The 57,498-nt window shown below is 69.9% G+C and carries 49 protein-coding genes (1 of these 49 only partly in view); 16 read left to right on the top strand and 33 right to left on the bottom strand.

The features are described 5' to 3' along the window. The 5 genes from BW41_RS04360 to BW41_RS04340 all read left to right on the top strand — a co-directional run. Positions 1-382, top strand: the 3' portion of a protein-coding gene (locus BW41_RS04360) for an AI-2E family transporter (RefSeq protein WP_051583245.1). 1,478 nt of this gene lie to the left of the window's left edge; 382 of the gene's 1,860 nt are visible here — the last part of the coding sequence; the start codon falls outside the window, past its left edge; its stop codon occupies positions 380-382. Positions 383-457: 75 nt separating this feature from the next. Then, a complete protein-coding gene (locus BW41_RS04355; RefSeq protein ID WP_037531798.1) occupies positions 458-1,231 on the top strand; it encodes an SDR family oxidoreductase in 774 nt (257 codons plus the stop codon). 69 nt (positions 1,232-1,300) lie between these two features. Beyond that, positions 1,301-1,816 (top strand): DUF2975 domain-containing protein, encoded by a 516-nt coding sequence (locus tag BW41_RS04350; protein WP_037531796.1) that lies wholly within the window; start codon positions 1,301-1,303, stop codon positions 1,814-1,816. Next, on the top strand, positions 1,816-2,031 hold the full coding sequence (locus tag BW41_RS04345; RefSeq protein ID WP_037531794.1) for a helix-turn-helix domain-containing protein: 216 nt from the start codon (positions 1,816-1,818) through the stop codon (positions 2,029-2,031). Before BW41_RS04350 ends, BW41_RS04345 begins: the two co-directional genes overlap by 1 nt. Continuing rightward, positions 2,028-2,795, top strand: coding sequence for a hypothetical protein (locus tag BW41_RS04340; RefSeq protein WP_037531792.1), 768 nt, complete (start codon positions 2,028-2,030; stop codon positions 2,793-2,795). The genes BW41_RS04345 and BW41_RS04340 overlap by 4 nt, the downstream gene beginning before the upstream one ends. On the opposite strand, the gene BW41_RS04335 is transcribed toward BW41_RS04340, so the two are convergent. Next, a complete protein-coding gene (locus tag BW41_RS04335; RefSeq protein ID WP_037531790.1) occupies positions 2,779-4,002 on the bottom strand; it encodes an NAD(P)/FAD-dependent oxidoreductase in 1,224 nt (407 codons plus the stop codon). The genes BW41_RS04340 and BW41_RS04335 overlap by 17 nt on opposite strands. A gap of 343 nt (positions 4,003-4,345) precedes the next feature. Then, positions 4,346-4,825, bottom strand: a complete 480-nt coding sequence (locus BW41_RS04330) for a MarR family winged helix-turn-helix transcriptional regulator (RefSeq protein WP_037531787.1) — start codon at positions 4,823-4,825, stop codon at positions 4,346-4,348. A 209-nt stretch (positions 4,826-5,034) separates the two neighbouring features. Here BW41_RS04330 and BW41_RS04325 point away from each other — a divergent pair, with 209 nt between their 5' ends. From BW41_RS04325 to BW41_RS20375, 4 genes are all read left to right on the top strand, one after another. Further along, entirely contained in the window at positions 5,035-6,177 is a 1,143-nt protein-coding gene (locus tag BW41_RS04325) for an HlyD family secretion protein (protein ID WP_037531786.1), read from the top strand. Next, the gene (locus BW41_RS04320) at positions 6,174-7,691 is read left to right on the top strand and encodes a DHA2 family efflux MFS transporter permease subunit (RefSeq protein ID WP_037531784.1); all 1,518 of its coding nucleotides are present in this window, start codon (positions 6,174-6,176) and stop codon (positions 7,689-7,691) included. Before BW41_RS04325 ends, BW41_RS04320 begins: the two co-directional genes overlap by 4 nt. Before the next feature lie 4 nt (positions 7,692-7,695). Next, a complete protein-coding gene (locus BW41_RS04315) occupies positions 7,696-9,150 on the top strand; it encodes an efflux transporter outer membrane subunit (RefSeq protein WP_037531782.1) in 1,455 nt (484 codons plus the stop codon). 103 nt (positions 9,151-9,253) lie between these two features. Beyond that, positions 9,254-10,390: a serine hydrolase domain-containing protein gene (locus BW41_RS20375; RefSeq protein WP_081792891.1), complete on the top strand. Its 1,137-nt coding sequence runs from the start codon at positions 9,254-9,256 to the stop codon at positions 10,388-10,390. 37 nt (positions 10,391-10,427) lie between these two features. Here BW41_RS20375 and BW41_RS04300 read toward each other — a convergent pair whose 3' ends face one another. The 12 genes from BW41_RS04300 to BW41_RS04245 all read right to left on the bottom strand — a co-directional run bounded on the left by BW41_RS04300 (position 10,428) and on the right by BW41_RS04245 (position 26,320). After that, the gene (locus tag BW41_RS04300; RefSeq protein WP_037531781.1) at positions 10,428-11,690 is read right to left on the bottom strand and encodes an MFS transporter; all 1,263 of its coding nucleotides are present in this window, start codon (positions 11,688-11,690) and stop codon (positions 10,428-10,430) included. Between the two features lie 46 nt (positions 11,691-11,736). Continuing rightward, positions 11,737-14,391, bottom strand: a complete 2,655-nt coding sequence (locus BW41_RS04295; RefSeq protein WP_037531779.1) for a glycoside hydrolase family 2 — start codon at positions 14,389-14,391, stop codon at positions 11,737-11,739. An 85-nt stretch (positions 14,392-14,476) separates the two neighbouring features. Then, entirely contained in the window at positions 14,477-15,871 is a 1,395-nt protein-coding gene (locus BW41_RS04290; protein WP_037531777.1) for a carboxylesterase/lipase family protein, read from the bottom strand. Positions 15,872-15,932: 61 nt separating this feature from the next. Then, a complete protein-coding gene (locus BW41_RS04285; RefSeq protein WP_037531775.1) occupies positions 15,933-16,913 on the bottom strand; it encodes a fumarylacetoacetate hydrolase family protein in 981 nt (326 codons plus the stop codon). Continuing rightward, on the bottom strand, positions 16,910-17,695 hold the full coding sequence (locus tag BW41_RS04280) for a cyclase family protein (protein ID WP_037531774.1): 786 nt from the start codon (positions 17,693-17,695) through the stop codon (positions 16,910-16,912). The genes BW41_RS04285 and BW41_RS04280 overlap by 4 nt, the downstream gene beginning before the upstream one ends. Beyond that, positions 17,692-18,189, bottom strand: coding sequence for a hypothetical protein (locus tag BW41_RS04275; protein ID WP_051583244.1), 498 nt, complete (start codon positions 18,187-18,189; stop codon positions 17,692-17,694). Before BW41_RS04275 ends, BW41_RS04280 begins: the two co-directional genes overlap by 4 nt. After that, entirely contained in the window at positions 18,186-19,343 is a 1,158-nt protein-coding gene (locus BW41_RS04270; protein ID WP_037531772.1) for an alpha/beta hydrolase family protein, read from the bottom strand. Before BW41_RS04270 ends, BW41_RS04275 begins: the two co-directional genes overlap by 4 nt. Before the next feature lie 4 nt (positions 19,344-19,347). Further along, positions 19,348-20,250, bottom strand: coding sequence for a VOC family protein (locus tag BW41_RS04265; protein WP_037531771.1), 903 nt, complete (start codon positions 20,248-20,250; stop codon positions 19,348-19,350). A 38-nt stretch (positions 20,251-20,288) separates the two neighbouring features. Next, the gene (locus BW41_RS04260; protein ID WP_037531770.1) at positions 20,289-21,404 is read right to left on the bottom strand and encodes an FAD-dependent oxidoreductase; all 1,116 of its coding nucleotides are present in this window, start codon (positions 21,402-21,404) and stop codon (positions 20,289-20,291) included. A 41-nt stretch (positions 21,405-21,445) separates the two neighbouring features. Beyond that, a complete protein-coding gene (locus tag BW41_RS04255) occupies positions 21,446-23,863 on the bottom strand; it encodes a TonB-dependent receptor (protein WP_037531769.1) in 2,418 nt (805 codons plus the stop codon). A gap of 96 nt (positions 23,864-23,959) precedes the next feature. Continuing rightward, entirely contained in the window at positions 23,960-24,886 is a 927-nt protein-coding gene (locus tag BW41_RS04250) for a LysR family transcriptional regulator (RefSeq protein WP_051583243.1), read from the bottom strand. 102 nt (positions 24,887-24,988) lie between these two features. Beyond that, positions 24,989-26,320, bottom strand: a complete 1,332-nt coding sequence (locus tag BW41_RS04245) for a family 1 glycosylhydrolase (RefSeq protein WP_037531768.1) — start codon at positions 26,318-26,320, stop codon at positions 24,989-24,991. Positions 26,321-26,600: 280 nt separating this feature from the next. Between BW41_RS04245 and BW41_RS21185 the strand changes: the two genes are divergently transcribed. From BW41_RS21185 to BW41_RS04230, 4 genes are all read left to right on the top strand, one after another. Beyond that, a complete protein-coding gene (locus BW41_RS21185) occupies positions 26,601-26,774 on the top strand; it encodes a hypothetical protein (protein ID WP_153810789.1) in 174 nt (57 codons plus the stop codon). Further along, the gene (locus BW41_RS04240; RefSeq protein ID WP_037531767.1) at positions 26,774-27,757 is read left to right on the top strand and encodes an alpha/beta hydrolase; all 984 of its coding nucleotides are present in this window, start codon (positions 26,774-26,776) and stop codon (positions 27,755-27,757) included. The genes BW41_RS21185 and BW41_RS04240 overlap by 1 nt, the downstream gene beginning before the upstream one ends. A gap of 113 nt (positions 27,758-27,870) precedes the next feature. Then, a complete protein-coding gene (locus BW41_RS04235; RefSeq protein ID WP_037531765.1) occupies positions 27,871-28,929 on the top strand; it encodes an alpha/beta hydrolase in 1,059 nt (352 codons plus the stop codon). 92 nt (positions 28,930-29,021) lie between these two features. Next, entirely contained in the window at positions 29,022-31,277 is a 2,256-nt protein-coding gene (locus BW41_RS04230) for a TonB-dependent receptor (RefSeq protein WP_235199502.1), read from the top strand. Positions 31,278-31,326: 49 nt separating this feature from the next. On the opposite strand, the gene BW41_RS04225 is transcribed toward BW41_RS04230, so the two are convergent. The 4 genes from BW41_RS04225 to BW41_RS04210 all read right to left on the bottom strand — a co-directional run bounded on the left by BW41_RS04225 (position 31,327) and on the right by BW41_RS04210 (position 36,688). After that, positions 31,327-33,081 (bottom strand): tannase/feruloyl esterase family alpha/beta hydrolase, encoded by a 1,755-nt coding sequence (locus BW41_RS04225; protein ID WP_051583242.1) that lies wholly within the window; start codon positions 33,079-33,081, stop codon positions 31,327-31,329. A 26-nt stretch (positions 33,082-33,107) separates the two neighbouring features. Continuing rightward, positions 33,108-33,815, bottom strand: coding sequence for a DUF3237 domain-containing protein (locus BW41_RS04220; RefSeq protein ID WP_152542109.1), 708 nt, complete (start codon positions 33,813-33,815; stop codon positions 33,108-33,110). Positions 33,816-33,855: 40 nt separating this feature from the next. Continuing rightward, on the bottom strand, positions 33,856-34,173 hold the full coding sequence (locus tag BW41_RS04215; RefSeq protein ID WP_037531763.1) for a 2Fe-2S iron-sulfur cluster-binding protein: 318 nt from the start codon (positions 34,171-34,173) through the stop codon (positions 33,856-33,858). A 79-nt stretch (positions 34,174-34,252) separates the two neighbouring features. Beyond that, positions 34,253-36,688, bottom strand: coding sequence for a TonB-dependent receptor (locus tag BW41_RS04210; RefSeq protein WP_037531761.1), 2,436 nt, complete (start codon positions 36,686-36,688; stop codon positions 34,253-34,255). Positions 36,689-36,893: 205 nt separating this feature from the next. Between BW41_RS04210 and BW41_RS04205 the strand changes: the two genes are divergently transcribed. The 3 genes from BW41_RS04205 (at position 36,894) to BW41_RS04195 (ending at position 38,706) form a co-directional block, all read left to right on the top strand. Then, positions 36,894-37,262 carry a hypothetical protein gene (locus BW41_RS04205; RefSeq protein WP_037531759.1) on the top strand — a complete coding sequence of 123 codons (369 nt, stop codon included), beginning with the start codon at positions 36,894-36,896 and terminating at the stop codon, positions 37,260-37,262. Positions 37,263-37,371: 109 nt separating this feature from the next. Next, positions 37,372-37,701, top strand: a complete 330-nt coding sequence (locus BW41_RS04200) for a UrcA family protein (protein ID WP_200870339.1) — start codon at positions 37,372-37,374, stop codon at positions 37,699-37,701. Positions 37,702-37,830: 129 nt separating this feature from the next. Next, on the top strand, positions 37,831-38,706 hold the full coding sequence (locus tag BW41_RS04195) for an MBL fold metallo-hydrolase (protein WP_443027636.1): 876 nt from the start codon (positions 37,831-37,833) through the stop codon (positions 38,704-38,706). Between the two features lie 11 nt (positions 38,707-38,717). Here BW41_RS04195 and BW41_RS04190 read toward each other — a convergent pair whose 3' ends face one another. From BW41_RS04190 to BW41_RS04120, 15 genes are all read right to left on the bottom strand, one after another. Beyond that, entirely contained in the window at positions 38,718-39,602 is an 885-nt protein-coding gene (locus BW41_RS04190; RefSeq protein ID WP_235199509.1) for a Vgb family protein, read from the bottom strand. A 75-nt stretch (positions 39,603-39,677) separates the two neighbouring features. Next, positions 39,678-40,565 carry a sterol desaturase family protein gene (locus BW41_RS04185; protein WP_037531754.1) on the bottom strand — a complete coding sequence of 296 codons (888 nt, stop codon included), beginning with the start codon at positions 40,563-40,565 and terminating at the stop codon, positions 39,678-39,680. Positions 40,566-40,680: 115 nt separating this feature from the next. Continuing rightward, positions 40,681-42,255: a tetratricopeptide repeat-containing sulfotransferase family protein gene (locus tag BW41_RS04180; RefSeq protein WP_037531752.1), complete on the bottom strand. Its 1,575-nt coding sequence runs from the start codon at positions 42,253-42,255 to the stop codon at positions 40,681-40,683. A 14-nt stretch (positions 42,256-42,269) separates the two neighbouring features. Next, positions 42,270-43,199, bottom strand: a complete 930-nt coding sequence (locus BW41_RS04175) for a response regulator transcription factor (protein ID WP_037531751.1) — start codon at positions 43,197-43,199, stop codon at positions 42,270-42,272. Beyond that, complete coding sequence (locus BW41_RS04170; protein ID WP_051583240.1) at positions 43,189-44,613, bottom strand: hybrid sensor histidine kinase/response regulator; 1,425 nt, start codon at positions 44,611-44,613, stop codon at positions 43,189-43,191. Before BW41_RS04170 ends, BW41_RS04175 begins: the two co-directional genes overlap by 11 nt. Then, positions 44,610-46,394, bottom strand: a complete 1,785-nt coding sequence (gene atzF / locus BW41_RS04165) for an allophanate hydrolase (RefSeq protein ID WP_037531750.1) — start codon at positions 46,392-46,394, stop codon at positions 44,610-44,612. Before atzF ends, BW41_RS04170 begins: the two co-directional genes overlap by 4 nt. Continuing rightward, positions 46,391-50,008, bottom strand: a complete 3,618-nt coding sequence (gene uca / locus BW41_RS04160; protein WP_037531748.1) for an urea carboxylase — start codon at positions 50,006-50,008, stop codon at positions 46,391-46,393. Before uca ends, atzF begins: the two co-directional genes overlap by 4 nt. Further along, on the bottom strand, positions 50,008-50,631 hold the full coding sequence (locus BW41_RS04155) for an urea amidolyase associated protein UAAP2 (RefSeq protein WP_037531861.1): 624 nt from the start codon (positions 50,629-50,631) through the stop codon (positions 50,008-50,010). Before BW41_RS04155 ends, uca begins: the two co-directional genes overlap by 1 nt. A 9-nt stretch (positions 50,632-50,640) precedes the next feature. Continuing rightward, positions 50,641-51,450 carry an urea amidolyase associated protein UAAP1 gene (locus BW41_RS04150; protein ID WP_037531746.1) on the bottom strand — a complete coding sequence of 270 codons (810 nt, stop codon included), beginning with the start codon at positions 51,448-51,450 and terminating at the stop codon, positions 50,641-50,643. Then, positions 51,447-52,235 (bottom strand): ATP-binding cassette domain-containing protein, encoded by a 789-nt coding sequence (locus tag BW41_RS04145; RefSeq protein ID WP_037531744.1) that lies wholly within the window; start codon positions 52,233-52,235, stop codon positions 51,447-51,449. The genes BW41_RS04150 and BW41_RS04145 overlap by 4 nt, the downstream gene beginning before the upstream one ends. Next, a complete protein-coding gene (locus BW41_RS04140) occupies positions 52,232-53,050 on the bottom strand; it encodes an ABC transporter permease (RefSeq protein ID WP_037531742.1) in 819 nt (272 codons plus the stop codon). The genes BW41_RS04145 and BW41_RS04140 overlap by 4 nt, the downstream gene beginning before the upstream one ends. A 141-nt stretch (positions 53,051-53,191) precedes the next feature. Continuing rightward, positions 53,192-54,286, bottom strand: coding sequence for a putative urea ABC transporter substrate-binding protein (locus BW41_RS04135; RefSeq protein ID WP_443027635.1), 1,095 nt, complete (start codon positions 54,284-54,286; stop codon positions 53,192-53,194). 162 nt (positions 54,287-54,448) lie between these two features. Next, a complete protein-coding gene (locus BW41_RS04130; RefSeq protein WP_037531860.1) occupies positions 54,449-55,372 on the bottom strand; it encodes a LysR family transcriptional regulator in 924 nt (307 codons plus the stop codon). A gap of 116 nt (positions 55,373-55,488) precedes the next feature. Next, positions 55,489-56,148 (bottom strand): hypothetical protein, encoded by a 660-nt coding sequence (locus BW41_RS04125; protein WP_327195560.1) that lies wholly within the window; start codon positions 56,146-56,148, stop codon positions 55,489-55,491. Positions 56,149-56,159: 11 nt separating this feature from the next. Continuing rightward, complete coding sequence (locus BW41_RS04120) at positions 56,160-57,149, bottom strand: sterol desaturase family protein (RefSeq protein ID WP_037531738.1); 990 nt, start codon at positions 57,147-57,149, stop codon at positions 56,160-56,162. Positions 57,150-57,498 lie beyond the last annotated feature (349 nt).

Raw genomic sequence — 57,498 nt, 5'->3', positions numbered from 1 at the left:
CCCCGGTGATGGCGCGTTCGACGAGGCGATCGCCGCGATGCTCGCGCAGCTGCTCGGCCAGCACGGTCTCGCCGCGCGGCGCATCGCCAGCGCGGCGGCGTCGCGCGACGCCATCGCCACGCTCGACGTCAGCGGCGTCACGGTCGTCGCGATCCTGTACCTCGACCTGCACGACGTGCCGGCGCGGCTGCGCTACCTGATCCGCCGCCTGCGCGAGCGGCTGCCGGCGGCACGGATCGTCGTCGGGCTCTGGGCGTCGGAGGATCCGGCGCTGCGCGACGCGGCGATCCAGGCGCTCGGCGCGGATCAGTATATCGGCTCGCTCGCCGAGGCGGTGACGGCGATCGCGACCCCCGCGCCGACCGAGGCTCGCGCCGCCTGAGCCGCCGACCGCGGTGAACGAAATGCCGCGGCACGCATTGTCAGCCCGCGACATTGGGTTGCGGAGTTCGAGACGATGAAGACCAGCGGCAACACCATTCTGATGACCGGCGGCGGCAGCGGCATCGGCGAGGCGCTGGCGCATCGCTTCCACGATCGCGGCGACACGGTGATCATCGCCGGCCGTCGCCAGGACGCGCTCGACCGCGCCGCCGAGGGCCGCGCGCGCATCCACACCCGCACGCTCGACGTCGAGGATGCCGCCGCGACCGAGGCCTTCGCCCGCGCGATCGTCGCCGACTTCCCCGATCTCAACGTGCTGTTCAACAACGCTGGCATCATGAAGTTCGAGGATCTGACCGCGGCGCGCGACCTCGGCGATGCCGAGGCGACGGTGGCGATCAACATCCTCGGCCCGATCCGCCTGACCAACGCGCTGATCGACCATCTTGCCGGCCAGCCCGATGCGGCGATCGTCACCGTCACCTCGGGCCTCGCCTATGTCCCGCTGGTCGCCGCGCCGACCTATTCGGCGTCGAAGGCGGCGATCCATTCCTATACCGTGTCACTGCGCACGCAGCTCGCCGGCAAGGTCGAGGTGATCGAGCTCGCCCCGCCGGGCGTACAGACCGACCTCACCCCCGGTCAGGCCAAGCGCCCCGGCTACATGCCGCTCGAGGCCTTCGCCGACGCGGTCGCCGCGCAATTCGCGCAGCAGCCGACGCCGCGCGAGATCCTGGTCGACGAGGTCCAGTTCCTCCGCCAGGCCGAGCGCGAGGGCCGTTTCGACGAGACGCTCAAGACGCTCACCGAGCGCGCCGCCCAGCAGCGCGCCGCGGGAGGCGAATAACCCCCGCCCGATCCCGCTTGACCCTTATCGATAAACGATACATATTGTTTATCGATAAGGGGATGGATCATGCGGGATCGGGGACTGACCGTGGCGCGCGGTGTGTTGCGCGTCGGCAATGGCATCAACTGGCTGTTCGGGATCGCGACGCTCGCGGCGCTGCTCGTCTCCTTCCCTTTGGGTGACCGGCTCGCCGCGCATCTGGTCGCGAAATATCCGCATGGCGATATCGCCGGGACGATCGCGGTGGTGCGGGTGATCGGGCTGCTCGCCATCGTCGCCGCGGTCGCGGCGCATCAGATCTTCACGCGGCTGCTCGCGATCGTCGCGACGGTGGATGCCGGCGATCCCTTCATCATCGACAATGCGGCGCGGCTGCGGCGGATCGGCTGGGCGTTGCTCTCCCTGCAGCTGCTCAACCTCGCCGCCGGCGCGATCATCGTACTGCTCGACCGGATGGGCGTCGACCATCCGACCTGGGCGCCGGGCCTGACCGGCTGGATCGCCGTCGTCATGGTGTTCGCGCTGGCCCGCGTCTTTCAGGTCGGGGCGGCGATGCGCGACGATCTGGCGATGACGGTCTGATGGCGGTCATCGTCACGCTCGACGCGATGCTCGCCGCCCGCGGCATGACGCTGACCGGACTGTCGCAGAGCGTCGACATCACGCTGGCGAACCTGTCGATCCTGAAAACCGGCAAGGCCAAGGCGATCCGCTTTTCGACGCTGGAGGCGATCTGCCGTGCGCTCGATTGCCAGCCTGGCGACATTCTGACGGTGATCGAGGGGGATGAGCCATGATCCAGACCTTCTTCGGCGACGTGGCGGCGGCCTATCGCGACGGCTGGACGCTGGCGCGCGCGCTGCCGTGGCTGGTGCTGGCGATGGCGGGGATCGAACTCGCGCAGCATGCGGTCGAATGGCGGCTCGGTTTCTTCGCCGGCGATGCCGCGCTCCACAGACAGGCTGCCACCGCGCCGCTGCGCATGGCGTTCGGCTGGCCCAAGATGCTGACGCTCTATGCGGTCGGCTTCATCGCGATCCGCTGGTGCGTGCTGCGCGACCCACATCGCGCGCTGCGCCCGCCGCCGCAGGCGCTGCGGCGCTACGTCTGGGTGGTGCTGTTCCAGCTGGTCCCGGCGGTGGCGATCATCCAGGCGGGATCGTTCGCGGCCAGCGCCTCCGGCGTCATGGCGATCCGCCTCACCGCCGGCCTCGCGCAGCAGTTGAGCGAGCCGTTACTGTGCCTCTGGTTCGTCCACGCCGCCCTGGGCTTGCGAGCGTTCGGCCCGCTCGCTTCGGCGAAGACGACGCGCTGGCTTTACGTCTGGGCCTTGCTGCTCGTCCTGATCGCGCGCGTGCCGGCGTCGCAGCTGCATGCGCGGCTCAACATCTGGTCGGCGGGGCAGGCGCCGGCGATGCAGGCCGCGCTGCTGCTGCTCGACGCGGCGGTGGTCGGGCTGCTCGCGGTGATCGTCCCCGCGGCGCAGGTCCGCGCGGCACGCCGCATCGCTGCGCGGCGCGGCATCGCGCTCACGCCGGATGGGGCTATGCCATCTCCTTGAGCGGCACCGCTGCGTCGGCGAGACGATCGGGCGCCACGCGCGCGCCGCCGACCACCAGCGCCCGGCCCTGGACGTAATCCTTGACCGCATTGACGCAGTCGAGCGCGATCACGCGGCCGTCGCGCAGATAGACGAGCGAGAAGCTGCGCGTCGCCGGATCGCCGCGCAGCACCGCCGCGTCATGGCCGGTCGACAGGCCGACCGTCTGCAGCTTGAGGTCATATTGGTTCGACCAGAACCACGGCACCGCGGCGTACTCCTCCGCCGCGCCGGTCAGCGCCTTGGCCACCACCGTCGCCTGATCGTTGGCGTTCTGCACCGATTCGAGCCGGATCGTCGCGCCGTCGGCGAAGCCATTGGCGTGGAGTGCGCAATCGCCGATCGCGAAGACGTCGGGCAGGCTGGTGCGGCACGTCGCATCGACCGCGACGCCATTGCCCCCCGCCGCCCCCGCCGCGAGCAGGGGTTCGACCGCGGGCACGATGCCGATGCCGACGATCACCATCTCGCCGGGCAGCACCGTGCCGTCGGCGAGCCGCACGCCGGTGGCGCGCCCCTCCGCTTCGACGATGCAATCGACCTGCGTCGCGAGGCGGATGTCGACGCCCCGCGCGCGATGCTCGGCCTCGTAGAAGCGCGACAGCGGCTCGCCGGCCACGCGCGCCAGCACGCGCGGCAGCGCCTCGACCAGCGTCACCGGCTTGCCGAGCTTGGTCAGCACCGCCGCCGCCTCGAGCCCGATATAGCCGCCGCCGATCACCACCACCCGCTGCGTCGTCGGCAGCTCGGCCATCAACCGGTCGACATCCGCGCGGGTGCGCACCGCATGCACGCCGGCGAGATCGTGGCCGGCGCAGCTCAGCCGCCGCGGCGCGCCGCCGGTCGCCCAGATCAGCGTGCCGTAACCGATCGCCTCGCCGCCCGCGCTGGTGACGCGATGCGCCTCGGCATCGACCGCGACGATACGCGTGTCCGTCAGGACGGTGATCTGCTTGTCGGCCCAGAAGGCGGCGGGGCGCAGCAGGATACGCTCGAACGGCTTGTCCCGCGCGAGATACTCCTTCGACAGCGGCGGGCGTTCATAGGGCAGATCGGGTTCGTCGCCGATCAGCGCGATCGTACCCGCGAACTTGCGCTGGCGCAGCGCGATCGCGGCCTGTGCGCCGGCATGGCCCGCGCCGACGATGACGATATCGAATTGCTGCATCCCGATCCTCTCTTCGGCCGGCATCCCGCGCGACCGGTGCAGAGGCCTTATCAGCGCTTCGGCGCCGGCGGGAGCCCGGTGTTTGTTTTGGGCGCCTGTCATCAGGATACGCGGTAGCAACCTCCGTCCCCGCCACCCTGCGTAAACGGCGGTATCACCCACCACGTACCACCCCGGCGGGGGCCGAAGTCCAGTGTGGTGGAGTTTTGGAATGACCCACGCCGCCCTCCCAGCTGGACCCCGGCCTTCGGCGGGGCGGTACGGAGGCTGTTGGAGACGGTTCCGACGAGGCGAGCCTATCAGTGCAACCTGGCAATGGCGTGCACGTCGCGACGATCCCGCCTCACGCCGGCTTGGACAGGCTGTCGATCACCTCGTCGAGCAGCGTGGTCAGCATTTGCATCTTCTCGGGCGCCAGGCTGATGCCGGCATAATGATCCTCCCGGTCAGCCAGCAGACCCAGTCGCGCCACCACCGGCTGTGCCGCCTCGGTGGCATAGAGCCGCTTGACGCGACGATCGCCGGGGTCGGCGCGCCGCTCGACCCATTGCAGCGCCTCGAGCCGGTCGAGCGTCTGGCCGATCGCGACCGGGCCGATCTCGAGCTTTTCCGCCATCTCCTTCTGCGTCCAGCCGGGATGGAGATAGATCGAGGCGAGCGCCCGCCATTGCGCCTGGGTCAGCGCCTCGCCCTCGGCGAGCGCCATCGCCCGCGCGCGCTCGTCGAACCGTTTGCGCAGCAGGCGGGCGATCAGCGAGACCTGCGTCGCGAAGCTGCGCTGCCCCGTATCTGGAAGAGCTTCGGCTCCGACGGGAGCGGTCATCGGTCGTCCTTCTGTTCGCACCATGGCGGTGTCGGCCTCCTATACCGCTGGCGACAATGATGTCAGCGCTTTGCGGGAGCGGGGCAAAAGGTCAATGTAACTTATCTGTAAGCTGCCTCATAATCAGGTTGCTTTCCATTCCCATCGGGTCCACCGGCGCTTGCGTTATTCGAGATCATCGGGGCGTGTCCCCGGATCCGTGAGGTATCATGAGCCTGGACGACCCCGATCATCGCCCCGATCCGACCGCGCTCGAGGAAGCGCCCCCGGTCACCGATCCCGCCCCCGTCGTGCAGGCGGCCGATCCGACGCCCACCCGGCGCAGCCGGCTGCGCCTGCCGCTGCTGCTCGCCGCGCCGATCGTCGCCATCGCGGTCGGCCTGTTCTTCTATCTGAGCGGCGGTCGCTACCAGTCGACCGACAACGGCTATCTCCAGGCGGGCCTCGTACCGGTCGCCGCCAGCGTCAGCGGGCCGGTGGTCGCGGTGATGGTGCACAACAACCAGCAGGTCCGCGCCGGCGACGTGCTGTTCCGCATCGACCCCGCTCCCTTCCAGGCCGTGGTCGACGAGGCGGCGGCGGAGCTCGCCAACGCCCGCACGCAGGTGTCGTCGCTGCGCGCCAATTACCGCGGCGGCGAGGCCGGCCTCGCCGCCGCGCGCGCGCGGCTCGCCTATGCGGAGCGCGAGGCGGCGCGGCAGAAGTCGCTGCTCGCCGAGGGCATCTCGTCGCAGAACCAGTACGATCAGGCGGTGCTCGCCGCGCAGACCGCGCGCCAGCAGATCCAGACCTCGGTCCAGCAGAACGCCGGCGTCGCCGCGACGCTGACCGGCAGCGTCGACGCGCCGACCGCGGCGCAACCGGCGGTGCAGCGGGCCGAGGCGGCGCTGGAACGCGCCCGCCTCAACCTTGGCTACACCGTGGTGCGCGCCGCGCAGGACGGCATCGTCACCAAGGTCGACCAGCTCCAGCGCGGCAGCTACGTCACCGCCGCCAAGCCGGTGTTCACGCTCGCCGGCACGCGCCTGTGGGTCGAGGGCAATTTCAAGGAGGACCAGCTCAACCACATGCGCGTCGGCCAGCGCGCCACCTTCCACGTCGACGCCTTCCCCGATCTGGAACTGACCGGCCGGCTGACCAGCTTCAGCCCCGGCACCGGCAACAGCTTCGCGCTGCTGCCGGCGGAGAATGCGACGGGCAATTGGGTCAAGGTCGTCCAGCGCCTGCCGGTCGAATTCAGCATCGACCGCCTGCCGCAGGGCGTGCCGCTGCACGCCGGGCTCAGCGTCGAGGTCGAGGTCGACACCGGCCATCGCCGCCACCTGTTCGGCGGTGACGCCACATCACGATGACCGGCGCCTATCCGGATCCGGTCTCGCGACGCTTCATCACCGCCGCGGTGATGGCGGCGACGGTGATGAACTCGCTCGACAGCACGATCGCCAACGTCGCGCTGCCGCATATCCAGGGCAGCGTCTCCGCCTCGGGCGAGGAGATCACCTGGGTGCTCACCTCCTACATCGTCGCCGCCGCGATCATGACCCCGCTGACCGGCTGGCTGGCCGGGCGGTTCGGGCGCAAGCGGCTGATGCTGTGGTCGATCGTCGGCTTCACCGCGGTCTCCGGCCTGTGCGGCATCGCCAACAGCCTCGGCGAGCTGGTCGGCTTCCGCCTGTTGCAGGGCGTGTTCGGCGCGGCGCTGGTGCCGATGAGCCAGGCGATCCTGCTCGACATCAACCCGCCCGAACGCCACGGCCCGGCGATGGCGGTGTGGGGAATGGGCGCGATCCTGGGGCCGATCATCGGCCCGGCGCTCGGCGGCTGGCTGACCGACAATCTGTCGTGGCGCTGGGTCTTCTACATCAACCTGCCGATCGGCGCGCTCGCCTTCGCCGGCCTGTCGGGATTCCTGATCGAGACCAAGGATGCGATGCGGCCGCGGCTCGACCTGTTCGGCTTCGCGATGCTCGCGCTGGCGATCGGCTCGATCCAGCTGATGCTCGACCGCGGCCAGACCAAGGACTGGTTCAGCTCGACCGAGATCTGCCTCGAGGCGGCGCTCGGCCTGTTCTTCGGCTATCTGTTCGTCGTCCACACGCTGACCGCGCGCCGGCCGTTCATCGACATCGGCATGTTCAAGGACCGCAACTTCCTGACCGGCTCGATCTTCGGCTTCTTCCTCGGCACCGTCTTGTTCGGCGTGCTCGCGCTGCTGCCGACGATGCTGGAGACGCTGATGGGCTATCCGGTCGTGCTGACCGGGCTGGTCACCGCGCCGCGCGGTATCGGTACGCTGATCTCGATGATCGTCGTCGGCCGGCTGATCAAGACGGTCGACGCGCGCATCCTGATCTTCGCCGGCTTCGCCATCGCGGCCTATTCGCTGCACATCATGTCGGGCTTCACGCTCGGCATGAACGAGCGGCTGGTGATCGTCTCGGGCTTCATCCAGGGCATCGGCACCGGACTGGTCTTCGTCCCGCTGACCACGATCGCCTTCGCGACGCTCGACGCGCGCTACCGCAACGAGGGCGCGGCGATGTTCACGCTGACCCGCAACATCGGCTCCGCGGTCGGCATCTCGATGCTGCAGGCGCTGACCATCCGCAACGGCGCGACGGTGCATGCGCGGCTGGTCGAGGGCGTGCGGCCGGACAATCCGCTGCTGCCGTCGGGCTTCGACTTCGACGCGCCGGCGGCGGTCGCGATGCTCAACGCGCAGATCACGCGCCAGGCGGCGATGGTCTCCTATGTCGATGCCTTCTGGCTGCTCTTCATCCTCACCCTCGCCGTCATCCCGCTGCTGCTGCTGATGCGCCGCCCCCGCGCCGGCGGCGGCGACGGCCCGACGATCCACATGGACTGATCCGATGCGCGTTGCCCCCCTGATCCTCACCGCCGTCGCGGCCGCCGCGCTCGCCGGCTGCACCGTCGGCCCCGATTTCGCGCGGCCGCAGGCCCCCGCCGCGAGCGGCTACCAGCCCGCCGGCGAGGCGGCCCCGCCGCGCGTCGCGTTCGGCGACGGGCCGGAGCAGCGGTGGTGGACCGCCTTCGGCTCGCCGCAGCTCGACGCACTGGTCGATCAGGCGATCGCGCACAACCGCAGCCTCGCCGCGAGCAACGCGACGCTCGCCGCCAGCCGCGACGAGGTCCGCGCCATCGCCGGCCGCCGCCTGCCGCAGGTCGACGCCAATGCCCGCGCCGACCAGCAGCAGGTCAACCTCGCCGCCTTCGGCTTCTCCGGCAGCAATCCGCTCGCCCCCGGCGGCAATCCGGAATTCAACCTCTACACCGTCGGCGGCGGCGTCAGCTACGACCTCGACCTGTTCGGCGGCCTGCGCCGCAGCGTCGAGCAGAGCGCCGCGCAAGCCGAGGCGCAGCAGCGCCAGACCGAGGCGGCGCATCTCTCGATCGCGGGACAGGTGGTCAATCAGGTGCTGACCATCGCCGCGCTCAACGCGCAGATCGCCACCGCCCGCGCGCTGCTCGCCGACGACCAGCGCAACGTCGACCTGACGCAGAAGCGCCGCGCCGGCGGCGAGGGCACTTTGGTCGAGGTGCTCAACGCGCAGAGCCAATATGCCGCCGACCGCGGCGACCTGCCGCAGCTCGACCAGCAGCTCGCGGAAGCGCGGCACCTGCTCGCCACCCTCATCGGCACCACGCCCGACACGCTGCCGCCCACCGACGTCGGGCTCGACCGGCTGACGCTGCCGGCGACGATCCCGGTGGCGCTGCCGTCCGCGCTGGTCCACCGCCGCCCCGACATCCTCCAGGCGGAGGCGCAGTTGCACGCCGCCACCGCGGCGATCGGCGTCGCCACCGCGCGCCTCTATCCCGACATCACCCTGGGCGCGACGCTGACGCAGGGCGCCCCGGCGGTCGGTGACCTCGTCAGGAACGCCTTCCGCGGCTACGATTTGTTCGCTGGCCTGACCGCGCCGATCTTCCACGGCGGCACGTTGAAGGCCGAGCGCGCGGCGGCGGTCGACCGGGCCCGCGCCAGCCAGGCGCGCTACGAACAGACGGTGCTGGTCGCGTTCAGCCAGGTCGCCGATCTGCTCTCGGCGATGCGGAACGACACCCGCTCGGTCGCCGACCAGCAGGCGTCGGTCGCAGTCGCCGAACGCTCGCGCCACCTGTCGCGGCGCAGCTTCGAGGTCGGCAATTCGGGCATCCTCCAGGTGCTGGAGACCGAACGCCTCTACCAGCGCGCCAGCAACGGCCTCGTCGTCGCACGGACGCGGCAGTTCCTCAACGTCGCCCGCCTGTACGTCGCGACCGCGGGGGGATGGATCGCACCGGCGCCGGCTCCTGCGCCGTAACCGGCCCCGCGGGCGGATCGGCTGCACCGGCGCCGTCTCCGTCGCGCTACGCCCGAGCGACGCCGGCTCTTGCAAAGTGGGCGGCGTGCGGTAGCGCCGGCGGATGACCGACCGCTCCACGCGCCCGCCGACACGCCGCCTTGTGCTTGCCGGCGGCCTCGCCGCGACGGTCGCGCCGGCCCCGGAACCGGCATCGGCACACGGCGCCGTACCGCCGCCGTTCCTCCTCAAGCCGTGGATGACATTGGCCGATGTGCCGGGTGCGAGCTGGGCTTTGCTCGACGGTGACCGGATCGACAGCCATGCGGAGGGCGACGCCAGGGCGGGCGTCACCCCGGCCACCGTCGACACGGTGTTCGAGGCGGCGTCGCTGTCCAAGCCCGTGCTCGCCGCAGCGATCCACGCGCTCGTCGCCGAAGGCCGGATCGATCTCGACGCACCCGTCGTCGCGCATATCCCCTTCACCCGCGACGCCGCGACCCGCGCCGTCACCCCGCGTCATCTGCTCGCCCATGCCGGTGGCCTGCTCAACTGGCGCACCGAGCCCGGCGACCTCGTCAGCAGCTTCACGCCCGGATCGGCGTTCCGTTATTCGGGCGAAGGCTATGCGCTGCTCGCCCGGCTGGCCGAGACGATCACCGGCGAGAGTGCCGCCGCGCTGGTCCGCCGGCTGGTGCTGGTGCCGGCGGGGATGACGCGGAGCGGCTACGGCTGGATCGGCGACGGTGGCGCGGTCGCCTGGCCGCATGATGCCGGCGGCGCGGTGATGACGGACAAGGGCCCTGCCGCCTTCCGCACGGCGCGCGACGCGGGGCCCGCGCGATCCGTCGAACGCTGGACGGAGGCGGACAGGGTCGCTGCGGCGCAGGCGCTCGGCAAGCCGGCCTTGCCGCTCTTCCTGATACCGAACATGGCCGCCGGCCTGTGGACCACCGCGGGCGACTATGCCCGCTTCCTCCGCTTCGCGCGCCGCTTCCCGGCGATGAACACGCCGACCGTGCGCGTCGCGGGCGCGCTCTCCTGGGGGCTGGGCTGGGGCCTCGAACAGGCGGGCGCGCGGCGCTTCGCCTGGCATTGGGGGCAGAACGACGGCGTCTGCAACCTGTTCGTCACCGATCTGAGCGCCGGCACCAGCCTCGTCGTGCTGACCAACGGCGCCGGCGGCCAGCGCGTCTATGGCCGTGCGGCGCGCGTCCGCTTCGCCCGCGAGTTCGACGCGCTGACCTGGCTGCAACCCTGAGGGCCGAGCCGCGTCCGGCCGCCGCGTGCCGCGTCCCTCACCCCCGCCGCGCCGCGCGCAACAGGCTCCACAGCACCGCGGCGGCGGCGAGGTCGAGCGCAGCGAGCGCCGCGAACAGCGGATCGTAGCCGAAGGCGTCGGCGCTCTGCCCGATCAGCAGCGTGAACAGCATGCCGCCGACCCAGGCCGAGGTGCCCGCCATGCCGCTCGCGGTGCCGACGGTGCGGCTGTCGAACATGTCGGCGCACAGGGTGATGAGCGCGCCGCTGAGCATCTGATGCGCGAAACCGCCGACGCAGAACAGCAGGATCGCCATGCCGGGCGTTGCGGCGAGGCCGATGCACGCCGGCCCGATCATGCAGGCGGCGCCGACGGTCATCGTGATCTTGCGCGAGGCGACCAGCGGCACGCCGCGCCGCATCAGCCAGCCGGGGAGCAGCCCCGCCGCGAGGCTGCCGAAATCGGCGGCGAGGAACGGCATCCACGCCCAGAGCGCGATGCTCTTGAGATCGAGGTGCCAGACCGAGACGAGATACAGCGGGATGAAGAAGTTGAACGTCTGCCACGCCGGTTCGGCGAGGAAGCGCGGGATGGCGATTCCCCAGAAGCTGCGGCTGCGCAGCAGGTCGGCGCGCGTCGCCGGCTTGTCGCCGACGTCCTCGGTCTGTGCCGCCGCCAGCGTGGCACGCTCCGCCTCGCCGAGTGCAGGATGGTCCGCCGGGCTGCGATAGCCCCAATACCAGAGCAGCGCCCAGGCGAGGCTCAGCCCGCCGGTGACCACGAAGGCGGCCTGCCAGTCGAACGCCAGTATGCAGAAGGCGACGAGCGGCGGCGCCACCATATTGCCGACACTCGTGCCCATCTGGAACACGCTGGTGGCGAGCGGCCGTTCGCGCGGCGGAAACCATTCGGACACCGCCTTCGCCCCCGCCGGAATCGCCGCCGCCTCGCTCGCGCCGAGCAAGGCGCGGAAGGCGGCGAGGCTCGGCCAGCCGGTCGCCAGCGCATGCGCCATGTTGGCGAGCGCCCAGCCGACCGCGAACAGGAAGAAGCCGAGCCGCGTGCCGAGCAGGTCGAGCACGCTGCCCGCCACCGTCTGCATCACCGTGTAGCTCGCCTGGAAGGCGAGCACGACCCAGCTGTAATCCTCGGTCGTCATGCCGAATTCGGTTTTGAGCTGCGGTGCCGCGACCGACAGCGTCGACCGCGCGAGATAGTTGAGGATCGTCCCCAAGGTGACGAGCGCGATCAGGCGCCAGCGCAGTGGTATCGCGCGCCACCCGCGCGCCTGTCCGGTCATCGCGACGATGCCGCGGCCGAGGCGGTGGCTCGGGTGACGTCTGCGGTCATCGCGAAATCTCCAGCGCGGATACGATCGCCTCGCCCTTTACCGGCACGAAGCGCACGTCAAGCACGCCGTCGCCGACCTCGACCGGCACGCGCCGGGTGATCGCCCGCAACGGCCCGCCGGCTGCCGCCGCCACGTCGAGCGCGGCGATGACCCGGCGGCCGTTGACGGTGACGTCGAACTGGCGCGCCCCCGCCGCGAGCGACGGCTCGACGAAGGTGAGGTCGAGCGCATAGCGGCCGTTGGCGAGCGGGATGCGATAGCCGAAACGACCCTGACGATAGGTTTCAGCGACGACCCCGCCCGCGGTGCCGGTCACCACCTTCCTCGGCGGCGGCGGGCCATAGCCGGCGGCGGGGTTGACGCTGCCCGCGGTGCCGCCGTCGAAAAAGGCATCGGAACCGAAGCGTTTGCCGGCGACCTGCGGCGCGACGAGCGCACCGCTGTCGATCCGCACCGCCTGCGCCGCGTCGGGCGACAGCTGCCAGTCGACGCGATCGTCCTGCGCCCCGCCCGCGAACAGGCCGCGCGCGACGACGCGATTGGCGCCGGCGGTGAGCGCGACATCGCGCCAGACGCAGATCCGCTCCGCGCAATCGCTCATCGTGCCGACGACCCGCCCGTTGACGCTGAGCTCGGTGCGCGGGGCGTTGCTGTAGACGTGCACGTCGGTGACGCGATAGGCGCGGTCGACGTAGCGGCGGCCGTTGATATGGACGGTCGGCGTCTCGGTCCAGTTCGCCTTGTAGAAATAATAAGCGTCCTTGCGGATCTGCCGGTCGTAGGTGACGAGGCCCTTGGTGTTGATGTCGACCGCATCGCCCTCGCGCCGCACCGTCGTCGCGAAGTCGAACGAATTCCACAGCCAGCTCGCCCACAGATACGGCTTGCGCGCCAGCGTCGCCCAGGCCTGTTCGTGGATGTAGCTTTCATATTCCTCGGGCTGGTCGTGGCCGCGCGCATCGATCGGCCCGCCGAGCGGATCATCGGTGTGGATCGTCGTCGCGCCGCCCGCGCCATATTCGGTGACCGAGAGCGGCTGCGCCGGTCGCTTGGCGTGCAGTTCGTCGAGGTGCGGGCCGAGGTCCGCCGGCTTGCCGTAATACCAGCCGAAATAGCGGTTCGCCCCGCCGAGATCGGCCGCCACCGCGGTGATCGGCACGTCGGAGGTGGGACCGATATTGCGCTCGCAGCAGGTGGCGAGCGCGGTGGCGCGCGACGGATCCTCCGCTTTGGCGAGCGCGTCGAGTTCGCGCAGCAGCGGCAGCGGATCGGGCGCAGCACCGTCGCGGGTGGTGATGAACGCCGGGATCGACTTGCCGAAATCGACCTCGTTGGCGATGCCCCAGCTGACCACCGAGGCGTGGTTGGCATTCTGAAGGATCAGTTCGCGCAGCTGCTGGCGCGCGTCGGCGCGCAGCGCGTCGGTGGCGACCAGATCGTTGCCGAGCGTCCATTTCGAGACGAGCGGGATCTCGTCCCAGACGATCAGGCCGTACCGGTCGGCGAGGTCGTGGATCGTCTGGCCGTGCTGGTAATGCGTCAGGCGGATCGTATTGACCCCCATCTCGCGCATGATCGCGACATCCTGTTCGACATCGGCGTCGCTGATCGCCCAGCCCTTGCCCTCGCGATCCTGGTGATAGCCGACGCCGTGCAGGCGCAGCGGCTTGCCGTTGAGCAGGAAGCCCCGCTGCGGATCGGCGCGCAGCTCGCGGATGCCGAAGGCTTGCTCGACCCGGTCGAGCACCGCGCCCGACGGGGTGGTGACCTCCACCACCAGCCGGTGGAGATAGGGATCGGCGACGCCGTTCCACAGATGCGGATCGGCGACCGCGAGCGACTGCGCGACCGCCGCGGTGGCATGGCCGGCGAGCCCGGCGCGGCGCGTCGCGCGCGCCACCGTCCGGCCGTCGGCATCGAGCAGGCGGACGGTGGTGACGGCATCCTGCCGGCGGGCGCGATCGTTGCGAACGCGGACGCGCACGTCGATCGTCGCGCCGGCGGGGGTGATCGCGCGGATGGCGGCGAGGATGCCGCTGCCGCCGTCCTCCATCATGTCGATATGGACCGGGTCGGTGGCGATCAGGCTGACCGGGCGGTAGAGCCCGCCATGGACGAAGAAGTCGCCGGCCAGCGGCAGCACGTCGGCGGTCGCCGAGCCGGGCTCGGGCTGGCTGTTGTCGACCTTGACCAGCAGCACGTTCGTCTCGCCGGCACGCAGCGCGTCGGTCGCGTCGAGGCGGAAGCGCGAAAAGCCGCCGCGATGCGCGCCGAGCCGCCGGCCGTTGAGCCAGACCTCGGCGGTGCGGCTCGCCGCGTCGAACTGCAACCAGGCGCGGCGGCCGGCGAAGGCGGCATCGGGGGTGAAGCTCAGCCGGTACCAGCCGACGCCCTGATATTTGTCGACCGTATCGGCGTGATTGCGATGCTGCTGCGGATCGGGGAGATAATAGCCGACGCGGTTCCACGTATGCGGCACCGACACCGGCTGCCATGCCCCGCCCGCCGTCGCTGCCGCGGCAGGATCGACCGTGCCGCCGCGCTGGAATTGCCAGCCCTGCGCCAGCGTCATGGTGGCGCGATCGGCCTGCGCCGCCGCCGGTACGGCGATCGCCATGCCGATCGCCGCGGCAATCCATCGGGATGTCATCTGCCTCTCCTCGTTCGACCGCATCGTGGACGGCGCTGGCGCGCCGGCCGGTGCGGGGCATTGTGCGTCCGGGCCGTCCGCATGACTAACGTGCAGCCTCGCTGCCCGCCACGGCCGTGCCGCTCGCGGTGAAGTCCATCATCGGCGCGGCGTTGCGGTCATAGCGCCGCCACGCCGGCAGGCCGTCACCATTGGGATCGCCGGTGGTGGCGAAATTGAGGAGGTAGCGACTGATGAGGCGGCCCATGGCGTCGTCCCGCGCGGTGGTCGCCGCGCCATATTTGACGCGCTGCGTAGCGAAGAAGAAGGGGACGTCGGTGGCGTGGCCGGCACCGCCGCCACTACCGCCCGGCGCGGCTTGGGCCACATAGGAGAAACGGTAATAATAGGTCGGCACCCCGGCATCCGCGATCAGCCCGGCGAGCGTGCGGGCACCGCGGATCATCATGCCGTCCGGTCCGCCGATGTCGTTGCTGGTCGCGCCGATCATGACCGGGACATGCCAGAACGTGCCGCGGCGATAGGTCGCCGCCACCGGCAGCGCGATCGTGCCGTCGGGATAGGGCGAGGCGAAGGTACGCGGCGTGCCGCTCCCCGGAAACAGCGCGCGCATGGTCAGGCCGTCGACGACCTGATCCGTGGTGAGCGCGCGCAATCGCGTTGCCGCGTCGGGGGCGTCGGCCGCGATGCCCTGGCCCGCGGCGAAGGCGAGGCTAGCCGCCTGCGCCGCATCGCGGGTGGCCGCGCCGCTCTCGCCGTCACCGCCCGACATCACGACGGCGCGCGCGAACAGGCCTTCGCTCATCGGCGAGGTGATGAGCGTGTGCACCGACATGCCGCCGGCGCTTTCGCCGACGATCGTCACGTTGCGCGGATCACCACCGAAGGCGGCGACATTGGCCTGGACCCAGCGCAAGGCGGCGAGCTGGTCCATATAGCCGTAATTGCCCGATGCGCGCGCGCCCGCCGGGCCTTCGAGCGCGGGATGGACGAAGGTGCCGAACCGCCCGACGCGATAGTTGAAGCTGACGACCACCGCGCCCTGCCGCGCGAGGCGTGCGCCCGCATAGGTCGCCGGCGACGAGCCGCCGTTGACGAAGCCGCCGCCATAGAACCAGACGATCACCGGCAGTCGCGCGCGCGGGCTGCGCGGCGCCCAGACGTTGAGCACGAGACAATCCTCCGACGGCACCGTGCCGAGCGGCGCCGCGTCGCTGGGGAACGGCTGTTGCGCGCAATCGTGGCCGTATGCCCGCGCCTCGCGCACCGCCGACCAGCGCGCCACCGGCTGCGGCGCGCGCCAGCGGTCGGGGCCGGTCGGGGGCGCGGCGAAGGGGATGCCCAGCCACTGCCGCACGCCATCCGCGACGAGGCCGCGCACCGGGCCCGCGTTTGTCCGCACCACCGGCGCCGGCTCGCTGGCGGATGCCGCAGCGGCCATCGCCGGCATGAGGATCATCGACAGTGAGCGTGCGCGCATGATGCCAGTCCTTCCGCATATCCTGATGGTTCACCGCTCGCGCAGCCGCCCGCCCGAGCCGTCATACCGCCGCCGTGCCGGGCATGGCCGCCTGCACCACCCGCTGATCGAGCCGCCCGAACGTCGCCGCGCCGCCCGCCGTCATCGCGACGCGATCGCCGAAGGACAGGAAGGGCGTCTGTGCATGGCCCCGTGCCAGCATCTCGATCACGCGACGCTCCGACAGGCAGGTCGAGCCGACGCGATCGTAATCGGGATTGGAAACCGTCCCCGAACCGATGATCGTCCCCGCCGGCAGGTCGCGCGTGCGGGCCGCATGCGCGATCAGATCATGGAAGCCGACCGCCATCGCGCCGCCGTCCGGATCGCCGAACCACGATCCGTTGACCTCGACCCGCAGCGGCAGGCAGACGCGCCCGTGCCGCCATGCGTCGCCCAGGCCATCGGGCGTGACCGCGAACGGCGCCATGCTGCAGGCGGGTTTGGCCTGCACCCAGCCGAAACCGGTCTTCATCTCGATCGGGGCGATCGCGCGCAGCGACCAGTCGTTGATAAGGACGATCAGCACGACATGCGCCAGCGCGTCCGCGGCGGAACAGCCCATCGGCACGTCGTCGGTGATGATCCCGAACTCGCCTTCGAAATCGATGCCGTCGGCCTCCGACGGGAAAGGCACGTCCTGCTGCGCCGCGAGGAAGCGGTGCGACAGCCCCTGGTACATGAGCGGCCGATCGGTAGCGATCGGATCATGGCCGAACGCCTGCTGCATGAGCGTGCCGTGCGTGGTGAACGCCGACCCGTCGAGCCATTGCCAGGCGCGCGGCAGCGGCGCGAGCAGCGAAGCGGGATCGAGCGGATCGCCGCCGCCCGCATCGAGCCGCGCCGCCAAGGCCCGCAGCGACGGTGCGACGGTCGCCCAATCGTCGACCGCCGCCTGCAAGGTCGGCGCGATCGCACCGGCGCGCGACTGGCGCCGGCCATCCGCGGAGACGACGAGCAACGTCCCGTCGCGGCTGCCGTCGGCGAGCGTCGCGAGCTTCATGCCGCCTCCTCGAAAATCGCGACCGCGCGCGTCCAGCCCGCCGAACCGCGCTTCACCTTGGCCGGGAAGCAGGACACGGTGAAGCCGAAGTCGGGCAGCTGGTCGAGGTTGGTGAGCTTCTCCATATGGCAATAGCCGATGTCGCGGCCGGCCTTGTGCCCCTCCCAGATCAGCGAGGTGTCGCCCGTCTCGGCGACCTTGCGGGCGGTCAGCGCGAAGGGCGCGTCCCAGCTCCACGCATCGGTGCCGGTGACGCGGACGCCGCGGCTGGTCAGCCACATCGTCGCCTCATAGCCGATGCCGCAGCCCTTGCCGAGGAAGTCCGGCCCGCCGAGCGCCGCGCCGGCGGCGGTGTTGACCAGGACGATGTCGAACGGCTGCAGGTCATAGCCGATCCGCGCGAATTCCGCCGCCATCTCCGCCGCGGTGACGACATGTCCGTCGGGCAGATGGCGGAAGTCGAGCCTGACGCCGGGGCGCAGGCACCAGTCGAGCGGCACCTCGTCGATGGTGATCGCGCGCGCGCCGCCGTCCATCGTCGGGTGATAATGCCACGGCGCGTCGAGATGCGTGCCGTTGTGCGTGGTCAGCGTCAGCGTCTCCGACGCGGCGAAGCCGAGGCCGCCGGGGATCTGCTCCGCCGTCAGGCCGGGAAAGAAGCCCTGCACCTCGGCGACCGTCTCGGCATGGGTCTGATAGGTGATCGACGGCCGCATGAACGGCGGATCGGTGATGACGTCGGGATCGAGCGTGATCGACAGATCGATGAGGCGGCGGGTCATCGCGGTTCCTTGGTGCGGTACGGCCGGCGCAGCGCCCGGCGCAGGCCGATGGGAGTGACGATCGCGGCGAGCAGCGCGCCGTAGAGGATCCTGGCGAACAGCGCCGGCACAAGCGGGATCGCCGCGACGGGCAGGAGGAGGGCGAGCAGCCAGCCGATCGCCGCCCCCACGCCTGCGCCCAGCAGCGCGGTCGCCAGCGATCGACGCAGCAACGCCGCGCGCGCTTCCGCCGCCGCCAGCCCGGCGCGGCGCAGCTTCGCCGCCGCGATCGCGCCGGGCACGAGCGACGCCATCAGCGCGATCATCAGGCTCTGCGGCACGAAATCCATGCCATAGCCGCCCGCCCCCGCGACGCGCACGCTGGCCGGGGTGCCGAAGACCAGCAGGAAGAAGATGAGGCTCAACACCGCATTGATCGCGACGCTGATCGCGGTCTCGCGGTACAGATAGCCGGCATCGGGAAAGACCGGGCGCGGGGCGGCGACGGCATTCATCCGGCGCGGCCGCCGAGCGTGTCGGTGAACCAGTCGGCGATATAGTCCCGCCCGTAGCTCATATTGTCCGCGCCGACATGTTCGACGCCGCCTTCGCGGGCGGTAAAGATCTTGAAGCCGACCCTGGGACTGTTGACCAGCCCGGCGCGCGTCTGATGCGCGTAGTCGAGCGCGATCTGGCGATCCTTCTCGCCATGGGTGACGAGGAAGGGCACGCGGATGCGGTCGAGCACGCCGTCCAGCGTCATCGCCTCGGCCTTGGCGAGGAAATCGTCCATGTCGGCCGCGCCGAAGGTCCACATGACGTGCGCCCAATAATGCGGGACGGGGTTCTCGCCCTCGCGCCGCAGCCTTTTCTGCTGCACCTCGGCCCAATTGTGGTTGGCGCCCCAGACCGCACCGCTCGCGAACCGCGGTTCGAAGGCGACCGCGCGCGGCGCGAAATGACCGCCGAGCGAGATGCCGGTCATGCCGATCCGCGCCGGATCGACCGCGTCCTGCGCCTCCAGCCAGTCGACGGCGCGCGACGCCCAATGCTCGCTGTGCGGATCGACCGGCAGGCCTTGCAGGCGCAGCGCCTCGCCGGTGCCCGGCTGGTCGACGCACAGGGTCGAGATGCCGCGCCGCGCCAGCGCCTCGGGCAGGCCCGACCAGAACAGCAGCTCCTTGCAGCTGTCGAGCCCGTTGCAATAGACGACGACCGGTTTCCGCCCCGCCCCCGGTGCGCGGGTGAAGAGCGCGGGCATATGGCCCTGCTCCAGCGGAATCTCGACCCGTTCGCGGCTGAGGCCACCGAGCCGCGTCGCATCGCCGAAGGCACGGAGCGCACGCGCATAGGTCGCCTCGCGCCCCGCCGAGCCATGCGCCTGCATCCGCTCCGCGACGAGCAGGTACAAGGCGGCGCGGTCGAGCTTGGCGGCGGCGGAATAGCCGTGGCCCGCCGCGACATCCTCGTCGGCGAGGCCGATCAGCCGGTCGCCCATCTCGACCCAGCGCGCCATGAACTGCGGCGTGCCGGCATCGCCGCCGCCCGCCGCCGCATCGCGGATCGGCTGGCACATATCGACGATCTCACCGATCCGCCCGCCGCTCTCCAGCGCGATCGCGACCGACAGATTCCAGATGTAGTTCGGGAAATATTCGAACAACGCCATCGGATCAGACCCCCGCCGCGGTGAACAGGCGCGGATCGGGCTTGGGATGCGGCATCGTCTGCGGGCCGCCGACGCCGATCCCCCATTGGTCCATCGTCGTCGGTCCGGGGGCATGGACCTGATCGACATGCGCGTCGAAATCGACGTGCTCCAGCTCCGAACTATATTCGACCGCGAAGCCGTTCGGCGTGGTGAAATAGCTGAACGTGTTGTTGCCCGCGGTATGCCGCCCCGGCCCCCACAGGATGTCGGTGCCGGCACGCTTCAGCCGGCGGATGCCCGCCATCATGTCGTCCACCGTCAGCATGTCATAGGCGACGTGGTTGAGGCAGGCCGGCCCCGGCAGCAGCGCGAGCCGGTGATGCGCGCTGTTGCAGCGCAGGAAGCACATGAAATCGCCGAGCCAGTCGCTGACCCGGAAGCCCAGCACCTCGACGAAGAAGCGCACCATCGCCCGATGATCCGGCGAATGCAGGACGATATGGCTGATCTTCTGCGGGATGCCTTCCCAGCGGTTGAGCTGGCGCGGCGTGCGCCGGTCGACGCCGGCGGACACTTCGAACGGCAGCCCGTCGGGCGAGAAGAAGCGGAAGCCATAGCCGCCGCCGAGCGTATCGAGCGCGCGCGGGGCGAAGATCACCCGGCAGCCGGCGGCGACGACCCGGTCGTGCAGCGCCTCGACATCGGCATCGCCGTCGGCGGCGAGCGCGATGACGTCGATGCTGTTGGTGTCGTCGGCCCGCAACCGGACGACATAATTCTCGTCATGGCCCTCGGCGGCGAAATGCACCATCCCGTCCTTCTCGCCCGCGTCGATCAGTTTCCAGTCGTCGCGATAGAAGGCACGTTCGGCGTCGAGGTCGGCCACCGCATAGCCAACGTAGCGGATTTCGGTCACTCGGCTCATCACATCAGCTCCTGTGCGCAATCATGTCGATGGGGGGGTCAGATCGGGGCGGCGACCATGTCGAACATGGCCTTGGTCGCGGCGGCATTGTCGACCGCGGGGGCGCGCCCGATCTGGCCGTGGCAGATGGCGAGGCTCGAGCGCACGATATAGGCGCAGCGATCGAAGCGCCGGTCGCGATAGGCGGTCAGCGCCGCCGCCAGCGTGTCATACCGGCCGAGTTCGTCGGCGAGCACGATCGCATCCTCGATCGCCATCCCCGCGCCCTGCCCGAGATGCGGCGTGGTCGCATGCACCGCGTCGCCGAGCAGCACGACCCGCCCCTCGTGCCATGGCCCCTCGACCAGCAGCGCTTCGAGCGGGCGGTAGACGACGCCGGCATCGTCGGTGATCCCCTCGGCGAGCGCGCGGATCGCCGGCGCGGAGGCGGCGAGCTTGGCGCGCATCGCCGCCGCCAGCCCCTCGGTGGGGTAGAAGGGATTGCCCGGCTCGCTGGTGGTCACGAACAGGTACATCAGCGTGGCGGAGATCGGCACCAGCCCGACGCCGTTCGGCCCGTTATAGACCTGCAAGGCGTCCATGTCGGCGAGCCGCGGCAGATTGTACCGCCACACCGCCTGGCCGGTGAATTCGGGTACCGGCGCATCGGGGAACAGCCTGCCCCGCGTCTGCGAATAGGCGCCGTCCGCGCCGATGACGAGATCGTAGCGGCCGCGGCTGCCGTCGGAGAAGGTCACCGTCACGCCGTCGCCGTCATCGGCGAGATCGGTCGGCATGATCCCCAGCCGCACGGTCGCGCCGCTCGCCAGCGCGCGGTCGCCCAGCACGCGGTGCAGCGCCGGTCGGCCGATCCCGACGTTCGCCGGCCGGTCCTCGACCAGCCGCGGCGACGGGATGCGCGCGACCTTCTGCCCGCTCGGCACGAACACCTCGACCGCGTCGAAGCCGACGCCCGCCGACAGATAATCGTCGAGCAGGTCGAGCTGCGCCATCGCGCGGACGACATTGGCCTGCTGGATGATGCCGACGCCATAGACCGACCAGCCCGGATCGCGCTCGACCACCTCGACCGTGTCGCCGCGCCGGCGCAAGGCGATCGCCGCGGTCAGTCCGCCGATCCCGCCGCCGATCACGAGGATCTTCATCGCATCCATCGTTTCGCCTCCCCCTGAGATTTCACCCGGCGAACCACCGATCAATACCGCACCCGCGCCCGGATGCCGAAGTAACGGCGCGAGTCGCGGCTGAGGAATTGTGCCGTCGCCAGCCCGGTGTTGGTGACGCCGGCGTCGGTGTTGCTTCCCGATGCGGCGGTGATCTGCGTCGCATAATGTTTGTCGAGAAGATTGTTGGCGAAGAGACTGATCTGATAGCCGCGCCCGTCATCGGCCTTCAGCCCGATACTGCCGTTGAGCACGCCGTAACCACGCTGGAAGGTCAGCGGATTGCCGCCGATGTCGAAATTGACGGAGCTCTGATACGACCAGTCGGCCTGGACGAAGCCATCGAACGGCAGGCTGGGCAGGGTGACGTCATACGTCCCCGAGACGGTGTATTTGAACTTCGGCGCATTGGCGAGCCGCGCACCGGCGAGGTTCTGCACGCCGGTCGAGGTCGTCGCGCTGACGCAGACGCCCGGCGTGGTCGCCACCGTGCCGACGACGAACGGTTCGCCCGGATAGCAGGTGGCGGTCGAGAATTCCTGGATGCGCGCGTCGGTGTAGGAGGCTCCGCCGTCGAGGCGCAGCGCGCGGAACGGGCGGATCGACACGTCGCCCTCGATGCCGCGGCTGCGCAGGCGCGGCGCGTTGGCGAGCAGGAAGGTCAGCACGCCGCCGACATTGGCCGCGGTCTGCGTCTGGAAATCCTTATAGTCGGTCCAGAAACCGGCGAGGTTGAGCTGGACGTGATTGTCGAAGAACTGGCCCTTCAGCCCGACCTCATAGGCCTTGGAATGTTCGGGGCGGATCGGCGTCGACGCGCGGGTCGGCGTGAAGCCGCTCGACACGTCATAGCCCTGCCCCTTGTAGCCCGTGGCATAGGAGGCATAGACCATCGTCGACCGGTTGAGGTCCTGGCGCAGCGCCGCCTTGTAGGTGATCTGGTCGTCGCTGCTGTCGCCGGCGCAGCCGGTGCCGCAGGTCGCCGCGGTCGCGCTCGACCGCAGATCGGTGAAGCGGACGTTGATGGTTTCGCGGTTGAAGCGGATGCCGCCGTCGACATGGGTGGTGCCGGTGATGTTGAGCGTCGCCTGGCCGAAGGCGGCATAGCTCTCGGTCCCGGCCCGGCCCGTCCATTGCTGCGCGCCCGGCCCGAAAGCGAAGCGCTGGAAGCTGCGATCGGTCTGGCCGTTGGCGTAATAGAGGCCGCCGACATAGCTGAACGGCCCGCCGCCGCTCGAGACGAGGCGCAGCTCCTGCGAGAATTGCCGCGCGTTATACTCCGAGATCTGGCTGACGCCGCCGGCATTGCCGGCGATCGAGGCGAGGTCGGTCAGATCGGTGTCCTCGCGCGTCGCCAGATCCCAGGTCTGATACCCCGTCACCGCGATCAGATTGGCGAAACCGAGGTCGAGCGTCGCGCGGCCGATGTAGAGCGACTGCTCGCTGTCGCTCTTCGGCCGGACGTTGACCCGCGTGTCGTAATTGCCGGTCCCCGGCACGATCCCGACCAGTCCGGGCGCGAGCAGATTGCCGGCGAAATAGGGCTGCACCGCGAAGATGCGCGTATTGGCGGACTGGATATAGCGGAAGGTGCGGACCGGCTCGGTCACGTTGCGCGAGGTGCTGGCGATCAGCGCGATGTTGAGCCGCGAGGTCGGATCGATGTCGACGCGGATGCGCACGCCATTGCTCTTCTCGCCGCCGAGCCGGTCGCCGCCGGCGCGATTGTTGATATAGCCGTCGCGGTCGACGACGAAGAAATTGGCGCGCACGCCGAGCCAGTCGGTCACCGGACCGGAGATCGATCCGTCGAGCCGGAATTCCTGGTCGGTCGTGAGTTGCGTCGCGACGCCCGCCTCGAGTTTCGACGACGGCGCCTGCGACGCGATGTTGACCACGCCCGCCGACGCGCCCTTGCCGAACAACGTGCCCTGCGGCCCGCGCAGCACCTCGATCCGGGCGATGTCGGACAGGCCGGAGAAGGCCTGCGCCTGTTGCAGCAGCGCGACATCGTCGAGCACCACCGCCACCGCCGGTTCGACGCCGATGCTGAACGCATTGGTGCCGATGCCGCGGATGTTGATGCTGTTCGATGTCGCGACATCCGTCTGCGTGACGGTGAGACTCGGGACCGCGCGGGTGACGGCGGCGACGTCGTTGATGCCGCGGGCGATCAGCGTGTCGGCGGTGAGCGCGGTGACGGCGACCGGCACGTCGCGCAGCCGCTGTTCGCGCTTCTGCGCCGTGACGACGATGTCCTCAAGCTGACCGCTGTCCTGCGCCGCGGCCTGCGCCTGCGCATTGGCGCCGACGCCCTGATCCGCCTCGGCCGGCTGATCGGGCCGGGTCGCGCCGGGCGTTTCGGTCGGAACGATCTGGCCCGCCTGGGCAAAGGCCGGCGATCCGACCAGGGCAGCCGCCGACGCGAGCAGAACCGCAGTGCGCTTCATACATCCTCCCAATGTTCCGGCGTTGTCGCCGTCTGTTGACAGGGTGATATGGAACCGGCGGCATTCGGGAAAATTGTTAATTTAGCTCGTTTTCCATCACTCCGATTTGTGATCCGGCGGCGGCGGCGCGAATCTGGCGACGGCGTGGCAGCGCGTCCGCAGCCAGCGCAGGCCCTGGTCCAGATGCCGGGTCGAATGATATTGCAGCACCTGGATCATCGGCGGAATATCGAACGGCAACGGCGCGATGCGCAGGTCGAGCCGCTCCGCCATCAGCATCGCCAGCCGTTCGTGCATCAGCGACAGCCGCAGCGTATCCGGCAACAGCCAGGGCACCTGCAGGAAGGACGGCACCGCCACCTCCACCTTGCGCAGCAGGCCACGCTGCGACAGCGCGTTTTCGATGAAGGTGTTGCGGCCGTCGATCTGGACGACGACGTGACCGGCGGCGGCATAAGCGTCGACGCCGATCGGCTGCGCGAAGATCGGATTGTCGCGCCAGCCGACGACGACGTGCCGCTCGCGCCACAATTCCTCGGTCGGGTGGCGCAGGTCGGCGAATTCGATCGGCACGATCGACAGATCATATTCGCCCTTGGCCAATCGATCGGACGTGTCCTCGCGGGGCGACAGCAGGTCGAGCCGGACGTGCGGCGCCTCGCGCCGCAACAGGGCGAGCAGCGGCTGAATGAACACCGTCGTGGTGTAATCCGACGCGACGATGCGGAACCGCCGTTCGGAGACGGCGGGATCGAAGCCGGTCGCGGACGAGATCAAATTCTTGAGCAGGACGATCGCGCTGGCGATCTCGGGCGCGAGCGACAGGGCATGCGGGGTCGGGATCATCGTCTTGCCGTGGAGGACGAGCAATTCGTCCTGGAACGCCTCACGCAGTCGCTTGAGCGAGGCGCTGGTCGCCGACTGGGTCAGATTGAGCCGTTGCGCCGCGCGCGTCACGCTGCGCTCCGCCATCAGCGCCTCGAACGCGACGAGCAGATTGAGGTCGAACTTGTCCAGCCGCATGCGCTTCTCCGCCGGGCCTCGTGCCGCCGCCGACGCCCTCTCCTGCTACCGGAATGGCGCAGGGAGCCAGGATTTACCATCGCCTGGCATATGCGCGGGTGTTCAGACCGCGCGACGCCGGGCGATCGCGGCGAGAACATGCGCACTGGGCTTGAGCGTGCGCCGGAACGTCGTCCGGTCGACGCTCGCCAGCCCGTAGCGGGGGCCGTAACCGAAGATCCATTCGAAATTGTCGAGCAGCGACCAATGGCAATAGCCCAGCACCGGCACGCCCTGCGCCATCGTGTCGTGCAGGTGCGCCAGCGCCGCCGGGATCAGCGCGGCGCGTTGCCGGTCGTCCTGCGTGTTGACGCCATGTTCGGAGACGAGCACCGGCACCTTCGCCACGTCCCAGGCATAGTGCACCGCACCGGCGAGCGAGGGTGGATAGATTTCCGCGCCGGACGCATTGAGCATCGCCCCTGCGGGGGGCGGCAGCCGGCCCTCCGCGCCGATGCGCGACCGCTCGTAATTCTGCACGCCGACGAAATCGTCGCCGCGCGCCGCCTCGAGCCAGTCGGCATAGCAGAGGCGGCGCTTGCGATCGCGCGCCTCGGGTGCGCCGACCGCCTGATCGTCCTCGATGGCGAGCGTCACGCCGACCGGCAGGTCGGAGCGCACCGCCTTGATCGCCGCCCGCCCGGCGCGATGCGCGGCGATCATGATCGGCAGCGCCGCCTCGGTCTGTGCGGCGCTTTCGATCATCATCGCGACGAAGCGGTCCGATCCATAGGCCCGCGCCGCCGCCGCGCGCACCGCGTCGCTGCCGGCCAGCGCGCGGGCGGGCAATTTGTAGCGCAGCAGGCGCATCAGATTGGGTTCGTTCAGCGTCGCTGCGGCGTGGATGGCACCGGCCAGATGCCGCGCCGCGCGGTCGCAGAAGCGCGCGAACAGCTGCGGCGCCTCCGGGTTGGTCCAGCCGCCGGCGAGGGCGAACCAGCGCGGGCAGCTGAAGTGGCTGAACGTCACGATCGGCTTGATCCCGCGCGACCGGCAGCCGTCGATCATCGCTTTGTAGTGATCGAGCATCGCGATCGAGACCTGGCCGGGCTCCGGCTCGATCCGCGCCCATTCCAGCGAGAAGCGATAGCTGTCGAGGTGCAGACCGCGGACGATGTCGAGGTCGACCGGCCAGCGCTCGAAGCTGTCGCAGGCATCGCCCGACGGCTCCTTGAAGTTGGACGGGGTGAGATGCTCGACCGCCCAGACGTCGCTGTTGGTATTATTGCCCTCGGTCTGGTGGCCGGAGGTCGCCACGCCCCACAGGAAGGAGGGCGGGAAGACGCGCGGCGCGGCGGCCGCCGGCGCGGGGGTCAGGCCGACCGTCGCCGCCGCGCCGGCCAGCGGTATCATCGCCGCATTCGCGATCATGGCCCGCCGGTCTATGGTCGTCATGCGAGGTCTCTCCTGCTTGCGCCGGCAAATGACGGCCGCGGGCGGATGATCGCCCGGCGAATGTCTCCGGCTCGGCTGTTTGCGATGAGGGTAAGCCGGACGAAGCAGCGATGATAATCGTTTGAATCGCTGGTGAACCATCGATGCGGTGCGTGGTCCGGTCAGGAGCGCGGCGTCGAGGCGCTGCCGCGATGCGGTCGCGCCGCGTCTGTTGCGATGCTGCCGGAAGCGGGATAAGTTCCGAACAATCGATTGCAGCGGCTGCGGCGGAGGGGAGACGATGCTGACACGACGCCAAGGGCATCGGCGGATCACCGCGGGCGGGCCGACCCATGCCCATGCCCATGTCACGCCCGACGCCTTCGATGCCGGGGCGTCGCAGGCGCGGGTCGCGCGCGACCGCACCGGCGCGTGGCCGTGCGGGCCCGCCACGGCCTTCGGGGGGCGCGGCTGATGCGCTTCCCACCGACGATCGACCGCCGCACCCTGCTCGCCGCGACCGGCGCGGGGCTGGCGATGCCGCAGGCCGCGACGGCGCAGCGTGCGCCCGAACCTGCGCCGGGGCCGCTCGGGCCGCTGTCGGCGGCGTGGCGGGCGGCGGAGACGCTGCCGCTGTGGCCGGGCACGCCGCCGGAGACCGGCTTCGCCGCGCAGCCGCTGCCGCCGGACAGCCCGCCGGGTTTCTTCCGCAACGTCGCGCGCCCGACGCTGCACGTCTTCCGGCCGCAGTCGGGCAACGGCCGCGCGGTGCTGCTGATCCCCGGCGGCGCCTATACGTTCATCGTCGGCACGCATGAAGGCGGCGACACCGCGCAGGCGCTGGCGGCGCGCGGCTATACCGTCTTCGTGCTCATCCACCGCCTGCCCGGCGAAGGGTGGAGCCACCGCGCGACCGTACCGCTGCAGGATGCGCAGCGCGCGATGCGCGTGATCCGCGCAGCGGCGGGACGGTATCGCTTCGCGGCGGAGGCGGTCGCGGTGGTCGGCTATTCGGCGGGCGGCCACCTCGCCGCCTCGCTGGCGACGGGATTCGGCGAGCGCGTCTATGCGCCGCGCGATGCGATCGACACGATCGATCCGCGTCCCGCGGCGGCGGGGCTGATCTACCCGGTCATCACCCTTGCCGCGCGCTACACCAATGCGGCGAGCGTGGAACACCTGCTCGGCCCCGCCCCCGACGAGGCGCTGGTCGCGCAGCGCTCGCCCGACCGCCACGTCGATGCGACGACGCCGCCGACCTTCCTCGTCCATGCGCTCGACGACACGGCGGTGCCGCCCGAGAACAGCCTGATGATGCTGGCGGCGCTGCGCGCGGCGAAGGTTCCGGCGGAGATCCATCTGTTCGAGCGCGGCGGCCACGGTTTCGGCCTGGGAACGCCCGGCGCGCCGAACGGTGAGTGGCTGGCGCTGTTCGATGCCTGGATGCACCGTCACTGACGGCTGCTCGCAATCGTTTGCGAGTTTTGCCGCTAAGCTCTTGTCGGAGACGGCGTTTTCGATCACCCTGCCGACGAGAGCGCGACAGCGCCGGATATCGGGAGGATGCAGCGATGAACCTGACACGGCGGGATTTCCACTTCGGCCTGATCACCGCGGCGGCGACGCTGCCGTCGCTGGCAGCGGCGCAATCGCCGGCAGGCGACGCAGCGATCCTGGCGCGGGTCGATCCCGAATTGCGCGAGGGCGCGAGGATGATCCTTTCCCGCCCGTTGCCCGATCCGCTGACCCCCGACGCGGTCCGCGCCATCCGCCGGACGTTGCCGCCGGCGCCGTCTCCGCTGCCGCCGCCCGCCGCCGCGGTCGAACGACGGGTCGCGCCCGGCATCGCCGGATCCCCGCCGGTCGGCGTCATCGTCATCAACCGCAAGTCCGGCACGCCGCCCCGCCCCGCCATCCTCCATATCCACGGCGGCGGCATGATCCTCGGCCGGGTCGCCGACACGATCGTCGCGTCGCAGCGGCTGGCGGAGGAACTCGATTGCGTGGTGGTCGAAGCCGATTACCGGCTGTCGCCCGAGACGCCGTTTCCCGGGCCGCTCGACGACTGTCACAGCGCGCTCGTCTGGCTCCACGCCCATGCGGCCGAGCTGGGCGTCGATGCCAGGCGGATCGCGGTGATGGGCGAGAGCGCCGGCGGCGGGCTGGCGGCGATGCTGGCGATCGCGGCGCGCGACCGGCGCACGGTGCCGCTCTGCTATCAGCTGCTGATCTATCCGATGCTCGACGATCGCACCGGCAGCACGCGGGCCGTGCCGCCGTTCATCGGCACGATCGGCTGGAATGCGGCGGCCAACCGCTTCGGCTGGACCAGCTTCCTCGGCCGGCCGGCAGGCAGCGTCCAGGTGCCGACCGGCGCGGTGCCGGCGCGGGTCGACGATCTGAGGGGGCTGCCGCCTGCGTTCATCGGCGTAGGGTCGCTCGATCTCTTCGTCGGCGAGGACATCGCTTATGCCGCGCGGCTGATCGACGCCGGGGTGGCGACGCAATTGCACGTCACGCCGGGCGCCTATCACTGCTTTGACGGCATCGCGCCCCAGGCCCGCGTCGCCATCGCCTTCACCACCGCCTGGAAAGGCGCGCTGCGCGCCGCGTTCGCCGCATCGGCCTGACATAAATCAGGCCGTATTGCATGGCTTTGGATGCCGTGATACGCCAGCGCAACCGATTGCGCAAGACAGTCGGTCGATCAGGAGAGGATAGCATGATGATCTTCATGCGTGCCGCCCGGCTTGGCAGAGACGCCAGCCCGTCGCATGCCCGTGGCGCCCTGCGCCTCCATCTCGGCGCGTCGCTCGGCGCCTGCGCCATCGCACTCGCCGCGACCCCGGCCGTGGCGCAGCAGGATACGTCCGCCGCGCCGACGACCGCGACCGCCACCGCCACGGCGGTCGACACCGCGCCGCAATCGACCAGCGACGTGCCGACCCCCGACGGCTCAGACATCATCGTCACCGCATCGAAGACCGGCGCCGAGCGGCTCAACCGCGTACCGCAGGCGATCCAGGCGTTCACCGGCGCGACGCTCAAGGAGCGCAACGTCCGCGACGGCGCCGACCTGATCCAGCTCATCCCCGGCGCATCGCAGGCGCAGGAGATCGGCGCGGGCTATCGCATCTTCTCCTTCCGCGGATCGGGCGCAGGCGGACCGATCGGCGACGGGCTGGTCGGCTATTATCTTGACGACACGCCCTTCGGCGTCCCCAACAATCAGAGCGCGCCGCCGGTCAATTACTTCGATCTCGACCGGGTCGAGGTGCTGCGCGGCCCGCAGGGCACGCTCTACGGCCAGGGCTCGGCCGCCGGCACGATTATCTACCACACCAAGAATCCCGATCTGCGCCGCGTCACCGAGGCCGGCGAGGCGGAGGTGTCGACGACCAACGACGCCAGCAAGATCAACTATCGCGCCGCGGCGGCCCTCTCCTTGCCGCTGATCACCGACACGCTCGGCCTGCGGATCAGCGGCGGCTATGATTACAAGGCCGGCATTGCCGACATCTATGCCGGCGCGCCGACCGGCACGCCACGCGCGCGCAACGCCAATGACGTCGTCGCCAAGGACCTGCAGGCGGTGCTGTTGTGGAAGCCCGACGCGCTGACCACCGTCCGCCTGCGCGGCTGGTATTTCAGCACCGACCAGAATTACCTCAACGTCACCAATTCGGTCGATCCGCCCTATGCCGCCTATCAGGGCGACGTCGTCGGCTATGACCGCCGCCGCGCCCTCTATTTTTCCGGTACCGTCACGCGCGACATCGGCAAGGTGACGCTGACCAATGCGACCTCCTATCAGAAGTCGCTGCCCGGCGGTTTCCAGGTCGGGCTCAACCTCGGCGCGCCGCTCGGCATCGGGGTGCTCAACAATGGCGGCGACGCCAAGAACTTCGTCAACGAATTCCGCGTCGCCACCGCCGGGTCCGGCCCGTTCCACGGCGTCGCCGGCGTCTTCTACCAGAATGCGACCGGCCTCTATACCTTCGACATCAACTTCCCGGCGCTCGCGCTGTCGGGCAACACCGTCACCAAGACCGAGAATTACGCGATCTTCTCGGAGGTGAGCTACCAGCTGTTCGGCGGCAAGCTGGTGCCGCTGGTCGGGCTGCGCTATTTCAACGATCATCGCACGTCGGACTCGCTGTCGAACGGCACCCGCGTGTTCAGCAACGCCAATCCCGACGCGGTCACCTGGCGCGCCAATCTGGCCTATTATCCCGATCAGGATCTGATGGTCTTCTTCAACGCGGGCACCGGCTTTCGCAGCGGCATCCTGCAATCCAAGGCGCAGGCCGATGCGGTGATCGCCGACGGCGTGCCGAGCGCGCTGTCGCTGACCCCCGACCGGTTGCGCAACCTCGAAATCGGGTCGAAGGCGACGCTGTTCGGCGGCGGGCTGCGGCTGGCGGTCAGCCTGTACGACATCCGCTACACTAACATCCAGAGCGCCTTCAACACGTCGATCGGGCTCGCCGCCTTCGCCAATCTCGGCGACGGCTATTCGCGCGGACTCGATGTCGAGGCGACGTGGCGGACGCCCGCCAAGGGGCTGGTCCTGTCGGTGGTCGGCAACGTCAACGATTCGAAGTTCAGCCGCGTGCTGCCCGCCTTCGGCACCGCCAATCCGCGCATCGGCGACGGACAGCGCCTGCTCAACACGCCGCCGTTCAACTGGCGCGGCGACGTCACCTACGATCACGATATCGGCGGCTACGACCTGTTCGCGACCGGATCGGTCACCGCGATCGGACGGTCCCGCAACGGCGATGCGACGGTCGATACGCTCGATCCGTATCAGCTCTACCGCGCCAGCGTCGGGGTGCGGTTCGATCGCTATGAGGTGCGGCTGTTCGCCGACAATATCTCGGATTATCGCGGCCCGACCGCGGCCAACGGCCCGACCTTGCTCGCCGGCCCGCGGCCGCGGACGATCGGGCTGACCTTCCGCCTCAACAGCAACTGACGCACGGGCGTCGGCGGCGCGTCGCCGTACCCATGCCCGACGCGGCGGCCTAGCTGCAGAGGAAGTCCTCGGCCCGTTCGGAGGCGTGGCCGGGCTGCCGCGGTCTGGCGATCTTCGGATAGGGGCAGAGCGGACGGGTGCGCGCCGGCCAGGGCGAGGCGGGGTTCGCACGGGCGACGATCCGGTCGGGTGCGACGCCCCGCTCGACCCAGGCGACCAGGGCATCGAAGGCGTCGAACCGGTCGGTCGCCGGGCCGCCCGAGCAATGGCCCATGCCCGGCACCGGGAAGACGCGGACGAACGACGCCGCCTTGCCGCCCGTCGCGCGATCGACGCCGCTCCACCAGGCGATCGTGTCGTTGATCGAGAAGACGGGATCGGAGCCGCCGTGCGGCACGATCATCTTGGCGCCATGGCGGCGGAAGGCGGACAGATCCTCGGATCGCGCGGCGATATCCGACCAGGCCGATCGCGCGAAGCCCGGCGCGGTGGCGAAGATCGCCGGCGCATCGCGATCGACGTTATAGGCAAGCTGGTAATCCATCCCTGCCTGCGGCGTCGCGGCGAGCAGGCGCGGCGGGGTCGAGAAGATCGTCGCCAGCGCGGGCGCGCCCATCGCGGCGTTGATCGCCGGGATCATCGGCCGCGGCCCCTGCGCCGCCAGCCCGATCTTCCACACCCGCCAGCCGTCATCGGACAGGCCCGCGTCCCACGGGAAGCTGGCGTAGAGCGCCCTGCCCCGGCTGTCGTGCGGCCCGGCATAGGCTTTCGCCAGCGCGTCGATCTGAATCGGCGCGAGGCAGCCGGCCGCTTTGTCGCCGTGGCAGACGCGCGCGCGCAGCCGGCCGAGCACCGCATCGGTGCGGCATTGCGCGAAGGCCCCGACGATGCCGTCCCTGAGGCCGTCGCGCGCGTCGCACGCTTCCAGCACCGCATCGCGGGCGAGGCGCAGGTCGGCGTCCGAGAAGCTCTCGGCAAGGCGCGCGATCGGCACGCTCGCCTCGCCCGCCCGGCGGACGATCGCGGCGAATTGCTGCGTGTTCCACGCCTCGGCGATTGCCGCCTTGGGCAGGGCGAAGCCGGGTGCCGCCGCCAGGATCCCGTCGAACGCGTCGGGATAGCGCTGCGCGAAGGCCATGCCCTCCTGCCCGCCCTTCGAACAGCCGGCGAAATAGGAATGGACCGGATCGCCGCCATAGACATAAGCGATGATCGCACGCGCGGCGTCATAGCTCGCCTTGAGCGAGGCATGGCCGTAATCGGCGCGCGCCTGCGGATCGGCGCCGAAGGCGACCATGCCGCCGCGCGCCGGATCCGCGTTGGACGTGTTGGAATGCCCCGCATCCTGCGTGATGACCGCATAGCCGCGGCTGATCCCGAGCGGCTGGCCTTCCGCGATCACGCCGAGCGCCTCGTCGACATTGCCGTCGGTGCCGCCGCCGCCCTGGAACAGGAAGCGCCGGTTCCACTGGTCGGGCAGCCGCATCTTGAAGCGGATCGCATACCGCTGCCCGTCGCGGCCGACATGCTCCGCGAGCATGCCGCTGACCTCGCAATGCGCCGGCAGCGGCGCGGACGAGGCACCATTGCCCATGGCGACGACGAGGCCCGCCGCATGCGGGGTGGCCGCAGTGATGCGAATCCCGCCGCGCGACCAGGAGGCGAGCGCGGCGCAGCGAGTCCCGCTGCGGCCGGCATCGGCCTGCGCCGCCGCGGCCGGCGCCGGCGCGCCGTGCAGCGCGACCGCGGCGCCGACGGTGAGGCACAAAGCGGAGGTCGTCGCCAGCAGCAGTCGGTGCGTCACGGCAAGCTCCTCTCGCGAAACCCGGTTCAGGCGACCCGGTAGACGGTGATCCGCACCGCCGGATCGCGGCGTTCGGAAACCGGGCCGATCATACCGAGAAACACCGACTGGTTAAGCCAGCCATGCTTGCCCATCGGCACTTCGAACACCGGCGTCGTGCGGACATAATCCTTGCCGGCCAGTCCCTTGTTATAGATGTGGATGAGCGTGCCGTCCGCCTCGCGCATCAGGTACGACGCCTCGACCATCGTGAAGCCGTCGCTGCGCACCACCTGCCAGTCCATCCCCTCCGGCAGGATGGTGCCCGACAGCCGCGGGCCGGCGAAGGTGCCGCCGGTGATCGGGATGCGCACGCGCTTGCCGACCGGGGTGATCCCGACCTGTTCGACCGGGCCGAGCGTCACGATCGCCTCATAGGCGAGGTCGAGGCCGATGCTCGTCAGCGGCGCGGTCCGTCCCGGCGTCTGCGCCGCGAGCGCCGGCGCGGCGAGCGCTGCGCCGACGCCGAGCGAGCCCGCCACCAGATGCCGCCGCGACACCGCCGTCTCCATCGCGGCCGGCACGGCAAATATATCGCCTTCGGTCATATCCGTCCTCTCCATCGCCGGGCGGTCCGCCCTGTCGCTTGATCCGACCCTCTGCCCGCCCGGCCGGGCGAGGAAGCGGTCGCGCCACAGGCTATGCGCCGATCCGCCGGGAGGCACGTCGAAAATCGGCGCTGCGACGCCGTTCACCGACGGCTCCGGTGCGACGGGTCCGACCGCGGTCAGCCGGTCAGGCCTCCGCCCCGATCGTCACGCGCAGGCCGTCGAGCCGGGCGTCGAAGGGGATCTGGCAGGCGAGCCGCGATGTCGGTGCGCGGTCGTCCAGACCGTCGAGCAGATCCTCTTCCTCGCTGCTCGCGGGGGCGAGACGCGCGGCGTCGGCGGGGTCGACGATGACGTGGCAGGTGGCGCAGGACAGACAACCGCCGCACAGCGCGAGCAGTTCGTCGATCCCCGCCTCGCGGATCACCTCCATCACGGAGAGGCCGGGCGCGGTTTCAAGGGCGCGGGTTTCCCCCTCGCGCGTCGTGACGATCAATCGGGTCATGGGGTCCTGGTCTTGGCTGTGTCGCGGGTCTGCGGGATGCCGCCGCCCGCGGGGCGGACGGCACCCGTCGAGCGGCGGATCAATAATGAAGGCGGAATTCGACGCCGACGCGCCGCGGCGTCAGCACCCCGCGCGCGTAATAGCGCTCGACGACATCGGTGCGCACCTGATTGTACGACGATATGTCGTTGCTGATCGCGGTCACCGCATATTTGTCGAAGATATTGTCGGCGAACAGGCCGAACTCATATTGCGACGTGACGTAGTTCAACGACGCGCCGTGCGTCACATAGCTGGGGATGCGTTCGCCGTTGCCGCGCAGGCCGACGCGCGAATAGATGCCGCCGCGATAGACGGACGCCCAATTCGCCTCGATCCGGCGGCCGTCGCCGAGCGGATAGGTGTAGTTGATCTGCAGGCTGCCGCTGTTCTTCGCCGATCCGGGCAGGCGATCGCCCGCAAAGGCATCGTAGCGCACCCCCTGGCTGACGACGAGGCCGGCGACATCCTGCGTCAGATGCGCGTCGACATAGGAATAGGTGCCGGTCAGCGACAGGTTGCGCACCGGCCGCACCGTCGTCTGGACGTCGAAGCCGCGCGACACGGCGTCGGCGCCGTTGACGGTGATGCCGATCGCGCCGTTGACCGTCTGGCTCGGCACCTGCACGCCGGTCCAGTTGATCTCATAGCCGTCGACGGTGAATTGCAGCCTCTTGTCGAACAGGCTGGCGCGGACGCCGACTTCCTTGTTGCGCGTGCGGTCCGGGCCGTAGACCAGCTCATTGGGCAGCGCGCAGAGGTTCTGGCCGGCGGGCAGCGGCTGGATGCAGGGGACGACGCGGTTGACGCCGCCGACGCGATAACCGGTCGAATAGGTGAAATAGGCGAGCAGGTTCTCGCTGAACTTGTACGAGGTATTGCCCTTCCACACCACGCCGTCCTTGGCGGTATCGCCGGTGCGGATGCGGCTCGCGGCGATCGTGGTCGACGGATAGGGCATGCGCGTCAGGCCGCCGCCGAACAGCGGCGTGTCCGATCCGCCCTCGACGCTCGCGTCATATTTGAAATAGCGGATGCCGCCGGTGACCTGCCACGCCTGGGTCAGGTGCAGCGTGCCTTCGCCATAGGCGGCCTTCTCGGTCGTCTTGCTGTTGACCAGCGAGATATATTCGAGGTCGTCGGGCCGGTTGATGCCGGCGAAGGCGGCGAAGCCGGGCGTATATTCGTTGCGCGTGCTGCCGAACTTGAGCCGGTTGTAGAAGCCGCCGATCACCCAGTTGAACGGCCCGCCATGCGCGGAGACGATCCGTACCTCCTGGTTGAACTGCCGGTAGCGCTGTTCATTGTTGGCATAGGAGGAGAATTGCGGGAACGCCTCATAGCCGTAATCGAGGTCGAGCAGCAGATCGGTATTGTCGTCGGTGCTGGTGATATGCTGCTTGGTATAGGCGGTGGTGCTGACCAGCTGCGCGATCCGGCCGAGGTTGATGTTGAATTCGGCGGAGAACAGATCGGCCCGGCGGTCGACCGGTTCCAGATAGCGCCACGGGCCTTCGTAATCGCCGGTGCCGAGCACGCCCGCGCCATTCGCCTGACGGCCGCCGGTCTTGGTCGTCTGATGCGCGTAGGTGAGATACGCCTTGATGTCGGGATTGACCTCGAGCAGCAACTGGTTGCGCGTGGTGAAGGTGTGTTCGTAATTGACGTCGCGCCTGCGCGTGAAGTTGGCGCCGTAATCGGCGTTGCTGCCCAGCGATGCGGCCGCGCCGGTCGCCGCGCGGCCCGGCTGCGGGTCCGACACGCCGGGCTGCTGAAGCAGGTAATTGTAATCGATGAAGCCGGCATTGTCGTAATAGCCGGTCGAGGTGCGGAAGGCGATGTGGTCCTTGACGATCGGCACGTTGATCGCGACGTCGCCGAGCGCGCCGAAATCCCCCGAATGCGACTGGGCATAGCCGCGGCCGTGCGCGTCGATCGTGATCCGGTCGGTCTCCGGACGGTTGGGGATGTAGCGCACCGCACCGGCGAGCGTGCCGAGACCGTAGAGCGTGCCCTGCGGCCCCTGCAGCACCTCGACGCGCGCGACGTCGATCAGCTTGAAGTCGAGGTAGAGTGGCACTTCGCCCAGATAGACGCCGACCGCATTGCCGCTGTCTGCGCCGCCCACGCTGGTGTCGCCCGAGGCGATGCCGCGCAGGATGATCGCGCCGGTCGAGCCCGGGCCGGTGTCGGCGACGGTGACGCCCGGCGTGAAGGAGGCGAGCGAGCGGATGTCGTCGAGCCGCTGCGTCTGGATCGTCTCGGCGGAGACGGCGCTGATGTTGATCGGCGCGTCCTGCAACGTCGTCCGCCGCCGGCTGCCGGTGACGACGATGTCGTTCGCGTCCGAGACGATCGACGGGTCCGCCCCCCCCGCAGCATTCGCCGGCGCCTCCTGCGCCAGCGCCGGCGCGCTGAGGATGCTCATCAGCGCGGTCGCGCCCATCAAGCCTGCGCGGGAAAAACCTACTGCCATCAACGCCCCCTTGTCACAAAACCAACGGCCGCCGAGGCTTTGCCGGTCTGTGCCGGCGTCCCGATCGGGCCGTTCGCGTGTGCAGCAGAGTGTGGATATTGGCGGCGAACCGACATGGGGCGTTTGACGTAACCGGCCGATCGTCCGCTCCGCCTACGTCAAACGGCGGATGCCGCCGTGCCGCGTGTCGCGCTAGCCAGGACCCATGGCGATCCGGCTCTTCCTGCTTGCGGCGACCGTCGCTGCCCTGCCCTCTGCCGCGGCGGCAGCGCCGCGTGCGACGCTGGTGCATTGCGGCACCGAGACCTGCCTGCGCCTGTCGGGGGAGCGCGCCGATGCCGCCACCCCGGTGCGGATCGGCGGGCGAGCGCTCGCCGTCGAGGGTGGACGCCGCTGGCGGATCGTCGTGCCGCTGGCGACCGCCCGGAGCTGGCCGATCACGCGCCATTATGCGGTGCCGATCACCTTTGCCGACGGCGACGACGATCAGGCGCGCACCGCGACCGTGGCCCTGCCGCCCGGATCGCTCGGCGGCCGGCTGGAGCTCGCCTCGCTGGTCATCGCCGCCCACTGATCCGCGCCGCGGTGGCGGCGGCCGGGTGCTTGTCGACGGGCACCATCACTCCTACATTCATGCGACCGTGTTGCCGGAAGAGCGACAGGCCCGAATGCAGGAGATGATGATGAAACTCGGTGTCGCGGCGCTCGCCGCTGTTCTGGCGGCCACGCCGGCCCTCGCCGCACCCGGCGGCAACCCCTTCTCGGCCGACAGCGCCGTGCTCAACCTGCGCGGGCTCGATCTGACCACCGTCGACGGCCAGCAGCGGCTGGCGATCCGGATGGATCAGGTCGCCAGCACGGTCTGCGGCGAGAAGCTGAGCAGCGTCCATCTCGCGCTCGGTGCGCAGGCGCGCGAATGCCGTGCCGACGTGATCGCCGACATCCGCACCCGCATCGCCGCCGCGACCGCGGCGCGCGGCGAGGCGCACGGCACGCAGCTGGCGATGCGCTGAGGCGTCGACGGAGCCGCATCCCGGCTCCGTCAAACGCCCCATGGCCGCGCGGATCGCTCCGCCTAGGCTGACGGGATGATGCCTTCGTCAGCCTTGTTTAGCAGACCGGTCGGGCCTTCGGTCCGTCGGGTGCTCGTGCTCGCCACTGCGGCGTGGCTGACGCTCGGCGCGGCGGCGCCCGGCGGGCCGTCATTTGCGCCCTGGATCGACGGCACCACGCCGGGCGAGTCCGAAACGCAGGTGCAGCGCATCGACGCCGACACCGTCGTGATCCGCCAGTCGGTGCGCACCAATTTCGAGGCGCCGTTCCTCTACCTCCTGTTCGGACGCGACCGCGCGTTGCTGATCGACAGCGGTGCCGGCGGATTGCGCATCCGGCCCGTCGTCGACCGACTTATCGCCGACTGGCGCCGGCGCCATGGCGACCGGCCGATCCGCCTGATCGTCGCGCATTCGCACGGTCATGGCGATCATCACGCCGGCGACGACGAATTCCGCGACCGCCCGGATACGCAGATCGTCGGCCTCGCCCCCGAACAGGTCGCCGCCGTCTTCGCGGTTCGCGACTGGCCCCGGACGATCGGCCATTACGACCTCGGCGGCCGTCCGCTCGCGATCCTGCCGACACCGGGGCACGAATCCGCGCATATCATGGTCTACGACGCGCGCACGCGGCTGCTCTTCTCGGGCGACATGCTCTATCCGGGCCGCCTCTACGTGCCGCGCGACCGTTTCGCCGTCTTCCGCGCCAGCGCCGACCGGCTCGTCGCCTTCGCCCGCACGCATCCGATCCGCGCCCTGCTCGGCGCGCATATCGAGATGACGACGACGCCGGGGCGCGACTATCCGATGCAGGCCGCGACGCATCCGTCCGAACATGGTCTGGCGCTGCCGCCGACGGCGATCGCGGAGCTCGACGCGGCGGTGGATGCGGCCGCGACGCCGCCGGCGATCGATCGCCACGCCGATTTCATCGTCTACCCCATCGATCCCAAGCCGCGCTGATCGCGCCGCGGTCAGCGGCCGATCGACTTGGGGCTCTTCCACCACGACAGCGTGTGCGCGTCGTGCGCGCTCGTCCACACGCCCGCCCGCGTGTAGCGCAACGCGCCGCTGCCCGCCGCCGCGCCGACCCGCGCAGTGACCGCGAGCGTCCGCGCATCGATGACGACGAAGGTCTGGCCGGCGGTGGTGCGCAGCCAGACCTTGCCGCCGCCGGTATCGATATCGCCGTATTTCAACGTCTCGTCGACCTTGACCCGGCCGGTCACCGTGGCGCCGGCGGGGTCGATCCGCGCGACGGTGCCGTCCCCCTGTTCCTGCACCCAGACCGCGCCTTCGCCCACCGCGAGGAAGCCCGGCTCACGACCCAGCGCAACCGTCGCGGTGACCGTATTGGTCGCGGGATCGATGCGTTGCAGGCTGCGGCCGGTGCCGCTCACCGCCCATAGCGCACCCGCCCCGAACGCCAGATAGAAACTGTCCGGATTGACCGGGATCGCGGCGGTCACGCCGTTGGTCGCGGGATCGATCCGCGCGATGACGCCGCCCGCGTCGCTCGCCACCCAGATCGCGCCCGCCCCGGCGGCGACGTTGAGTTCGCCCTTGGGATTGGCGATGCCGGTGGCGATCACCGCGGTGATCGTCGCGGTCTTCGGATCGATGCGGTTGAGCGTCAGCGCCTTGCAATCCGCCACCCAGAGCGAGCCATAAGCGATCGTCATCGCGCCGCACGGATGCGCCATCGCCACCGCCGCCTGCTTGCCGTGCACCGACCAGCGCTCGACCCGGCCGACGTTGGTCGCCCAGACGCTCTTGCCGTCGACGGCGAGGAAATCGGCAAAGCCCGGCACGGTCAGCACGCGCGCGGACGGCGTCGCGGCCAGCGCCGGCGCGATCATCAGGCAGGCGGAGATCACTGCTGCCACCCACGTCTTCGCTGTCATGCGCACATAGTCCCCCGTCAACGATGGCGATCAGATCGCGGCTTCGGTCTGCTCCGCGGCGTCGCGGCGCCGGCGCGCCCGCGCGATCAGCGGTTGCGCCGGGAACAGGAACTGCTCGCGGATCGTCAGCCGCCGGCGCGCGTCCTGCCCCACCGCCTCCGCCTCGCCGTCGCAATAGGTGCCGAAGATGCGGTCGAGCAGGATCAGCGAATTGCCGTAATTGCACCGCGTCTCCTCATAGCCGACCGAATGGTGCAGGCTATGGTTGCGGATCGTCGTGAAGACATAGGCGTACCAGCGCGGCGGATCGCAGCGCGTATTGGCGTGCGCGAAGGTGGAGACGATTGCGAGGATGTTGAGCGCGCAGAACTCCGCGGCGAGCGGCAGGTCGAACAGCGCCAGCACGCTGAGGCTGATCAGGAACAGCTCGATCGGATTGCCCACCGCCCCCTTCATCGCGTTGAGCTGCGTCAGATGATGATGCGGCGCGTGCGTCGACCAGAAGAACGCCTGATTGTGCATCAGCCGGTGCATCCAATATTGGCCGAATTCGATCAGCACGATCACCATCGCGACCTGGACCACGAACGGCAGGTGCATCGCCCAGGCGGTGGTGATGCCGAGCGCCTGTTTGGCGGCGGTGAGCGGCGCATCGGCGAGCGTGCGCGACAGCCAGGCGATCGCGGTATAGTTGAGCGTCAGGTAGAACAGGTCGGTGAGGAACTCCTGCCGGGTGAGGCGCCAGCTGCGGTGCCGTTCGCTGACCCATTCGAGGCCCTGGATCAGCGCGGTGGTGAGCAACGTCGCGAGGACGATCGACCAGGGATTACCGGTCACCGCGGCGGGCGCGACCGCCCAGCCGAACAGCACCGCCGCCACCATCATCGGCTGCACATAGCGCAAGAGGGTCGTCGTCATCGTGTTCCGCCCGATCTGCCGGCGCCACGGGGCCGGCCGCAGCGCAGACGATAAGGCGGCCGACCGGCAGCACAGGTGGGCAAATGACGTAGCCGCGGCTGGCGCGCGCACGCGACTAGTCGACAACGATACCGCGTTCGGCGAGGAAGGCGCGGGCCGGCGCGAGCGCCTCGGCATGGCGGCGCCAGCGATCCACCGCATCGCGGTAGAGCGGCCGGCGGACCTGCGCCGCGCTCGGAGTCGACACCGGCGCGGCATTGCTCTGGAAGGAGAGGCAGGCGTCCGACCAGTCGAGCCCGCAATGGGCGAGCAGCCGGCGGGTCGCCTGCTCCTGGTTCGCCACCAGATCCTCATAGCCGAGTTCGAGCACCCGCCCCGGCAGCACCTCGCGCCACAGCGCCATCAGCCGGTCGAAACGATGATAGTAAGCCGCGATGTCGAGCAGATCGTAGCTATAATCGTAATAGCGCGAGCCGATCGCGAACAGGTTGCGGAAGTTGGCGAGGATCGTGTCCATCGGATTGCGCCGCAGACAGACGATTGCCGCATCGGGCAACGCGCGGGCGATCAGGCCGATGTACATCATATTGCCGGGAAACTTGTCGATGAACCGCGACTTCGCGCCGGCGACATGCGCGGCGGCGCGGGCGAGGTAAGCGCGACCGATCGCACCCGGATCGACGGCCGCCGCCGCGGCGATCGTCTCGGGATCGAGCACGGTGCGGCTGCGCGTGCCGCTCGCCAGCTTGACCGCGAGCGGCATCGCCTGCAGCTCGCCGGCGCTCTCGACCTCGGGATGCGACGACAGGATGCGATCGACCAACGTCGTCCCGGTCCGCGGCATGCCGACGATGAAGATCGGCCGCGCGCCCGGCGCCGGACTCGCCGGCGCGGCGGCGGGCCGCAGCCAATGCGCTTCGACCGCATCGAAATTGGCGGCGTCGCTGGCGAAGCGATAGGGCAAGGCGGCGCGATGCTCGGCATTGGCCTCGGCGAGCGCGGCGAAGGCGGTGATCGGCTCGCCGAGATCGTCGAGCTCCTTGGCGAGCGCATAGCCGAGCAGCAGCCGGTCCGGCCCCGCCCGCGCGGCGCGGCGTGCGGCGGTGAGCCGGTCGACATGGTTGCGCTCCGGCGTCTGCCGGCGCAGCCCGGCGAGCAGGTGATGCGCGCGGGCATGGCCGGGCGACCGCGCGATCAGCGCTTCCACCGCCTGCTCCGCCGCCTCCTGCCGGCCGACGAAGCTCAGCGCGGCGGCCTGATTGTAGCGGAACTCGACGTTCCCCGGCTCCAGCCGCACCGCCGCGTCGAAATGCGGCAACGAGGCGGCATGGTCGCCGAGCCGGGCATAGACGCAGCCCATCGTGTCGCGCCCGAGCGCGTCGCCCGGCGGCGCGGCCTCTGCCGCCCGCAGCGCGCGCGCGGCGTCGTCGTCGCGGCGTACCAGCGTGTAGAGGCGGGCGAGCTGCGCGTGATATTCCCCCTGCCCGTCGCGCCCCGTCGCCGCCTCGACCAGCTCGATGGCGATCGTCACCTTGCCGAGCAGCGCCGCGGCGATGCCGGCGAGGAACCAGGCCTCGGCGACGTGCGGCGCCTCGATCCGCCAGCGGGTGGCGGCATCGAAGGCCGCGCCGGTCTCGCCGCGGGCGAGCAGCGCGCGGATCGTCGCGGCGCGCGGTGACGGAGAGGTCATGCGGCGGCGTCCTCCTAGCGGGTCAGGGTGGTCACCGCGATCGCCGTCGCCGACGCGCGATTCTCCACCCCCATCTTCTCGAATATCTGTTCGAGATGCTTGTTCACGGTCCGCGGGCTGATCTGCAGGATGTCGCTGATCTCGCGATTCTGCTTGCCGCGGCTGATCCACAGCAGCACCTCCGCCTCGCGCGCGGTGAGGCCGTGCTGCGCGGCGAGCATCGCGCGCTCCTCGCCCTCATGCCGCTCGGCGAGGCGGAAGACCCATTGGCCGGCGGCGGTGCAGCGCAGCAACGTGGCTTCGAGCGTCCGCTCCCCCGCGGCGACGGCGATCCGTGCGCCGGGTGCGGGCGGTGCCGCCTGGAGGTCGCGCAGCGCCGCGCGCACGGGATCGGGCAGACCGCCGGCGGCGGACGACCAGCCGGGAAACAGCCGTTCGAGCATCAGGCTCGCCGCCGGGGTGAGCCATTGCGGCGTGCCGGCGCGATCCACCGCCAGCGCCGGGCGACCGCTGGTGTCGAGCGCGAGCTGGCTGCCATGGGCGACGCGCGCGGTGGCGAGGTGGACGCGGATGCGCGCGAGCAGCTCGTCCACGACGATCGGCTTGCTGACGAAATCGACGCCGCCGACGCTGAGCCCGCGCACGACATGTTCGGTCTCGGTCAGCCCGGTCATGAAGATGATCGGCAGGTGGCGCAGGCCGGGCTGGTCCTTGATCCGGCGCGTCGTCTCGAACCCGTCGAGCCGCGGCATCACCGCGTCCATCAGGATGAGGTCGGGGACGACCGTCTTGAGCGAATCGAGCGCGGCGAGCCCGTCGATCGCGATCAGCACGCTCATCCCCGCTTGCTCCAGCGTGGCGGTGAGGAAGCGCAATGCCTCGGGCGTGTCGTCGACGACCAGGATCACCGGCCGGACGGGATCGGCGGGGTCGCTATGCGGCATCGTCGATCGTCTGTACCAGAGACCGCAGGTCGAGCGCGTGCAAATGGCGGCGCAGGACGGCGACGAGCCCCGCCGCTTCCGGAACCGACGTCGCGAGCGCGTCGAGCGCCCGCTCGACGCCGCGGACATGACCGATCCCGGCCTGCGCGCGCGCCTGTTCGAGCAGCGCCCCGGCTTCGGGCGGCAGGGCGTCGCGCGGCATCGCATCGTCGGCGGACGCCGGCGCCGGCGCCGGCGTGTCCGCTTGCTCCCAGCGCAGGTCGAGCTGGCTGCCGATCAACGTGACAAGGGCATCGAGTTCGACCGGCTTGGTCATGAAGGCGTCGTGGCTGTCGCGCCCCTCGCGCGGCGCGCCGAGATCATGGGCATCGGCCGACACCAGCACGATGCGCAATGCGCCGCCATGATCGGCGCGGAGCCGAGAGGCGACCTGCCAGCCGGTCATCCCCGGCATCTGGATGTCGAGCAGGACGATGTCGGGCGCGATCCGTGCAGCGAGCGCGAGGCCGTCGGGGCCGTTCGCCGCGGTCTCGACCCGGAAACCGAGCGGGACGAGCAGCGAGTGCAGGATCGCGCGCTGCGCCGGATCGTCGTCGATCGCCAGCACCGTGCGGCGCGCGCCATGATAGCCGGTGATCGCCCCGCCCGGGTTGGCGCCGCGCACGGCGCGATCGACCGCCGGCAGCATCACCCGGAAGCGGAAGGCGCTGCCTGCGCCGGGCGTGCTGGTCACGGCGATGTCGCCGCCCAGCACGCTCGCCAGCACGCGGGTGATGGCGAGGCCGAGGCCGATCCCCGGCTGACGCTGCGCCTCGCTCGAGCTGCCGCGATCGAACGGCGCGAACACCCGGTCGAGATCCTCCGCGGCGATGCCGATGCCGGTATCGCGGACGGTGATGTCCGCCACCTGGCTGCGATAGCCGACGTGCACCGCGACGCTGCCGGCATCGGTATATTTGATCGCGTTGGAGACGAGGTTGATGAGGATCTGGCGCAGCCGCTTGTCGTCCGCCTTGACCCGATCGGGCAGCCGCGCGTCGATCTCGAGCGTCAGCGCGAGGCCCTTGGCCGCCGCCTGCATCCGGAACATGGCGACGACCTGCTGGAGCAGCGCGCGGATGTCGATCGGCTCGGCGCGGATCGTCATCACGCCGCTTTCGATCCGCGAGATCTCCAGCAGCCCTTCGACGAGGTTGGTGACATGCTCGGCCGAGCGGCGGATGATCGTCCCCGCCTCCGCGCCCGAGATGCCGGGATCGCGTTCGAGCAACTGGGCATAGCCGTAGATGACGTTGAGCGGCGAGCGGATCTCGTGGCTGACCGCGGCGAGATAGCGCGTCTTCGCCTCGTTCGCCGCCTTGGCGCGTTCGAGTTCGGCGCGGATCGCCGGATCGCTGGCGGTGGGCTCGATCATGATCCCCCCGGACGGGCGAGACCATCGATATAGGCGCGCCAGCCGCCGAGCGCGGTGATGTCCTCGGCGCCCTCGATCGCGCGCGGCTCGGCGACGAAGCCCTTGACCGTCGATCCGTCGACGAGCGTCACCGATCCGATCGCGAGCGGCGCCGGCACCTCGACGACGAAGCTGCCGAAGGCGGCGACGTCGAGTTCATAGACCTCCACCGCGATGGCCGCGCCGTCGGCGGCATGGACCAGCGCCGGCTTGGGCGGCGTGCTGTTCGCCATCGCGTAGAGCCGATAGGTCGGCGCGGTGGTGGTCGCGGCCACCAGGCGCGCATTGCGCGAGGTCAGCTGCCAGTGCAGCGGCATGCCGTCGAGATGGGCGCCGACGACGGCGAGCTTTACAATGTCCATAGGGTCCTCGGTGGTCAGGGGCGGTGACGGTGGCGGCGCGGCGGCGGCGAGATAGGCGTCCCCCGCGTCGAGCAACGCGCGGTCGGTCCAGGCGGCCGCGATCAGCGTGATGCCGAAGCCGGTGCGATTGTCGCGCCAGCCGGCGGGCAGCGCGAGCGCCGCCATGTCGAGCAGGTTGACGAAATTGGTGTACAGGCCGAGGTTGCTGTTGAGCGCGATCGGCGCGGCGCGCATTTCGGCGATCCGGTAGATGGTCGGCGTCGTCGGCAGCGCGAGCAGGTCGATGTCCTGCCACATCGCGTCGGCGTGGCGCTGGAGTTCGGCGAGGCGATACTGGCCCTCGAACACGTCGACACCGCTGACCGTTCGTCCGTGTTCCAGGATCGCGCGGACGGTCGGATCGATCGCCTCCGGCCGGTCGTCGAGCAGCGGCCGGGCGGCGGCGGTGCGCTCCGCCACCCAGGGCCCGCCGTAGAGCAGCATCGCCGCCTCGCGCAGCGGCGCCATGTCGATCTCGACCAGCTCGGCGCCGCTCGCGGCGAGCGTCGCCAGCGCCTGATCGTACAGGCGTTCGGACGCGGCATCGCCGAGGAACAGGCGCTGGTCGGGCCGCGGCACGCCGATCCGGCGGAGGGCGACCGGCCGATCCGCGACCGGGCGGGAATAGGCATCGGCGGCATCGAAGCCGGCGACCACCGCATCGACCGCGCGGGCATCGGCGATGTCGTGGGTGAGGACGGTGACGCAATCGAGCGTGCGGCAGGCGGGCACGAGCCCGGTCGTGCTCCACCGCCCCTTGGTCGGCTTCATGCCCACCAACCCGTTGAACGCCGCCGGCACGCGCCCGGAGCCCGCGGTGTCGGTGCCGAGCGCGAAGGCGACCAGCCCCGCCGCGACCGCGACCGCCGAACCCGAGCTCGACCCGCCGCTGACATAGGCGCGGTTGAACACGCAGGCGGGCGCGCCATAAGGGCTGCGCGTGCCGTTGAGCCCGGTGGCGAACTGGTCGAGGTTGGTCTTGCCGACCGGCACCGCCCCCGCCGCGATCAGCCGCGCCACCACCTCGGCCGATGCCGCCGGCCGATAGGCGAAGTCGGGACAGGCGGCGGTGGTCGGCACGCCGGCAAGGTCGATATTGTCCTTGATCGCGAAGGGCACGCCGGCGAGCGGCAGCGTCTCGCCCGCGGCGATCCGCGCATCGACCGCCGCGGCGCGCGCCAGCACGTCCTGCTCCGCCAGTCGCGTGATCCACACCGCGGGCTGGATCGCGGCATAGGCCTCGATCCGCGCCAGCGCGTCGCGGGCGACCGAGACCGCATTGGTTTCTCCCGCGGTCACCGCCGCGGCGATCGCGCCGGCCCGGATACGTCCGTCGCTCATGCCACCTCCACTGCGAGCATCGCGCCGCCCGGAGCGAGCGACTGTTTCTCCTGCACATAGACCGCGCGGACGATGCCGGTGACCGGGCTGACCACCGGCGATTCCATCTTCATCGCCTCGATCACCGCGATCGTCTCGCCGGCGCTGACGCTGGCGCCGTCGGTGACGAGCAGCTTCCACAGGCTGCCGCCGAACGGCGCCTCGACCAGCTCGCAGCCTTCGGGGATCGCGATCTCGGCAGTGGCGGCGCCGGCGTCGGCTTCCTCGGTCAGCGCGGCGACGCGATCGAACTCGCCGCTCCGCTCCCAGGCGGCGCGCTCCGCATCGAACGCCGCCTGCCGCTGCGCCTGAAAGGCGGCGATCGACGCGTCATTCTCCGCGAGGAAGGCGCGATAGTCGGACAGGCGGAACACCTCCTCCTCGATCCGGATCGCGCGGCGGCCGAGCGGAAAGTCGCGCCGCCATTCGGTCAGTTCGTCATGGCTGACCGGGAAGAAGCGGATGCGGTCGAAGAAGCGCAGCAGCCACGGCTTGCCGTCCTGGAAGGCGTCGGTCTGCCGCCATGCGTTCCACACCTGGATGGTGCGGCCGAACAGCTGATAGCCGCCCGGCCCCTCCATGCCGTAGATGCACATGTAAGCGCCGCCGATGCCGACGACGTTGGGCGGCGTCCAGGTGCGCGCCGGATTGTATTTGGTCGTCACCAGACGGTGGCGCGGGTCGATCGGCGTCGCGACCGGCGCGCCGAGATAGACGTCGCCCAGCCCCATGACGAGATAGTCGGCATCGAAGACGATCCGCTTGACTTCGTCAATGCTGTCCAGCCCGTTGACGCGGCGGATGAATTCGATGTTGTCCGGGCACCAGGGCGCATCGTCGCGCACCGATTCCATATATTTGTCGATCGTCTGATAGATCGCCGGGTCCTGCCACGACAGCGGCAGATGGACGACGCGCGACGGAATCTCGAAATCGTCAAGCCCGCCAAGCCGCTCCTCGGCGGCGACTAGCGCGGCGAGCAGCGCCGCCTGCGACAGCAAGCGGCTGTCATAATGGAGCTGGAGCGAGCGGATGCCGGGCGTCACGTCGATCATCCCCGGCAGCGCCATCGCCTCGATCTCGAGCATCAGCGCGTGAACGCGCAGCCGCAGTTCGAGGTCGAGGACGATCGGGCCATATTCGACGAGCAGGTTGCGATCGCCCTGCTGGCGATAGGTCACGGCCGGCCGGACGCCCTGCGCCGGAATCGCGTGCAGGATCGGCGAGCCGAGCGTTTCCTCCCCGGGAGCGCCGGCGCGATCGGCCGGGGGCGCCGCCAGCGTGGCGACCAGCCGGTCCTGCGCCTGCTCCGCCGCCACCGCCGCGGCGGTGTCGATCGGCACGAAGCGGACGCTGTCGCCCGGTGCGAGCTGCCCGACCTTCCACAGATCGGCCTGCGCGACGACGAACGGGCAGACGAAGCCGCCGAGCGACGGACCGTCGGGGCCGAGGATGATCGGCATGTCGCCGGTGAAATCGACCGCGCCGATCGCATAGGCATTGTCGTGGATGTTGGACGGATGCAGCCCCGCCTCGCCGCCGTCCTGCCGCGCCCATTGCGGCTTGGGGCCGAGCAGGCGGACGCCAGTGCGGTTGGAATTGTAATGCACCTTCCACGCGGTGGCGCGCAGCATCGCGATATCGTCGGCGGTGAAGAAGTCGGGCGCGCCGTGCGGGCCGTAGAGGACGTGCAGCGTCCAGTCGCGGGTGATCGCCGGACGGTCTGCGGCGGCCAGCGCCGCCGCGGGGGCGGCGGGCGGATCGGTGCGCGCGAGATGCAGCGTGTCGCCGGTCATCACCGCGCGCCCGGCATGACCGCCGAACTCGCCGAGCGTGAAGGCACTGCGGCTGCCGAGGAACAGCGGCACGTCGAGCCCGCCGGCGACCGCGATATAGCCGCGCATGCCGCCGCCGGTGACGCGGCCGATCCTGAGCGTCTGCCCGGCGGCGACGTCGACCGGTGCGTAGCAGCCGATCGGCACGCCATCGAGCGTCGCGCCAAAATCGGCGCCGGTCAGGCACACGCGCGCCGCGGCGTTGAACAACAGGGTCGGTCCCGCGGCGGTGATCTCCAGTCCCGCCGCCGCCTCGTCATTGCCGATCAATCGGTTGCCGAGGCGGAAGGCGAGCGAATCCATCGGCCCCGAGGGCGGCACACCGACGTGCCACAGGTGGAGCCGGCCCGGATGATCCTGCACCGTGGTCGAGGCGCCGCCCGCCAGCACGCGGATCGTGCGCGGCGTATAGGCGATGTCGGCGAGCGCGCGCGTCGATACTGCGCCGGAGGTGAACACGTCGGAGCGCACCACGGTGCGCAGCCAGTCGAGGTTGGTCTCGATCCCGGCGATGCTCGTCCGGTCGAGCGCCTCCTGCATCGCGGCGACCGCCGCCTCGCGGGTCGGCGCGGTGACGATCAGCTTGGCGAGCATCGGATCGTACCAGGCGGACACCTCCGTCCCGGCGGCGATCCAGTGATCGACGCGCGGCCCCTCCGGAACGGTGACGCCGACCAGCCGGCCCGAACTCGGCCGATAGTCCTGCGCCGGGTCCTCGGCATAGAGGCGGACCTGGATCGAGGCGCCCTGCGGCGTGGGCACGAAGCCGTCGAGGAAGCCGGTATCGCCCGCCGCCCCACGCACCATCCATTCGACCAGATCGACGCCCGTCACCTGCTCGGTGACGCCATGTTCGACCTGAAGCCGGGTGTTGACCTCGAGGAAGAAGAAATCGTCGCGCTCCGCGTCGTAGAGGAACTCCACCGTGCCGGCCGAGCGATAGTCGGCGGCGGCGGTGAGCCGCACCGCCGCGTCGATCAGCGCGCGGCGCGTCGCCTCGGGCAGCAGCGGCGCGGGCGTTTCCTCGACCACCTTCTGGTTGCGGCGCTGGAGCGAACAGTCGCGTTCGCCGAGCGCGACGACATGGCCTGCGCCGTCGCCGAACACCTGCACCTCGATATGGCGCGCGCGCGCGACATAGCGTTCGAGGAAGACGCCGCCGTCGCCGAAATTGCCCGCGCCGAGCCGGGCGACGGTGGCGAAGCCGTCGCGGATGTCCGCCTCGTCGGCGCACACCTTCATGCCGATGCCGCCGCCGCCGGCGGTCGCCTTGAGGATCACCGGATAGCCGATCCGCGCCGCCGCCGCGATCGCCGCCGCCGCGTCGCGGAGCAGGTCGGTACCCGGCGCGAGCGGCACCCCCTGCGCGGCGGCGAGGGCGCGCGCGGTGTGCTTCAACCCGAAGGCGCGGATATTGTCGGGGGTCGGGCCGATGAAGACGATGCCGCGTGCCGCGCAGGCCTCGGCGAAGGCGGTATTCTCGGACAGGAAGCCATAGCCGGGGTGGATCGCCTGCGCGCCCGTCGCCTCCGCCGCGGCGAGGATCGCGGCGACGTCGAGATAGCTTTCGGCGGCGGGCGCGGGGCCGATGCGGACCGCCTCGTCGGCCTGCGCGACATGCGCCGAACCGGCGTCGGCGTCGCTGAACACCGCGACCGAGCCGACCCCCATCGTCCTGAGCGTGCGGATGATGCGGCAGGCGATCGCGCCGCGGTTGGCGACCAGGACCTTGTCGAACATCAGCCGGCCACCTGCATGCGCACCGGCGTCGGGTTGAAGCCGTTGCAGGGATTGTTGATCTGCGGACAGTTGGAGACGACGACGATGACATCCATCTCGGCGCGCAGATCGACGGTGAGGCCGGGCGCGGAAATGCCGTCGACGATCCCCAGCGTTCCGTCCGCCTCGACCGGCACGTTCATGAAGAAGTTGATGTTCGACACCATGTCGCGCTTGCCGCGGCCGGCGCGGACGTTGGCGTCGAGGAAATTGTCGACGCAGCTATGCTGCGCCTTGGTGTGGTGGCCGTATCGCAACGTGTTCGATTCGCACGAACAGGCGCCGCCGATCGTATCGTGATAGGCGACGTCGCTGGCGACGATCGTCATCATCGCCCGCCCCTCGTTGGACAGCAGCACCGCGCCGGTGCGCAGGAACAGGTTGCGCTGCGCCGCGATCGTGTCCTGTGCGCTATAGCGTTCGGCGTCGTCGGCGGCGGCGTACATCAGGAAATCGACCGCCTGATTGCCTTCAAGGTCGATGATGCGCAGCGTCTCGCCGGCGGCGATGCGGTGCATCCAAGGCGCCCGCGCCGGAACGGTCTCGTCGTGGCGGATGGCGCCGGGAAGAGGGGCAAGGGTCATCGTCATCCTTCAGCGCGCGTAGAGGTCTTCGGTGTTGAGGAAGGCGCGCAGGCCTTCCGGCGTCGCGGTGCGCAGCGGATCGTCCGTCGCCGCCGGCGCGCCGCGCCACGCGGTCGCGCGCAGCGGGGTGACGGTATAGGCGTTGCGCGGATCGAGCACGTGCGGGCAATTGGCGAGCGCGACGATCAACTCCATCTCGGCGCGCAGCACCAGCGTCCGGCCGGGTGCGAACGGCCCGATCTGCGGCTCGGTGGCGCCATCATCGGCGATGCGCACGCCCTTGAACCAGGTGACGCAGGGGTGGACGTCCCTGCGGCCAAGCCCGTGCTTGGCGACGGCGAGCATGAACCGGTCGCGGGCATTGGGATACGGCCCGTAATTGCTGCCCTCGCCATAGCGGCGCGCGTTCGACGCGGCATTGGACGCGCCGCAGAAGGCGTCGTGCGTACCGGCTTCGTCGTCGAGGATCGACATCATCACCCGGCCCATGTCCGACAGCAAAAGCCGCCCGGCACCGAGATAGCCGTTCCACTGCACCTTGACCGTATCGGCGACGTTGAGCCGCTCGGTCGGCATGTCGGCGTTGAACAGCAGCATCGCCGCGCAGGCATCGCCGCCGAGGTCGATCAGCCGCAGCCGGGTGCCGCGCGCGATCCGCCGTGCGGCATAGCCGCCCGGCGCGATCGTCTCCTCCCAGATCACGTCTCCGGACGCATCGGCGGCGGCGGCGGGCAATGTCGGCATCGCCTTTACCCGGGTGCCCGCCATCGCGCGGGCATGATCGCGCGCGCCGGAGGGGTCGGCGGTGGTCGTCGTCATGCAATGGGTCTCCCGGACGGGTCCGTGGTGAGCGCCGCGATCAGCGCGGGCGGCGGCGGTGTCTTGCGATCGAGCGGCAGGTCGTAGGTGACGGTCGCGCCGAAGCGGTGCGGCGCGTGCGGATCGTGGCGCCGCTTGTCGAAGGCGAGCACGCGCGTGCCGAGCTTGAACGCCTCGCCGATGTCGTGCGTCACCATGACGATGGTCAGGCCGTGATCCTGCCACAGCCGGGTGATGAGCGCATGCATGTCGAGGCGAATGCCGGGATCGAGCGCGCCGAACGGCTCGTCGAGCAACAGGATGCGCGGATGCTTGACCAGCGCCTGCGCGATCGCCAGCCGCTGCTGCATCCCGCCCGACATCTGCGCCGGATAGACGTCGAGACTATGGTCGAGCCCGACCGCGGCGAGCATCTCGACCGCGCGGTCGCGCGCCGCCCGCCGCCGTGCGCCGAACAGCCGCGCGGTCAGCGGCGCACCGGCGCATTCGATCCCGAACAGCACGTTGCCGAGCGCGGTGAGGTGCGGGAAGACCGAATAACGCTGGAAGACGACGCCGCGATCGGGACCGCAGGCCGCCGGCATCGCCCGGCCGTCGAGCAGCACCTGCCCGCGCGTCGGCGCCTCCTGCCCGAGGATGAGGCGCAGGAAGGTGCTCTTGCCCGCCCCCGACGGGCCGACCACCGCGACGAAACTGCCCGCGTCGAGCTGGAGCGAGACGCGTTCGAGCACGATCTTGTCGCCATATTCGACCCAGATGTTGCGCAGTTCGAGCAGCGGCGTCATCGGCCTGCTCCGTGCGCCCAGGGGAAGCCGCGGCGGCTGATCGCCATCAGCAGCGCATCGGCGAGGATCGCGAGCAGCGAGATCCAGGCGACATAGGGCAGGATGATGTCCATCGCGAAATAGCGGCGGACGAGGAAGATGCGATAGCCGAGCCCGACGTCGGAGGCGACCGCCTCCGCGGCGATCAGGAACACCCAGGCCGGCCCCATCGACAGCCGCAGCGCCTCGATCAGCCGCGGCATCAGCTGCGGCAGCGCGACGCGGATCGCGAGCTGCCAGCTGTTCGCGCCGAGCGTCTGCGCCTTGGCGAACTGCTCGGCGGGCAGCCCGGTGACGAAGCCGGTCAGGTCGCGCGTCATGAACGGCGCGATGCCGATCGCGATCAGCGCGATCTTCGACGCCTCGTCGAGCCCGAGCACGATGAACAGGATCGGCAGCACCGCGACCGGCGGAATGACCGCGATGATCGCCACCATCGGCCCGAGCAGCGCCCGGGCGAGCGGCACGGTGCCGAGCAGCAGGCCGAGGATCAGCGCGGTCGCGGTGGCGATGGCGAGGCCGATGCCGAGGCGGTACAGGCTCGCCAGCGTATCGGCGACGAGCAGGATGCGATCGGTCGCGGGGTCGCGCTGGGTGGTGAAGTCGTGCGCCGCCTGCGCCATCGCCGCAAAGGTCGGCAGCACCTTGTCGGCCGGATTGGCGGCGTGGCGCGCCTCCGAGGCGAGCAGATAGACGAGCAGCAGCGCGACGATCGGCAGCGCGCCGAGCAACAGCCGCGATGCGCGCTGCGGCCGGATGTCGACCAGCCGCCTCATGCGGCGGGCTTGGCCGCGGGCCGGGTCGTGATGGTCGTACGCGGTGCCATTCCCGTCCTTCTGTTCGGCCATGCCACCGGCACGGCGCTCCGTTCGCCGGGGCGGCACCCCGGCGGCCTCCGTCTCTCGCTCAGGGTGCGGCTACAGCGTCCCGCTCGCCGCCAGCTTCATGTAAGTGGGATCGAAGCGCAGCTTGACGTTCTTGGGATCGCCGAGCGACTTGCCGCCGGCGAAGCTGATCCCGATCGCGTCGACCGATCTGGCGCTCGGCCCGAACAGACCGTGCGCGAAGCTGAACTGACGCACCCGGTCGGTGACGGTGATGAGGTCGGGATTCTCGGCATAGGCCGCGGCATCCTTCGCGTTGGCGTAGAGATGCGTCGTCTTGAGCTGATCGTCGAAACTGGCCTCGGTGGTGCCGGCGGCCTTCGCCATCGCGGCGCGCGCCGCCTTGCCGGTCGCGTCGGTGCGGGTCATCAGCGCCATCGTCTCGTACCAGATGCCGGCGAGCGCCTTGCCGAGGTTGGGATTGGCCTTGAGCGTCTCGGTGCTGACGTTGAGCGTGTCGAGGATCTCGTTGGGGATCTTGGAACTGTCGAACACCTCGACCGCGCCCGGCGTCGCGCGGATCGTCGCCAGCTGCGGGTTCCAGGTGGCGACCGCGGTGACGCCGGGCGAGGCGAAGGCGCCGACGATATCGGCGTCGCCGGTGTTGACCGTCTTGACGTCGGCGAGCTTCATCCCGTTGAGCTCGAGACCGCGGGCGAGCAGGAAATGCGAGACCGACAGTTCGACCAGCTTGACCGAGCGCCCCTTGATGTCGGCCATCGTCCGGCCGTTCTTGAGCACGACGCCGTCATTGCCGTCCGAGTAATCGCCGATCAGCAGGACGGTCGTGTCCTTGCCGCCCGCGGCGGGAATGGTCAGCGCGTCCATCGTCGTCGCGGTGACGCCGTCGAGCTTGCCGGCGGCATATTGATTGACCGATTCGACATAGTCGTTGACCTGCACCATGCGGATGGTGATGCCGTATTTATCGGCCCATTTCTTCACGATGCCGGCCTGCTGCGCATAGGGCCAGGGCATCCAGCCGGTGTAGATCGACCAGCCGATCGCAAAGTCCTTCTTGACGGCGCCGGCGCCCGCCGCCGAACCGGCCGGCTTGCTGCCGCACCCGCCCAGCGCCATCAATGCCGCTATCGCTGCCATGCCGCCGAGCCACGGTCGATCTACCATTCAGCGGTCCCTTTGCCGTGCCGATGCGCCCCGCCCTCGCCAAGCCATTGAAGAAGCCGGCGAAATCATGCGCGCATCAGCGCCTTACCCTCGTCGCCAAGGTTGCCGCGCCAGGGATCATCGATGAAGGGGCAAAATTCCAATGGAAGACATAGATCGTGTCTATGCCCTGCGCTGCGCTCGGTTGCGGCGCATCACCTCGTCGAGGAACAGCTGCGTCGCGGTGTCGCGCGAGGGTTCGGCGCGGGCGAGCAGGAAGATATCGTAGGACGGCTCCGCATCAGGATGGAGCAGCGGCCAAAGCCGCCCCCTGGCGACCGCGCTTTCGGCGGCGAGCACCGGCAGGAAGCCGATGCCGACGCCGAGCGAGATCAGCCGGATCGCCTCGTTGATATCCTCCGCCCGGCCAGTGGCGCGGGTGCCGAGCCGGTAACGCCGGCGCAGCCGGGTGATCGTCTCCAGCTCGTCCTCGCCGGTCAGGACGAAGCCTTCGTCCTTGAGCTCGCCGAGCCGCTCGACGCGGTGCCCGAACAGCGGATGGCTGCGCGCGCAATAGAGTTGCTGACGTTCGACCAGTAAAGGTTCGTAGATCAGCCCGCCGCGCACGTTGCTGTCATAGCCGACGCCGATCTCCGCTTCGCCATGTTCGAGCGCGTCGAGCACCGCGCGCCACGGCGAGACGCGGATCTCGATATGGATGTTCGGGTTGCGACGATGGAAGCTGGCGATCGCCTCGTCGAATTCGAGCGACGACACCGCGGAGATCAGCTGGATGCGGACGACGCCCTCGATCCGCTTGGTTGCCTGCGCGACCTGGTGCGGCACCATCCGCGCGGCCTCGAGCATCTCCTCGCACAAGGCGAGCAGCGCGCTTCCCGCGGCGGTCATCTCGACGCCCCCCGCCGAGCGGTTGAGCAACTGCACGCCGACCTGTTCCTCGAGCCGCTTGAGCGCGGCGCTGATGCTCGGCTGCTGCCTGTTGAGCTTGCGCGCCGCCGCGCCGATGCCGCCCGCGCGGACGATCTCGACGAAGGTGCGCAGCAGGTTCCAGTCGACGCGGCTGGCAAACGTCTTGTCAGGCAGCATCACGTCGTCGATCACATGGCCAGCTCCGCAATCCCGTGCGGCACACCTTTAGCCGGGCGCCCTGCCCGTGCAACGCCCTTGCCATCCGCGCGACCGGGGCCGCGCCGTCCGGCTGCTCAGCCTTGGCGCAGGCTGCGCCGGAACAGCGCCCCGACCCGCCGCGCCTCGAACACCCGCCCGATCGCATAGAGCGTGGCGAAGATCCCGGCGAAGACATAGCCGGCGGTCGGCGACGGCTTCTTGTCCTTGTCGTCATCGCCGCCCTTCTTCTTGGGTTGCTCGGGTGCCGGCGCGCCGAGCGCCTTGTCGATCGGATTGAGCGGCGCCGGCGTCTTCTTCGCCTTCGGCTTCTTGGCCTCGATCTTGGGGGATTCGAGCTTGCCGAGCGCGACGGTCGCCTGCGCGAAGGCGAGGAACAGCAAAGGCGCGAGGAAGCAATAGAGCAACGCCTTGCTCAGCAGCCGATAGCGCAGGACCAGCCCCTCCGCCTGCGCCTCGATCCACAGCATGCCGCCGCTGAACACCGCCATCCGGTCCTGCGCCGCCGCGTCGCGCTTGCTGAAGGTCAGCGTGTCGCCGTTCCGCTCGCGCGCGGTGCCGGTGGTGCGGAACAGCGGATCGAGCCGGTCGAACGCCTCGTCCGGCGATTGACCGGGGTCGAGCGGCACGCTGCCATGGATATGCCAGATCCAGTCGGTCAGCCGCTTACGCAGCGTCGGCGCTCCGGACGCATCCGGCTGCGCTGCGCCGGTCGGCAGGGTGTCGGCGGTCATCATCGCGGCGGTCGTCATTCGGCCGGCACCGCGTGCGGATAGCCATTGGGCGAGAACCGCGCCTTGATGCTCTTCCAGGCTTCCACGAAGGTGAAGCTCATCGTCTCGCCGATCGACATCGGCCGGCCGCCTTCCATGCCGAGCAGTTCCGCCTCGCCGTCGACGCAGGTGCCGAACATCCGGTCGATGATCACCCAGGTGTTGGTGTAATTGCTGCGGCTCGCCTCGAAGTCCTGCGAATGGTGGACGCTGTGATGCTCGGTGGTGTTGAACAGGAAGCGCCACCAGCGCGGCGAATTGAAGCGGACGTTGATATGCTGGTAGGTGCCGACCGCGAGGCCGAACGCGCCGGCAAGCAGCACGGCGCGCGGCACGAAGTCGAAGAAGCCGCCGACGCCGAGGCCGATCAGGAACAGCTCGACCGGATTGCCGACCGCGCCCTTGTTGATGTTGAGCTGGGTGATGTAATGGTGCGGCGCGTGCGCGATCCACAGCGGATGCCAATTGTGCATGCCGCGATGCATCCAATATTGGCCGAAGTCGAAGACGAACGAGATCAGGAAGGCCTGCAACAGCAACGGCAGGCTGGTAAACCAGGACAGTTTGTCCCAGTCGAACGAATGCTGCACCGCCTTGATGATCGCACCATCGCCGATGTAACTGTCGACGACGCGCAGCAACGTGTAGCCGAGACCGACGTAGAACAGGTCGCTGGTCAGCTCCTTCCAGGTCAGCCGCCAGCTGTCGTGACGGGGCGCGAGCCATTCGAGCCCGAGCAGCAGCACCTTGAAGCCGACGCCGATCGCGACGGCGGTGGACGCCTTGGCGATGCTGTTGGGCGCGTAGAACCAGAAGGCGAGCAGCGCGAACAGCATCACCGGCTGGAACCAGGTGAAGAACAGCCGCTTCGCGGGACCGCCCTCGACCTTCGGGATATTCTCCCATCCGACGGTGACGGGCGCCTGCGCGCCGATCACCCGCTTGCCTACCCGAACACCGTCCATCTGCACCTCGCATCGCTACGATCCGACAGCCTTATGTCGGTAAGTGCGCGGCGGCGTGATACGTCATCAGACGTATAAGCGGCGGCGTGGGCGCCGGGTGCGATGCGGGTTGCCGAGAGAGGCTAAGTATCGGAAAGATGATGATAACCGGGCAGCTCGCCCACTCGCCTAAGGATCGTCCATGTTGCGCACCACCTTGATCGCCGCCACGGGGCTGGGCCTGCTCACCGGATGCGGCGGGTCCGGCGGGGCGGCCCGGCCCCGGCGCCCCCCCCCCCGTCCCCCGCCGTTGAAGGTCCTGCCCATGCACCGCCGTCTGCTGCTCGCCACCCTGACGCTGTCCGCGCTC

The organism is Sphingomonas sp. RIT328 (genome assembly GCF_000632225.1).
Taxonomy (GTDB): domain Bacteria; phylum Pseudomonadota; class Alphaproteobacteria; order Sphingomonadales; family Sphingomonadaceae; genus Sphingomonas; species Sphingomonas kyungheensis.
The sequence above is the reverse complement of the archived record's forward strand: the minus strand, read 5'-3'. Positions and strand labels throughout refer to the sequence as shown.

What these genes read in the sequence shown, in the direction of transcription:
- BW41_RS04355 (WP_037531798.1), top strand. Translation starts at nt 458, where the DNA reads ATGAAGACCAGCGGCAACACCATTCTGATGACCGGCGGCGGCAGCGGC.
- BW41_RS04350 (WP_037531796.1), top strand. Translation starts at nt 1,301, where the DNA reads ATGCGGGATCGGGGACTGACCGTGGCGCGCGGTGTGTTGCGCGTCGGC.
- BW41_RS04345 (WP_037531794.1), top strand. Translation starts at nt 1,816, where the DNA reads ATGGCGGTCATCGTCACGCTCGACGCGATGCTCGCCGCCCGCGGCATG.
- BW41_RS04340 (WP_037531792.1), top strand. Translation starts at nt 2,028, where the DNA reads ATGATCCAGACCTTCTTCGGCGACGTGGCGGCGGCCTATCGCGACGGC.
- BW41_RS04335 (WP_037531790.1), bottom strand. Translation starts at nt 4,002, where the DNA reads ATGCAGCAATTCGATATCGTCATCGTCGGCGCGGGCCATGCCGGCGCA.
- BW41_RS04330 (WP_037531787.1), bottom strand. Translation starts at nt 4,825, where the DNA reads ATGACCGCTCCCGTCGGAGCCGAAGCTCTTCCAGATACGGGGCAGCGC.
- BW41_RS04325 (WP_037531786.1), top strand. Translation starts at nt 5,035, where the DNA reads ATGAGCCTGGACGACCCCGATCATCGCCCCGATCCGACCGCGCTCGAG.
- BW41_RS04320 (WP_037531784.1), top strand. Translation starts at nt 6,174, where the DNA reads ATGACCGGCGCCTATCCGGATCCGGTCTCGCGACGCTTCATCACCGCC.
- BW41_RS04315 (WP_037531782.1), top strand. Translation starts at nt 7,696, where the DNA reads ATGCGCGTTGCCCCCCTGATCCTCACCGCCGTCGCGGCCGCCGCGCTC.
- BW41_RS20375 (WP_081792891.1), top strand. Translation starts at nt 9,254, where the DNA reads ATGACCGACCGCTCCACGCGCCCGCCGACACGCCGCCTTGTGCTTGCC.
- BW41_RS04300 (WP_037531781.1), bottom strand. Translation starts at nt 11,690, where the DNA reads ATGACCGGACAGGCGCGCGGGTGGCGCGCGATACCACTGCGCTGGCGC.
- BW41_RS04295 (WP_037531779.1), bottom strand. Translation starts at nt 14,391, where the DNA reads ATGACATCCCGATGGATTGCCGCGGCGATCGGCATGGCGATCGCCGTA.
- BW41_RS04290 (WP_037531777.1), bottom strand. Translation starts at nt 15,871, where the DNA reads ATGCGCGCACGCTCACTGTCGATGATCCTCATGCCGGCGATGGCCGCT.
- BW41_RS04285 (WP_037531775.1), bottom strand. Translation starts at nt 16,913, where the DNA reads ATGAAGCTCGCGACGCTCGCCGACGGCAGCCGCGACGGGACGTTGCTC.
- BW41_RS04280 (WP_037531774.1), bottom strand. Translation starts at nt 17,695, where the DNA reads ATGACCCGCCGCCTCATCGATCTGTCGATCACGCTCGATCCCGACGTC.
- BW41_RS04275 (WP_051583244.1), bottom strand. Translation starts at nt 18,189, where the DNA reads ATGAATGCCGTCGCCGCCCCGCGCCCGGTCTTTCCCGATGCCGGCTAT.
- BW41_RS04270 (WP_037531772.1), bottom strand. Translation starts at nt 19,343, where the DNA reads ATGGCGTTGTTCGAATATTTCCCGAACTACATCTGGAATCTGTCGGTC.
- BW41_RS04265 (WP_037531771.1), bottom strand. Translation starts at nt 20,250, where the DNA reads ATGAGCCGAGTGACCGAAATCCGCTACGTTGGCTATGCGGTGGCCGAC.
- BW41_RS04260 (WP_037531770.1), bottom strand. Translation starts at nt 21,404, where the DNA reads ATGGATGCGATGAAGATCCTCGTGATCGGCGGCGGGATCGGCGGACTG.
- BW41_RS04255 (WP_037531769.1), bottom strand. Translation starts at nt 23,863, where the DNA reads ATGAAGCGCACTGCGGTTCTGCTCGCGTCGGCGGCTGCCCTGGTCGGA.
- BW41_RS04250 (WP_051583243.1), bottom strand. Translation starts at nt 24,886, where the DNA reads ATGCGGCTGGACAAGTTCGACCTCAATCTGCTCGTCGCGTTCGAGGCG.
- BW41_RS04245 (WP_037531768.1), bottom strand. Translation starts at nt 26,320, where the DNA reads ATGACGACCATAGACCGGCGGGCCATGATCGCGAATGCGGCGATGATA.
- BW41_RS21185 (WP_153810789.1), top strand. Translation starts at nt 26,601, where the DNA reads ATGCTGACACGACGCCAAGGGCATCGGCGGATCACCGCGGGCGGGCCG.
- BW41_RS04240 (WP_037531767.1), top strand. Translation starts at nt 26,774, where the DNA reads ATGCGCTTCCCACCGACGATCGACCGCCGCACCCTGCTCGCCGCGACC.
- BW41_RS04235 (WP_037531765.1), top strand. Translation starts at nt 27,871, where the DNA reads ATGAACCTGACACGGCGGGATTTCCACTTCGGCCTGATCACCGCGGCG.
- BW41_RS04230 (WP_235199502.1), top strand. Translation starts at nt 29,022, where the DNA reads ATGATGATCTTCATGCGTGCCGCCCGGCTTGGCAGAGACGCCAGCCCG.
- BW41_RS04215 (WP_037531763.1), bottom strand. Translation starts at nt 34,173, where the DNA reads ATGACCCGATTGATCGTCACGACGCGCGAGGGGGAAACCCGCGCCCTT.
- BW41_RS04210 (WP_037531761.1), bottom strand. Translation starts at nt 36,688, where the DNA reads ATGGCAGTAGGTTTTTCCCGCGCAGGCTTGATGGGCGCGACCGCGCTG.
- BW41_RS04205 (WP_037531759.1), top strand. Translation starts at nt 36,894, where the DNA reads ATGGCGATCCGGCTCTTCCTGCTTGCGGCGACCGTCGCTGCCCTGCCC.
- BW41_RS04200 (WP_200870339.1), top strand. Translation starts at nt 37,372, where the DNA reads ATGAAACTCGGTGTCGCGGCGCTCGCCGCTGTTCTGGCGGCCACGCCG.
- BW41_RS04190 (WP_235199509.1), bottom strand. Translation starts at nt 39,602, where the DNA reads ATGATCGCGCCGGCGCTGGCCGCGACGCCGTCCGCGCGCGTGCTGACC.
- BW41_RS04185 (WP_037531754.1), bottom strand. Translation starts at nt 40,565, where the DNA reads ATGACGACGACCCTCTTGCGCTATGTGCAGCCGATGATGGTGGCGGCG.
- BW41_RS04180 (WP_037531752.1), bottom strand. Translation starts at nt 42,255, where the DNA reads ATGACCTCTCCGTCACCGCGCGCCGCGACGATCCGCGCGCTGCTCGCC.
- BW41_RS04175 (WP_037531751.1), bottom strand. Translation starts at nt 43,199, where the DNA reads ATGCCGCATAGCGACCCCGCCGATCCCGTCCGGCCGGTGATCCTGGTC.
- BW41_RS04170 (WP_051583240.1), bottom strand. Translation starts at nt 44,613, where the DNA reads ATGATCGAGCCCACCGCCAGCGATCCGGCGATCCGCGCCGAACTCGAA.
- atzF (WP_037531750.1), bottom strand. Translation starts at nt 46,394, where the DNA reads ATGAGCGACGGACGTATCCGGGCCGGCGCGATCGCCGCGGCGGTGACC.
- uca (WP_037531748.1), bottom strand. Translation starts at nt 50,008, where the DNA reads ATGTTCGACAAGGTCCTGGTCGCCAACCGCGGCGCGATCGCCTGCCGC.
- BW41_RS04155 (WP_037531861.1), bottom strand. Translation starts at nt 50,631, where the DNA reads ATGACCCTTGCCCCTCTTCCCGGCGCCATCCGCCACGACGAGACCGTT.
- BW41_RS04150 (WP_037531746.1), bottom strand. Translation starts at nt 51,450, where the DNA reads ATGACGACGACCACCGCCGACCCCTCCGGCGCGCGCGATCATGCCCGC.
- BW41_RS04145 (WP_037531744.1), bottom strand. Translation starts at nt 52,235, where the DNA reads ATGACGCCGCTGCTCGAACTGCGCAACATCTGGGTCGAATATGGCGAC.
- BW41_RS04140 (WP_037531742.1), bottom strand. Translation starts at nt 53,050, where the DNA reads ATGAGGCGGCTGGTCGACATCCGGCCGCAGCGCGCATCGCGGCTGTTG.
- BW41_RS04135 (WP_443027635.1), bottom strand. Translation starts at nt 54,286, where the DNA reads ATGGTAGATCGACCGTGGCTCGGCGGCATGGCAGCGATAGCGGCATTG.
- BW41_RS04130 (WP_037531860.1), bottom strand. Translation starts at nt 55,372, where the DNA reads ATGCTGCCTGACAAGACGTTTGCCAGCCGCGTCGACTGGAACCTGCTG.
- BW41_RS04125 (WP_327195560.1), bottom strand. Translation starts at nt 56,148, where the DNA reads ATGATGACCGCCGACACCCTGCCGACCGGCGCAGCGCAGCCGGATGCG.
- BW41_RS04120 (WP_037531738.1), bottom strand. Translation starts at nt 57,149, where the DNA reads ATGGACGGTGTTCGGGTAGGCAAGCGGGTGATCGGCGCGCAGGCGCCC.